Annotated in this window: 44 protein-coding genes, 1 rRNA gene and 1 pseudogene (1 of these 46 running past the window's edge); 19 read left to right on the top strand and 27 right to left on the bottom strand. The window is 68.8% G+C overall.

Annotated elements, in window-relative coordinates; translation table 11 throughout:
- Positions 1-126: the 5' end (the start) of a hypothetical protein gene (locus QHF84_RS39190; protein ID WP_281318671.1), read on the bottom strand. The gene continues 300 nt to the left of window position 1, outside the view; 126 of the gene's 426 nt are visible here — the first part of the coding sequence; the start codon lies at positions 124-126; its stop codon lies beyond the left edge, outside the window.
- Positions 127-664: 538 nt separating this feature from the next.
- Between QHF84_RS39190 and QHF84_RS39185 the strand changes: the two genes are divergently transcribed.
- Complete coding sequence (locus QHF84_RS39185; RefSeq protein WP_281318670.1) at positions 665-1,465, top strand: GNAT family N-acetyltransferase; 801 nt, start codon at positions 665-667, stop codon at positions 1,463-1,465.
- A 17-nt stretch (positions 1,466-1,482) separates the two neighbouring features.
- On the opposite strand, the gene QHF84_RS39180 is transcribed toward QHF84_RS39185, so the two are convergent.
- The 4 genes from QHF84_RS39180 to QHF84_RS39165 all read right to left on the bottom strand — a co-directional run bounded on the left by QHF84_RS39180 (position 1,483) and on the right by QHF84_RS39165 (position 4,657).
- Positions 1,483-1,983: an ATP-binding protein gene (locus QHF84_RS39180; protein ID WP_281318714.1), complete on the bottom strand. Its 501-nt coding sequence runs from the start codon at positions 1,981-1,983 to the stop codon at positions 1,483-1,485.
- 25 nt (positions 1,984-2,008) lie between these two features.
- Positions 2,009-2,911, bottom strand: coding sequence for a hypothetical protein (locus QHF84_RS39175; protein ID WP_281318669.1), 903 nt, complete (start codon positions 2,909-2,911; stop codon positions 2,009-2,011).
- Positions 2,912-2,915: 4 nt separating this feature from the next.
- A complete protein-coding gene (locus QHF84_RS39170) occupies positions 2,916-3,776 on the bottom strand; it encodes a hypothetical protein (protein ID WP_281318668.1) in 861 nt (286 codons plus the stop codon).
- Positions 3,777-4,003: 227 nt separating this feature from the next.
- Positions 4,004-4,657 carry a hypothetical protein gene (locus tag QHF84_RS39165; protein WP_281318667.1) on the bottom strand — a complete coding sequence of 218 codons (654 nt, stop codon included), beginning with the start codon at positions 4,655-4,657 and terminating at the stop codon, positions 4,004-4,006.
- A gap of 94 nt (positions 4,658-4,751) precedes the next feature.
- Between QHF84_RS39165 and QHF84_RS39160 the strand changes: the two genes are divergently transcribed.
- Both QHF84_RS39160 and QHF84_RS39155 read left to right on the top strand, forming a co-directional pair.
- Positions 4,752-5,348 carry an SMI1/KNR4 family protein gene (locus QHF84_RS39160; protein WP_281318666.1) on the top strand — a complete coding sequence of 199 codons (597 nt, stop codon included), beginning with the start codon at positions 4,752-4,754 and terminating at the stop codon, positions 5,346-5,348.
- A gap of 610 nt (positions 5,349-5,958) precedes the next feature.
- Entirely contained in the window at positions 5,959-6,999 is a 1,041-nt protein-coding gene (locus QHF84_RS39155) for an STAS domain-containing protein (RefSeq protein WP_281318665.1), read from the top strand.
- Between the two features lie 6 nt (positions 7,000-7,005).
- Here the strand turns inward: QHF84_RS39155 and QHF84_RS39150 are convergent, their stop codons facing one another.
- Positions 7,006-7,404, bottom strand: coding sequence for an MmcQ/YjbR family DNA-binding protein (locus tag QHF84_RS39150; protein ID WP_281318664.1), 399 nt, complete (start codon positions 7,402-7,404; stop codon positions 7,006-7,008).
- A 402-nt stretch (positions 7,405-7,806) separates the two neighbouring features.
- On the opposite strand from QHF84_RS39150, the gene QHF84_RS39145 reads away from it, so the two are divergent.
- Positions 7,807-8,247, top strand: coding sequence for a DUF2267 domain-containing protein (locus QHF84_RS39145; RefSeq protein WP_281318663.1), 441 nt, complete (start codon positions 7,807-7,809; stop codon positions 8,245-8,247).
- 14 nt (positions 8,248-8,261) lie between these two features.
- On the opposite strand, the gene QHF84_RS39140 is transcribed toward QHF84_RS39145, so the two are convergent.
- From QHF84_RS39140 to QHF84_RS39100, 9 genes are all read right to left on the bottom strand, one after another.
- The gene (locus QHF84_RS39140) at positions 8,262-9,689 is read right to left on the bottom strand and encodes a hypothetical protein (protein ID WP_281318662.1); all 1,428 of its coding nucleotides are present in this window, start codon (positions 9,687-9,689) and stop codon (positions 8,262-8,264) included.
- Between the two features lie 57 nt (positions 9,690-9,746).
- Positions 9,747-11,645, bottom strand: a complete 1,899-nt coding sequence (locus tag QHF84_RS39135) for a carboxypeptidase regulatory-like domain-containing protein (RefSeq protein WP_281318661.1) — start codon at positions 11,643-11,645, stop codon at positions 9,747-9,749.
- 30 nt (positions 11,646-11,675) lie between these two features.
- The gene (locus tag QHF84_RS39130; protein WP_281318660.1) at positions 11,676-12,623 is read right to left on the bottom strand and encodes a D-2-hydroxyacid dehydrogenase family protein; all 948 of its coding nucleotides are present in this window, start codon (positions 12,621-12,623) and stop codon (positions 11,676-11,678) included.
- A gap of 45 nt (positions 12,624-12,668) precedes the next feature.
- A complete protein-coding gene (locus QHF84_RS39125) occupies positions 12,669-14,909 on the bottom strand; it encodes a PAS domain S-box protein (protein ID WP_281318659.1) in 2,241 nt (746 codons plus the stop codon).
- A 114-nt stretch (positions 14,910-15,023) separates the two neighbouring features.
- Positions 15,024-15,758 (bottom strand): glutathione S-transferase, encoded by a 735-nt coding sequence (locus QHF84_RS39120; RefSeq protein ID WP_281318658.1) that lies wholly within the window; start codon positions 15,756-15,758, stop codon positions 15,024-15,026.
- A 21-nt stretch (positions 15,759-15,779) separates the two neighbouring features.
- Complete coding sequence (locus QHF84_RS39115) at positions 15,780-17,213, bottom strand: glutamate synthase subunit beta (RefSeq protein WP_281318657.1); 1,434 nt, start codon at positions 17,211-17,213, stop codon at positions 15,780-15,782.
- Positions 17,206-21,819, bottom strand: coding sequence for a glutamate synthase large subunit (gene gltB / locus QHF84_RS39110; RefSeq protein WP_281318656.1), 4,614 nt, complete (start codon positions 21,817-21,819; stop codon positions 17,206-17,208). Before gltB ends, QHF84_RS39115 begins: the two co-directional genes overlap by 8 nt.
- 156 nt (positions 21,820-21,975) lie before the next feature.
- Entirely contained in the window at positions 21,976-22,764 is a 789-nt protein-coding gene (locus tag QHF84_RS39105) for a hypothetical protein (RefSeq protein WP_281318655.1), read from the bottom strand.
- Between the two features lie 143 nt (positions 22,765-22,907).
- Complete coding sequence (locus QHF84_RS39100; protein ID WP_281318654.1) at positions 22,908-23,504, bottom strand: 2OG-Fe(II) oxygenase; 597 nt, start codon at positions 23,502-23,504, stop codon at positions 22,908-22,910.
- A 317-nt stretch (positions 23,505-23,821) separates the two neighbouring features.
- On the opposite strand from QHF84_RS39100, the gene QHF84_RS39095 reads away from it, so the two are divergent.
- The gene (locus QHF84_RS39095) at positions 23,822-24,784 is read left to right on the top strand and encodes an NmrA/HSCARG family protein (protein WP_281318653.1); all 963 of its coding nucleotides are present in this window, start codon (positions 23,822-23,824) and stop codon (positions 24,782-24,784) included.
- A 9-nt stretch (positions 24,785-24,793) separates the two neighbouring features.
- On the opposite strand, the gene QHF84_RS39090 is transcribed toward QHF84_RS39095, so the two are convergent.
- Positions 24,794-25,342 (bottom strand): TetR/AcrR family transcriptional regulator, encoded by a 549-nt coding sequence (locus QHF84_RS39090; RefSeq protein ID WP_281318652.1) that lies wholly within the window; start codon positions 25,340-25,342, stop codon positions 24,794-24,796.
- Positions 25,343-25,560: 218 nt separating this feature from the next.
- Here QHF84_RS39090 and QHF84_RS39085 point away from each other — a divergent pair, with 218 nt between their 5' ends.
- From QHF84_RS39085 to QHF84_RS39065, 5 genes are all read left to right on the top strand, one after another.
- The gene (locus QHF84_RS39085) at positions 25,561-26,856 is read left to right on the top strand and encodes a glycosyltransferase (RefSeq protein WP_281318651.1); all 1,296 of its coding nucleotides are present in this window, start codon (positions 25,561-25,563) and stop codon (positions 26,854-26,856) included.
- Positions 26,857-26,860: 4 nt separating this feature from the next.
- Positions 26,861-28,600, top strand: a complete 1,740-nt coding sequence (locus QHF84_RS39080; protein ID WP_281318650.1) for an MDR family MFS transporter — start codon at positions 26,861-26,863, stop codon at positions 28,598-28,600.
- Positions 28,601-28,654: 54 nt separating this feature from the next.
- Positions 28,655-29,956 carry a UDP-glucose/GDP-mannose dehydrogenase family protein gene (locus QHF84_RS39075; protein WP_281318649.1) on the top strand — a complete coding sequence of 434 codons (1,302 nt, stop codon included), beginning with the start codon at positions 28,655-28,657 and terminating at the stop codon, positions 29,954-29,956.
- Between the two features lie 87 nt (positions 29,957-30,043).
- A complete protein-coding gene (locus QHF84_RS39070) occupies positions 30,044-32,089 on the top strand; it encodes a DUF2169 domain-containing protein (RefSeq protein WP_281318648.1) in 2,046 nt (681 codons plus the stop codon).
- A 6-nt stretch (positions 32,090-32,095) separates the two neighbouring features.
- Entirely contained in the window at positions 32,096-32,833 is a 738-nt protein-coding gene (locus QHF84_RS39065; RefSeq protein WP_281318647.1) for a papain-like cysteine protease family protein, read from the top strand.
- Between the two features lie 7 nt (positions 32,834-32,840).
- Here QHF84_RS39065 and QHF84_RS39060 read toward each other — a convergent pair whose 3' ends face one another.
- From QHF84_RS39060 to QHF84_RS39020, 9 genes and pseudogenes are all read right to left on the bottom strand, one after another.
- Complete coding sequence (locus QHF84_RS39060) at positions 32,841-33,806, bottom strand: DNA/RNA non-specific endonuclease (protein WP_281318646.1); 966 nt, start codon at positions 33,804-33,806, stop codon at positions 32,841-32,843.
- Positions 33,807-33,955: 149 nt separating this feature from the next.
- On the bottom strand, positions 33,956-34,789 hold the full coding sequence (locus QHF84_RS39055; protein WP_281318645.1) for a DUF4123 domain-containing protein: 834 nt from the start codon (positions 34,787-34,789) through the stop codon (positions 33,956-33,958).
- A 62-nt stretch (positions 34,790-34,851) separates the two neighbouring features.
- Positions 34,852-35,121: pseudogene (locus tag QHF84_RS39050) on the bottom strand (PAAR domain-containing protein); the annotation flags it as partial.
- Between the two features lie 16 nt (positions 35,122-35,137).
- Positions 35,138-37,174 carry a type VI secretion system tip protein TssI/VgrG gene (gene tssI / locus QHF84_RS39045; protein ID WP_281318643.1) on the bottom strand — a complete coding sequence of 679 codons (2,037 nt, stop codon included), beginning with the start codon at positions 37,172-37,174 and terminating at the stop codon, positions 35,138-35,140.
- Between the two features lies 1 nt (position 37,175).
- Positions 37,176-37,895, bottom strand: a complete 720-nt coding sequence (locus QHF84_RS39040) for a hypothetical protein (RefSeq protein WP_281318642.1) — start codon at positions 37,893-37,895, stop codon at positions 37,176-37,178.
- Between the two features lie 9 nt (positions 37,896-37,904).
- Positions 37,905-38,675 (bottom strand): tetratricopeptide repeat protein, encoded by a 771-nt coding sequence (locus QHF84_RS39035; RefSeq protein WP_281318641.1) that lies wholly within the window; start codon positions 38,673-38,675, stop codon positions 37,905-37,907.
- Between the two features lie 13 nt (positions 38,676-38,688).
- Positions 38,689-40,008: a serine/threonine protein kinase gene (locus tag QHF84_RS39030; RefSeq protein ID WP_281318640.1), complete on the bottom strand. Its 1,320-nt coding sequence runs from the start codon at positions 40,006-40,008 to the stop codon at positions 38,689-38,691.
- 446 nt (positions 40,009-40,454) lie between these two features.
- Positions 40,455-42,341 (bottom strand): 4-alpha-glucanotransferase, encoded by a 1,887-nt coding sequence (locus QHF84_RS39025; RefSeq protein WP_281318639.1) that lies wholly within the window; start codon positions 42,339-42,341, stop codon positions 40,455-40,457.
- 78 nt (positions 42,342-42,419) lie between these two features.
- On the bottom strand, positions 42,420-43,181 hold the full coding sequence (locus QHF84_RS39020) for a hypothetical protein (RefSeq protein ID WP_281318638.1): 762 nt from the start codon (positions 43,179-43,181) through the stop codon (positions 42,420-42,422).
- A gap of 302 nt (positions 43,182-43,483) precedes the next feature.
- On the opposite strand from QHF84_RS39020, the gene QHF84_RS39015 reads away from it, so the two are divergent.
- From QHF84_RS39015 to QHF84_RS38985, 7 genes are all read left to right on the top strand, one after another.
- Entirely contained in the window at positions 43,484-43,723 is a 240-nt protein-coding gene (locus QHF84_RS39015; RefSeq protein WP_281318637.1) for a hypothetical protein, read from the top strand.
- 314 nt (positions 43,724-44,037) lie between these two features.
- Positions 44,038-45,282, top strand: a complete 1,245-nt coding sequence (locus tag QHF84_RS39010) for an HlyD family efflux transporter periplasmic adaptor subunit (protein ID WP_281318636.1) — start codon at positions 44,038-44,040, stop codon at positions 45,280-45,282.
- A gap of 26 nt (positions 45,283-45,308) precedes the next feature.
- Entirely contained in the window at positions 45,309-46,019 is a 711-nt protein-coding gene (locus QHF84_RS39005; RefSeq protein ID WP_281318635.1) for an ABC transporter ATP-binding protein, read from the top strand.
- A 15-nt stretch (positions 46,020-46,034) separates the two neighbouring features.
- Positions 46,035-48,467 carry an ABC transporter permease gene (locus QHF84_RS39000; protein WP_281318634.1) on the top strand — a complete coding sequence of 811 codons (2,433 nt, stop codon included), beginning with the start codon at positions 46,035-46,037 and terminating at the stop codon, positions 48,465-48,467.
- A gap of 19 nt (positions 48,468-48,486) precedes the next feature.
- Positions 48,487-49,842, top strand: a complete 1,356-nt coding sequence (locus QHF84_RS38995; RefSeq protein ID WP_348652916.1) for a sigma-54 dependent transcriptional regulator — start codon at positions 48,487-48,489, stop codon at positions 49,840-49,842.
- Positions 49,839-51,185, top strand: a complete 1,347-nt coding sequence (locus tag QHF84_RS38990; RefSeq protein WP_281318632.1) for an ATP-binding protein — start codon at positions 49,839-49,841, stop codon at positions 51,183-51,185. Before QHF84_RS38995 ends, QHF84_RS38990 begins: the two co-directional genes overlap by 4 nt.
- Positions 51,186-51,236: 51 nt before the next feature.
- Positions 51,237-52,220, top strand: a complete 984-nt coding sequence (locus QHF84_RS38985; RefSeq protein ID WP_281318631.1) for a hypothetical protein — start codon at positions 51,237-51,239, stop codon at positions 52,218-52,220.
- 338 nt (positions 52,221-52,558) lie between these two features.
- Here QHF84_RS38985 and QHF84_RS38980 read toward each other — a convergent pair whose 3' ends face one another.
- Together QHF84_RS38980 and QHF84_RS38975 are read right to left on the bottom strand one after the other, a co-directional pair.
- Positions 52,559-54,292 (bottom strand): serine/threonine-protein kinase, encoded by a 1,734-nt coding sequence (locus QHF84_RS38980; protein WP_281318630.1) that lies wholly within the window; start codon positions 54,290-54,292, stop codon positions 52,559-52,561.
- A 100-nt stretch (positions 54,293-54,392) separates the two neighbouring features.
- A complete protein-coding gene (locus QHF84_RS38975; protein ID WP_281318629.1) occupies positions 54,393-55,925 on the bottom strand; it encodes an RtcB family protein in 1,533 nt (510 codons plus the stop codon).
- A 420-nt stretch (positions 55,926-56,345) separates the two neighbouring features.
- On the opposite strand from QHF84_RS38975, the gene QHF84_RS38970 reads away from it, so the two are divergent.
- Complete coding sequence (locus QHF84_RS38970; protein ID WP_281318628.1) at positions 56,346-56,741, top strand: hypothetical protein; 396 nt, start codon at positions 56,346-56,348, stop codon at positions 56,739-56,741.
- 805 nt (positions 56,742-57,546) lie between these two features.
- Positions 57,547-57,671: ribosomal RNA gene (locus QHF84_RS38965) — 16S ribosomal RNA — on the top strand; the annotation flags it as partial.

Here is a 57,671-nt window from a genome sequence, read left to right as displayed (position 1 = left end):
GATCGTGTTCGACCGGATCGCCCAGCCGGTCGGGATCTTGAGCGGGAGAAGGCTCCATACCGCCTCGATGCCCGCGGCGCGCGGCGAGCCTGGAGAAAGCTGGAAGGTGGGCTTCGCGTTGCTCATGCAGGGCACGGTAACCCGGATCGACGCCGGAGTGGTCCTTTCCGTCGTTACTTCTTCTTGGCCTTGCCATGGCCACGATGCTTGTTCGGATCGTGCCCCTTGCCGGCTTGGTGGCAGCGGCCGTCGGACCAGCGGTGCCCCGGGGGACAATGGTCGTCGCTCGCGTGGCTGGCATAAGGACGCGTCGTGCTCGGACGGGACGCACTCGGACGCGAGGGCGTCGATCGGTACGTGGTCGTGCGGGACCGGTTTCTGTCCCAACGATCGTCACGGCCCGCGTACGCGCCGCCACGCGCAGTCGCGACGCAGCCGGTGGTCATTGCAGTGACCAGAAGACAACCGAGAAGGAGAATGGGTCGCATCCCTCTTCGATAGCATGCCGCCTCGGTTTTCCCAAAGCGGGCGACGCGTTCGTTTTGTGCTGCAATAAAACGTGATGTCGGGGACGGGGCTCGGCCATCAAGGCATCGAACCGGTCATGGATACAGGATCATTGACGCGCGGCGCGGCGACGGCATAACCTGCCGCCCGGTCACCCATGAGCCAGCACGAACGAAACGACGAGATTGTGGAGTCGGTTGATCAGATGATCCGGATGTGGAGCATCTTCGCCGGCAGGTTCCCCGACGCGAAGGTCGAGGCGTTGCCCGGGATCACGGTCACCCTCTCGGGCACGCCGATGGTCTTCGTCAACCTGATTCATCTCTCCTCCCCTGTGCGTGACCGGGACGACCTCACGGAGCGATGCCGCATGGCCATCGCGTACGGCAAGGCGAGCGGGGCGCCCTGGCTCTTCTCGGCGTGTGACCCGTGGCTCGGGGATCCCGAGGTCGCCGAAGAGGTGCTCTCGGGGCTGGGTCTCACAAGGCAGCTCGGCACGAAGGGAATGGTGACCGACACGCTTCTTCCTCCGCAGAGGTCCCTCCCTGCCGAGCTCGAGATCCGGCGCGTGAACGACGAGGAGACGCGATATGCGCTCTCCGATCTGAACATGCTCTCGTACGGGATGCCGATTCCGCTCGGCCGCGATGCCATCGGGCGAAGCAGTTACTGGCATGATTCCTTTTATGCGTATGTCGGGTTCGTGAACGGCGAGCCCGTCAGTTGCACGCTGACGTCGCCCGTCGATGGGCGTCTGTACGTCGCGTGGGTGGCGACGCACCCCGATCACCGTCGAAAGGGGTATGGCGACGCCGTGATGCGCCGCTCGCTGGAGGAGGCACGGGCCGCGACGGGCCTACGTCGCACGGTGCTGCACGCGACGGACATGGGATATCCGGTCTACGAAGCGATGGGGTATCACTCGGTCGTTGGCTTCTCCTGGTACGCGCTCGGGTGACGCGCGCGGGGCGCGTGTCACGTTCCCGCGCGATACGGCTCCACGACCCACGTCCCCTCCTCCACCCCGCGCACGAAAAACAGCTCGTCGAATCCCTCCTCCCGCGACGGCAGCTCCATCCTCGACCGCATCCCGAGCACGGCCACGTCCGGCACGCGCTCGTGGGGCGGGCGCTTCGCATTGCGATCGAGGCAGACGTCCTTCCGGCTCTCGAAAAAGTACCCGTGCACGAAAAAGCCCGCTTCGAGCGCGGCTTCGATGTACCTCGCTCGTTCGGCGCGCGAGACGTTGGTCTTGTCCACGACGAAGCTCGTCCCTCCTTGCAGACAAGCGTCGACGAGCAACCGCTCGCGGGCCGCCGTGCGGAGCATGTCCCCGTTGATGCGGATGTGCGTGTCGACGAACCGCGCCCGGAAATACGTCGACTTGCCGGCCCCGGGCAGCCCGATGAAGACGACACACGCAGGCACCCGGTCGCCCCACCGCTTGCGCCGCTCGGCTCGTTCGCTTTCGTTCATCACGCGGATTCTGGTCCAAGTCTCGTCACGGCGCGATGACGACCTGCGTCCGGGCCGTCGCGGCGTCGCCGGTCGGGTCCGTCAGGGTGAATTCGACGTCGAGCGGAAGGCCCCGGACGTCCGCGACCGGGATGCCTCGGTCCACCTGGAATCGAACGCCGTAGATCTCGCAATGGTCGCCCGCCTTGCGGAGCGTGATCTGCGAGGAGAAGGGCGGCAGCTTGAAATCGATGTCCGGGTAGAACCCGCTCACCTTGAGCGTCGAGCCCATCTGGCGGAGGCCGGTCACGCGGAGCGCGAGCCAGACGTGGTGGCCGCCTTGTGGACCCGGCTCGATCGGCACCACCTCGCCCTCCGTGAGCGACACGAACGCCATTTGCCCCTGCCCCACCACGATCGCCGGATCCCCCGACGCCGCCGTCTTGCACGCATCCTCCGCCGATTGAATCCACGCGGGATCGTAGGCCGCGAGCGACGACGGATCGACGAAGGGATCGACACACGCGCCCTTCACGCACGTCGCATTCGCTCCGCACGAGATCCCGGCGCAAGCCTCGTCCAGCGCGACCGGCCAAAGCAGGGATTGCCCGCCCATCACACGCGTCGCCGCCGCCCGCGTCACGACGGGTTCCTCCTCGCCGAGTCGTTTTGCCACGATGGACAGCTCGATCGAAGCGCCGTCCTTCGCCGTCGGGACCCGTAGCTCCGCCGGGAGGAGCAGATTGCCCGCGCCATACGCGAGAAGCTCGCTCTCTGCGACGGCGCCGTCGACCTTCAAGGTCCGCTCGACCTCGTAAAAGTCGAATCCGACGGCCATATTGGTCGTGAGGCCGACCACCACCTCCGTGCTCGATTCCTCATCGGCACATCCAGCGAGGGTGAGGACGAGCAGCACGGAACACGAAAGGGAGATCGGCCGCACGATCATGGGATCACCGCGACGAACGCGAATCGCGCTTGCGGCGCCGCGAGAGGAAGCCCGCCGTGGCCGCGGCGAACAAGGCGAACGGCCCGACGACGCTGGCCTTGTCGCCCGGGCTGTAGGAGCAGATGCCCGCGGCGATGTTGCCATTGATGCCGTCGGGGCCGATGCTCACGCTCGCCTCGGCCTTCACCTCGATGCCCTGCGCGGCGAGCGCCTGCAAGCAGGCCGGGAGCTGCGAGCCGGAGATGATGTACTCGCCGCCGCAGAAGAGCGCGCCGTCGCCCGTGCACGAGGCCTCGCAGTTCGCGCGGAACTCCTGCTCGCACTGCTCGAACTCGACGTCCTGGCAACTGTACTGGCAGTCCATGTTGGCGTCGGCCGTGCACGAGCCGCCGCAGCACTCGATGCAGTGCTGATAACAGCCGCCGTCCACCGTCACGCATTTGGCGTCACACTCGTTGTCGCAGTTCGCGTCCCAGGTCGCGGCGCACTGCGCCGGGTCGGATTTCGCTGCGCACTCGGTGTCGCGCCTCGTCGTGCATTCTTCGAAGCAGTTGTGCGAGCAGATGACGTTGACGCCGTTGTCGCAGTCGGACTTGCACTGCACGGTGCAGCTGTCCGTGCAGGTCGCCTCCGCCGAGAGCGTACATTGGTTGCCGCAGACCTGAACGAGCTTCGTTGCGCACGCCGTCTTGTAGATGCCGAACTCGCTACAGCCGGCCGTGCACTCGGCCGTGACGCGCACCTCGCAGTTCGAAAGCCCCTCGAAACGGATGTTGCCGCACTGATCGACACCCGCGCTCGCGGGGAGCGCCGTCGTGAGGCCGATGGCAAGGCCCAAGAGCCCGAGGATACCGCTTTTACGCATGGAAGGTCTCCTTTGCCGAGGAAGGCAAGTACATGAGCTTAAGCAAGGCCCCTGCCACGTGGAAGCTTTCTTTTCGCGCCCGGGTGTTTCGAGGTCACACCCCACCACGCGGAGCAAGCCGCTCGCTCGCTGTGTAAACGCCGGGTGATGGAACCACGTGAACGACGGGCGACAGCAAGCCCCGCATGGGCAATGGGCTTACCAGCCAAGCGCCATGGCATGGCGCGTCAATACACGTAATCGTCACACCGCACGTCCTCATCGAGGCCGTCGTAGGGGACGTCCACATATTCGACCGCATCGAGGGCACGCCCCTCGACCAGGTAGGCGCTCTCCGTCGGCATGAAGTCGGGGGCGGGGCTCGGCATCCGATTGCATGTGCCCGGCACACGCACGACACGCCGATCGACGACGTTGAGGCGCGGCCGGAGCACGAGGAGCTTTCCGTCGGCAGTGGTAGCGAGCGAATACAGCACGCCGTCCGTGCCCGCGCGGACGACGAGCACACGCTTGCCATCGTCCGTCGTCGCCTCGGCAGCGCCCGTGCGGAACCCATCGGCGAAAGCGTGGCAAGGCGCGATGAGCTTCCCGCCGGAGACACGCTGGATCTCGATCGTCTCCGGCGGCGCCGGCGTGAGATCACGATAAGCAGAGAGGCACCGTTCGAGGTCATGCGTGACGAGCGTCTCGACCTTGGCGGAGAGCGCCGTCGCGCCACGCGCGCGCAGCGTCGCCTCGAAGGCGCGCCCAAAGCTCTCCTGGTTCGTCTTCGAAATCTCGCCCGATATCTCCGCCCGCCGCGTCTCCGATGTATAGCCGGCGCAAGCCGGGAGGAAGACGGCGAAGGAGAGCAGCACCGCGGAGGCAGCATGGGCGCGCATGGCAGCGAGGAGGATCGCCCAACCCTCCGCGGAAACCAAGTTCCTCGCCGTCACGCGCTTGTCGCAGCCGCGGAGCTGGAGTACGGCGGCGCCGATGGCTTCCCGAAAAGATTCCAAGCGTTCCGAGCGGGCCGCCGCAGCGACGCGGCGAGTCGCGGCCTGGTTGCAAAAACACGCCCTGGAAGAGGCGCTTCGCCCACCCGTCCGTGACGTCTCCGTGCAGGCGCTCGCGAAAGCCCTCGGCAAGCCGCTCCCGCCCGAGCTCGTGGCAATGTGGAAGGTCCACGATGGCCTGCCAATTTTCGAATACGCAGGCCTCGGCGCGGCCGCATCGAGGAAGATGCGCGCCGGGCTCGAATCCCTGCGCAAGAAAGGGAAGTTCGACGACCACGAAGTCTTCGAGCAAAGCACCCCACGCGTAAGATCCGTGAAGTGGCACGAGGCCTGGATCCCCATCGCCCAGGATGGCTGCGGCAACCTCTACTGCATCGACCTCGCGCCAGCCCGCGCAGGCCGCGTCGGGCAGATCATCAAATGGGAAGTCGCAGGCGGCCCCTTCACGACCGGCAGCGTCGACCTCGCCACGCTCCTCGAGCGATACGCAGACGCACTCGAAAGCGGCCACTTCACCTATCTGGCCGATTCAGGCATCTACGACGGGCCGTATCTCGATCTCCTCGGCGATCCGTGAGGGGCAGGCGCCACGCCGGGGCGCCGCCCCGGACCCCGCGGGGCCTGTCCGCCCCTCGACCCGGACCAGCGCAAGCGCTGGACCATTTGGGGAAGAACTGCGCAATGCGCAGTTCTTCCCACAGGCCGGTGGCAAGACCAGAGACAGGGTTGCCGATCGAAGACGAAGTGATGGGTAGGGGCGCTCGGCGGTCTGCGCGGAGCTGAGGCCGGATCCCAGCCGTCACGTGTGTCAGGCGCCCTCGCCGACCTCCCTTCCCTGGTGTCACGTGTGGCAGCCGCATTCGCCGCTCTCCCCGTGCCACCCGCCACACGTGTCAGCCCGCCAAGCCGACCTCGTCCCGGCCCTGTCACGTGTGTCAGCACAAGGCCCCGACCCCCGCAGGCGCCTGCCACGCGTGACAGGACCGCCGCGAGGACACCTTCGTCACATGACATACGTGTATGCCATCCCTCCCGCTCAGCGCACAACGCCGACGCGCATGGTAAGTCCAGCGCCCGCACGGAATCGCGACCTGACACGTATGTCAGGTCGCCAAAAGGCGCGGAAACGTCCGCGGACACAGGGGTGCGCGTTGATTTCACGCGGGCGGTTGGGGCAAGGTGGGACGATGACGGACACCCAGGCGGCGGCTTACGCGGCCGCAGTCGCGAAGCTGCTCTATGCCCATGGTCCCTCGCCGCGCGAACGGCTGATCGCCGGATGCTTGGCATTCGGACTTTCGGAGGAGCAAGCAAACACGATCGTGGAGCGTGGGCTCGCACTCTCGCTCTACGTCGTCGATCCCGCGACCGGTCACTTGCGCGCCCCCCAGTCGTTGCGCCGCGAGCCCACCGCCTTCCTCGGCGACGGGATCATCGATCCTCGAAAGGATCCAGACGTCGCACGCCGCCTGGCCATCCTGCGCGTGCTCCTGTCGACGGCGCCCGTGGCCATGTGGGCCGTCGATCAAGCAGGCTACATCATCTATTACGAAGGCAAAGCCCTCGAAGGACTGGGTCTCCAGGACGGGCAGTTCGTCGGGCAGAGCTTCCAAGAGGTCTTCGGCCAGCACGCATGCGCGCCCTACGTCGCGCGCGCATTCGGCGGCGAGATCGTGGAAGTCTCCTGGGAGTACGGAGGCATCATCTGGCAAAACTGGTGCTTTCCACTAAAAAACGCAGCCGGCGAAGTCGAGCTCGTCTCGCTCGTGTCGATGGACGTCACCGAGGCCCGGCACGCCGAGCAGGAGCTACGCGAGAGGCTCACGACAATCGAACGTCAGCAACGCGTGATCAGCGAGCTATCGACGCCCATCATCGAAGTCTGGGACAAGGTGCTGGCATTGCCGCTGCTCGGCGTGGTCGATTCGACACGCGCAGCCATGGTGATGACGAACCTGCTCGCCGAGGTGGTGAACAAGGCTTCGCAATTCATTTTGCTGGACCTGACGGGCGTCGAAGCCGTGGACACAGCAACGGCCGGCTACATGCTGGACCTCCTCCGCGCCGTGCGGCTGCTCGGCGCAGAGGGCATCATCACAGGCATCCGGCCAAGCGTCGCCCAGACGATGGTGACACTCGGCGTGGACCTCGGAGGCATCGTGACCCACGCAACCCTGCGCCAAGGCCTCCAGCACTGCCTGCGCGGGCTCCGGCAAGGCGGGAAGTGACGCAGCTCAGCCAGCCTTCGCCTTTCCACCCGCCTTCGTCCCGCGCGCCTTGCCCTTCGTCCCCTCCGCCGGCGCATCAAACGCTTCGAGCACGGCCTTCGGCGCCTTGAGCCGCCAAGCGCGTTCGAGCCGCAGCCGGCACTCGGCCACCGTGAGCTTCGGAAGCCGCGCCAGCACGGCCGCATAGCCGCGGTAATGGTCGGTGACGAAATAAATATCGGGCCGATTCTCGATCAAAAACTCCCGCTCATCGACACTCTCGGTCAAGAAAACGACCACATCGCCCTCCTCGCGCAACCGACAAAAACCTTTGCCACGGACCTTCATCGCCGGGGTCCGCCACCAGACGTCTTCCACGACCTCGGGCAGCTCCCGCGCAAGCTCGCTGACTTGCTCCCACTTCATACGCCGCACGATACCACGGCTCGACGTGCAGGCGCTTCGCTGGGGCTTCGCCCCAGGCCCGACCAGGGGTTGTCCACCCCTGGACCCGGACCAGCGCAAGCGCTGGACCCGGGGTCGATGAACTGCGCATCGCGCAGTTCATCGAACAGGCCGAGTCAAGACCAGGGACGACCCTGCCAACCGGGACCGCTTCGACGGGCAACCCCGTCCCTGGTCTTGCCACCGGGCCCGTCGGAAGAACTGCGCATCGCGCAGTTCTTCCGCCTTCGGTCCAGGCCGTGCCTGGTCCGGGTCGAGGGGCGGACAGCCCCCGCGGGGTCCGGGGCAGCGCCCCGGCGCGGCGCCTCTGCCCTGGGCACCACGCTTGCCCCTTTGCAACAGCAACGAGAACGGAGGAGCCACATGGCGAACCAAAGACCTCAGGGGGGCGCGCGGATCGATCCTGTGTCGCGGCGCATCGTCGAGCATATCGAGCAGGTCGGTGGGTTGCCGCAGAAGGTACGCACGCCTGAGGCTGCTGCGGCGGTGCTTTGTGTGCTCTCGCGAAGGCTGAGCAAGGGCGAGGCGCAGGATCTCGCGAGCTGCTTGCCCGAGGCGCTCCAGACCCTCGTGCAGCCGTGCGCGACGCATCGCGGGCTCCAGAGTGATGTGTTCGATCGGGGGGAGTTTTTGCAGTTGCTCGCCGATCACATGCAGATCGACGTCGGCGAGGCTGAGCTCGTCGCGCGGGCCGTCCTGCAAGGCGTGCGCGCTGTGCTCCCTCAGGTGGAGATCGAGCACGTCCGCAGCCAGCTCCCGTCGGAGTTATGGGAGCTCTGGGGCCCGCGCCGCGCGGCTGCTTGAAGCGCGCTCGGCTTTTACCTGCGACGACGCAGGAAGATGCGCGTCCCCTGCGAATAGGGCGAGAGGGACTCGTAGGGGTGGACGAGCGGCCCCTCGACGCCGACGATCACGCGGTCGCCCTCTTTGCTCTGCGCCATTGCGAGGGCGAGCTCGTCTGCTTCGGCGCCGAAGGTCGAGACGGTGTTCGCGGATTCGTCCCATTCTACGTGCACGTCGAACCCGTCGAGCCCGCCGTTTGATCCGGCCATGGTTTTTCCGTGCACGAGCAGCGTGTCCTCGAACCAGCCGACGGCGCGGATGCCGGCGCTGCCTTCGGGGGCCACGGCGGAGACCACGGCGGACGCGTTGCCCGTGACCGAGGCGCCGAGCACGGGCTTTCCATCCGCATCGAGGCGGCCGACGAAGGCCGGCTCGTAGGTGCCAATGCCGTCGAAGACGAGCCTCCCCTCCCCGCCGAGGACGAGGCCGCCGTCGTCCGTCACCGCCAGGCTGCCGCCCATGCCGCCCAGGCCCGAGTCCGAGAAGACCTTGCTCCAGACGACCTCGCCGGACGGCGAGAATCTCTTCACGTGCAAGCCTGTCGGCTCCCCGGCGGTCTCGACGATGCTGGTTTGATTGTAGGCGAGGACGGTGTCGCCGTCCGGGGTCACGTCGAGGCCCGCTGGGAGATCGATGGCGTCGCCGCCGTAGCTCTTGGCCCAGACGAGCTCTCCCTTCGTGTCGTATTTGGCGATGAACACGTCGGGCTTGTAGTTCGTGAAGAATTCGTCCCAGGTCTGGGGCACGCTCGTCAACGTGACCCCGCCGAGATCGAGATCGCCGATGAACCTGCCGGCGATCACGAAGTTGCCTTCGGCGTCGAACGTGACGTCCTCCACGACGCGGTGGAACCCCCCGCTGTAATTGACGTCGGCCGGCAGGTTGCCCGGGAGGCGGCGGCTCGAGACGTGGTTACCGTCCGCGTCGAGCCGCAGCAGAAACGGGTGGTTCGCGCGCTCGTATTCGCCGCCGAGCGGGCCTCCCCCGAGGTCGACGTCGGCGGACAAGCTCCCGGCGAGGAGAATCGAGCCCTGGTCGTCGACGGCGAGGACATTTTTTCCTTCGAACGAAGCGCCTTCCGGGAGCTCGCGGCTCCAGACGTGTTTGCCGCTGGCGTCGAATTTCACGACGAAGGCAAAGGGCGCGTCGACGCTGCCGAGGGCGCCGCCGCCAAAATCGATCGCGACTTGCGTCGTGCCGGCGAGGATGGTGTTGCACGCGCCATCGACAGCGACGGAGAGGCCTCCGAGAGGGGTGCGCGCCTCGGCGGCGCCGAACACGAGGTCGAGCGACTCGGCGCACGCGGAGGTCGGCACGGGATCGGGCGGGGGAATCTCCTGGACCGTCTCCGAGCAGCCGAGGACGAACAGCGGGGCGACAAGGAAGAATCGAGGTCTCGTCATGGAGCCATCGTAGCGTACCTTTCACCTACAGAAATAGGAGTATCGTTCCGATGATTGCTAGCCGCGGACGCGCGTCCGGCGCACGGCGACGTCGGTGGCCTCGCCCGTGCCGCCGCGGCGCACCGAGAGCTTGACCAGGCTGCCCTCGGGGCCACGGATGCGCTGCACGGCGGCCTCGAAGCCGAGCTCGACGATCGGGGCGCCGTCGATGGCGACAATCGCGTCCCCGGGGCCGAGCCCCGCGTTTGCGGCGCCGCCGCCGGGAAGGACCTGGCCAATCACGAGCGCGTCGCCCTTCGGGCCGAGGACCGCACCGATGCCCGTGAGCTCCACGCGGGGCTCCTCGCCGTCCTTCAGCTTGGCGAGGGAGATCTCGACCGGTCCGATCTCGCCGCCCTCCGTCACCACGAGGCCGGAGAGGACGCGGCCGTGATGCCCGGGCGCCATCGCCGCGACCGAGCGCGCGCCCTCGGCGAGGCCAAGGAGCGAGAAGCGGCCGGAGGCGTCGGTGGTCGCGTCGGCGACGACGGGGACCGGGCCCGCGCCCGCGCCGAGGAGGCCTTCGATGGTGATACGCGCGCCCTCGATGGGCTGGTTCGTGCCGTCCTCGACGACGACGCCGTGGAGGCGGCCGCCGGCGCGGAGGACGAGATTCGCCGTGGCCTCGCCGCCCGCCGGGACGGTGACGTCGACGGTCGCCGAGGGGGCATGGCCGAGGCCCGCCGCGGTGACGGCGTACGTGCCGGGGAGGAGGTCGCCGATTTCGTAGGCGCCGGTGGCGTCGAAGAACGAGGTGGCGGCGGAGTACTCGCGCTCGAGGGGGCCGCGGTGGCGCGCGGCGACGACGGAGAACGAGGCGACGGGCGCGCCGGTGGTCCCGCCGCGGACGGTGCCGCGGATGCGGCCGGTCGCGGCGAGGCGGAGGGTGACGCCCTCGGCGCCGGCCGCGACGCCCTCGGCGCGGGCGATCCGCGCGCCTTCGCGGGCCGTGAGCTCGTACGTGCCCGGGTCGAGGCCTTCCAGCGTGAAGGCGCCGCGCTCGTCGGTGGTGGCGCTCGCGCCGGGGTGGAGGTCGTCGTCTCGGACGATGTCGCGGTGGAAGCGGGCGCTGACGCTCGCGAACGGGACGGGCGCGCCGGCCGCGTCGACGACCACGCCGGCGATGGACGCGAGCACGAGGGCCTCGCCTTTCGGCCGCAGCCGCAGGGTCACCCGGCCGCTCGCCTGCGCGCCCATGTCGAGGCGCGCCCGGGCGGGCGCGTGATCCGGGTGCGTCGCTTCGAGCAGGGCGTCGTCGGGCGCGCTGAACGTGAAGGCGCCCTTGTCGTCGGCGACGAACCGCCCGCCCGCGCTGGCCTCGCCGCCGGGGGCTTCGAGGATGCGCACCTCGGCCTTGGGCGCGGGCTCGCCGGCGGGCGTGAGGACCAGGCCCTCGAAGCGCCGCTCGGGTTCGAGGGTGATGGTCAGGCCGCGGACGACCTCGCCGGCGCGGGCGATCAGCGTGATGGGGCTCTCGCCCCACGCCGGGGCGAACGGGTGGAAGCCCTTGGCGGCCACCATCGCCAGCGCGTAGACGCCGGGCGCCGGGGGCTCGAAGAGGAAGGTGCCGTCCGGGCCCGAGGTGACGGCGCGGGCCACGCCCTCCTGGTCGAAGGTGAGCGTGGCGGAAGTGATGGGCGCGCCGGTGCGGGCGGCGATGACGCGGCCGGAGAAGGCGCCGGCGCGGCGGGTCTCGTCGACGGCGACCTCGCCGCCCGGGAGGCGCAGCGGGCCGGGGCGCTCGGCGAGGGCGCGGGAGGTGCGGGCGCGGGGCGCGGGCGCGGCGTTCGCGCTCGGGGCCGGGGGCGAGGCCGACCCCTCGGAGCCCTTGCCGCCGAGGCGCGAGAGCAGGAGCGCGACGAGCGCGATGACGACGATGATCAGGATCGGGCGCACGAGCCGGTTCGGCTGCGACATGCGCCTATCCTACGCGCCTCGACGCGAATGTCAGGAGAGGAGCCGGAGGGGCGCGCCTTGGTGCCACGCGAGGATGTCCTCCAGTGCGTCCCGGTAAAACACGGCAAAATTTTCCCGCGTCACGTAGCCGAGGTGCGGCGTCAGGACGACGTTCGCCAAGCCGAGCAGCGGGTGGTTCGCCGGCAGCGGCTCCTCCGGGAACACGTCGAGCCCGGCCCCGGCGATCCGCTCGGCTCGCAGCGCGGCGAGCAGCGCGTCCATGTCCACGAGGCCCGCGCGCGACGTGTTGACGAAAAAAGCCGTGGTTTTCATGGCGGAGAGCTCGTCCGCGCCGACGATCCCGCGTGTCCGCTCGCCGAGCACGAGGTGCAAGCTGACGACGTCCGACGTCGCGAAGAGCTCGCCCTTTTCCACCCGTTTGGCCCCCGCCGCCGCGGCCCGCGTCTCGTCGAGGTTCTGGCTCCAGGCCACGATCTCCATCCCGAACGCCTGCCCCACCCGCGCGACCTGGGTTCCGAGCTTCCCGAGCCCGACCAGGCCGAGGCGTTTGCCCGCGAGCCCCTCGGTCAGCCCCGTCTGCCAGGTCCCCGCGCGGAGCGCCCTGTCTTCCGCCGGAATGCGCTTCACGAGCGCCAGGATGAGGCCCCAGGTGAGCTCCGCCGTCGGCGTGCCGACCGAGCCCGTGCCCGAGACCGGGATCTTACGCGCACGGCAAGCTTCGAGGTCGATCGCCGCATTTCGCCCGCCCGTCGTCACGAGCAGCCGCAGGTTCGGCAGGTTCTCGATGACGGACGCCGGAAACGGCGTGCGCTCCCGCATGAGGACGATCACGTCGAACGGCCGGAGCGCGGCGATGAGCGCGTCCCGATCGGTGATGGGCCGGTCGAACACCACGAGCTCGCTGCCGGGCGGCAGGCGGCGAAAGTCCGCGAGGCTCTCCGCCACCCGCAGGTAGTCGTCGAGAAGGGCGATCTTCATGCGCGGCATGGTCAGGGTTTTGCCCGGGTGATGTCCAGCAGGACGTCACCCCGCCTCCGCGCCCTCGGTCCCGAGGACGGGCAGGGAAAACGAAAACGTGGTGGTCTCCCCGGGGATACTCTCGGCCTCGACCCGCCCCCCGTGCGCCTCCACGAGCCCTCGCACGATGTAAAGCCCGAGCCCGAGCCCCTTGATCGTTCCGCCCCGCGCGCGCCCCCGCTGGAATCGCTCGAACAGGGCGCGCATGTCCTCGGCCGTGATCCCCGGCCCTCGATTGCGCACCGACACCACGATCTCGGCGCCGCGCCTCTCCGCGACAATCTCGATCGGCGTGCCGGGCGTGCCGTATTTGAGCGCATTCGAGAGCAGGTTCTCCACGACCTGCTCGATCCGCTGCGCATCCGCGGGGACCGCGGGCAGCTCGTCGCGGATGCAAAGCGCGACGCGATCGCGGGCCTCGGTCGCCTCGATGACGTGTTCGAGCAGCGCCGCGATGTCGGTCGGCGCGCGCACGAGCTCCAGCCGGTGGGCCTCGATCCGCGACAGATCGAGCAGATCACCGATCATCCGCTCGAGCCGCTCCGTGCTCGCCACGATTCGCTCCGCGCGGCGCCGCGCCGTGGGGTCCGGCGAGCGCGCCAGCATCCCCGCGAGCGTCATGATGGTCGTGACCGGCTGGCGCAGGTCATGGGCCACCACGCTGGTCCATTCCTGCCGCAATCGTTCGAGCTCCTTCAGCGGCGTGATGTCCTCGTACGTCACGACGGCCCCGAGGATGTGCCCCTCCTCGCTGTGAATGGGCGACGCATTCGTCAGGATCGGCACGTCGGGTTTGCCCGGGATACGAATGATCATCTCCCGCCCGCTCACCACCTCGCCGCGCATGCCCCGCTCGATCGACAGATCCCCGTTCGGCACGGACGTGCCGTCCGGCAAGCAGAGCCTCCGCCGCAGCAGGCCGAGCACGTCCGCCAGCGGCCCGTCCACCCCGAGCAGCTCCTCGGCCCTCCGGTTCAGGATGAACCGCGGACCCCGGGGGTTCTCGCAGAGCACGATCCCGATCGGCGAGCGGTCGATCACGGTCCGGAGCCAGCGCCGCTCGGTCGACAAGGCGCGGACGAGCTCCTCGCGCTCCGCTTCGAGCCTGTGCTGCTCGGTCACGTCGTCGTTGATCCCGAACGCCCCGAGGATCCGCCCCTCCGGATCCCGCACGGGCGCCGCCGAGTTCAGCACGATCTTGTGGGGCCCGTCGAAGGCCTCGATCTCGACGAGCTCGTTCACCGCGGTCTCGCCCGTCCGCACCGCGCGGGCGAGCGCCCATTCGTCGGGCTTCACCTCCTCGCCCGTATCGACCCACCACGCCTTGAACGCGCCGGACCTCTCCGGCCCGGCGGCCATCGATTCGCCCCAGATGCGCTTCGCCGCGGGGTTTGCCAGGACGTACTTGCCGTGCTCGTCGGCGACCCATACCCCGACCGGCAACGTCTCGAGCACCTGCCGGAAGAGGAGCTCGCTCTTCTGGAGCGCCGTCTCCGCCTTTCGTTGCGCGGTCACGTCCTGCACCGTCCCGGTCATGCCGATGATGTGCCCCGCCTCGTCGCGGATCACGTCGCCCTCCGCGTGCACGATCCGCTCGACCCCGTCGGCGGGGAAGATGCGGTGATCGATCGAATACGTACACGTCCCGCCGAGGGCTCGTTGCACCGCTTCGTGCACGCGCGCGCGGTCGTCCGGGTGCACGAACGCGAGGAAATCCGCGTAGGATTTCTTTTCATCCGCGGGGGGTAGGCCGAAGAGACGGAAACACTCGTCCGACCAGGTCGTCTCGTCCGTCGCGGCCACCCACTCCCAGCTCCCGATCCGGGCGATCCGCTGGGCGCGGGCGAGGCGCTGCTCGCTCAGGCGCAGCGCCTCCTCGGATTGCTTTCGCGCGCTGACGTCGCGCAGGATCGACAGGTGCCTGCCCGGCATGAAATGGGCCTGCGCCGCGAACTCGCCGACGAACGTGGTCCCGTCGGCGCGCCGGAACGGCCCCTCGGCCTTCCAGCGCCCGGCTTCGAGGAACGCCGGCCACGCCTCCCGGAGCTTCGCCGCGACCTCGGGGGGCCCGAGATCGAACACGGTCCATCGCAAGAGTTCGTCACGAGGGGCGCGCAAAAGCTCGCAGGCGCGCGGGTTCACGTCGACCAGGTGCCCCTCGTCGTCCGCGACGAGGATCCCGTCGAACGCGTGCTCGAAGACGCTTCGGTAGAGCCGCTCGGACTCCGTGCTCGCCCCTCCCGTCATGCCCCCGCTGCTCACCCCAAGGATTCCTGCTCGGCTCCTCGTCGCCTCAGCGTCTTCTAGCCCACCACCGATCGGCCGGCAAAACAAGCGCCGTCTCGGGCGCTCGGGCGCGCTTCACCGCTTCGCGTCGAGTTCCGGGTAATGCCGGAAAATATCCTCTTCGGAGAAGGGCAGCCGCCGCGGGGACGCGAGATAGGCCGCGATCCGGGGGCGCGCGGCCACGGCGTCCGCGAGCGCCAAAAGCTTCGGCGTGCTTCGTTCGGCGCGCGCCATGGCGTTCGGGAAGGCGTATCGCAGGCCCTCGATCACCTGGAACACCGAGAGGTCGACGTACGACAGGGCGGATCCGATGAAATGTGCGCCCCCGTTCCGGGCGAGCGCCTGCTCGAAATACCCGAGGAACCTGGGCAGTCGCTCCTTCCGGAAGAGCGTCGCGCGCTTCTTCGCCGCGGTCTTTTGGTCCTCGTAATAAAGGCTGCCCGCGATCGGGTGGTGCGTGTCGTGGATCTCGGCGACGAAATCGGTGACCGAGAGCTCGAGCTGATGCGCGGAGAGCCGGCTCTCCTCGTCGTCGGGGACGAGCCCGAGCCGCGGGCCGAGGTAGAGCAGGATGTTCGCCGTGTGCCCGAGCAGAAAATCCCCCACCTTGAGGAACGGCGGCGCGAACGGCACGAGCCCGCGGCCCCCGCCTTCGAGGAGCTTCATCATCACGCGGACGCCGCCGCCCTTCTTCGCGGGCAAGCGGGCCACGTCGACGTACGGGACGCCCGCCTCCTCGAACGCGAGCCGGACGAACTCCCCGCGCCCCTGGATCGACGGCCAGTAATACAGCTCGTAACGCGCCTTCATCCGGCGCAAGGTATCACGGCGTCAGGGCCCGTTCGAATGCTGCCGCAAATGGGCATCCACCGCCCGCGCCGCATCGCGCCCCTCGCGGATCGCCCACACGACCAGCGATTGACCACGACGCATGTCCCCGGCCGCAAAGACCTTCGGATTCGAGGTGCGGTACCTGTTCATGTCGGCCTTCACGTTTCCGCGCGGGTCGAGCGCCACCCCGAGCTCCTCCAGCATCCCTTTGCGCACCGGGTGCAGGTATCCGAGCGCGAGCAGCACCAGATCCGCCGGGACGTCGAATGCGGAGCCCGGAATCTCCTCGGCCCGCAGGACGCCGGTCGCATCCTTTCTCCAGTCGAGCCGCACGGCGTGCAGCACCTCGACCTTCCCGTTCTTGCCGGAAAAACCTTTCGTCGCGATGGCGAAGTCGCGGGTGCAGCCCTCCGCGTGCGAGCTCGACGTGCGCAGCTTCATCGGCCAGTACGGCCACGTGAGGGGTTTGTCCTCCTTGGCCGGGGGCTCCGGCATGAGCTCGAAGTTCGTGACGGATCGCGCGCCTTGCCGCACCGACGTGCCGATGCAATCCGACCCGGTGTCGCCGCCGCCCAGCACGACCACGTGCTTGTCCGTCGCGAGGATCTGCCCCGGCACGTCGTCCCCGGCGATCCGCTTGTTCTGCTGCGTCAGGTAATCCATCGCGTAATGGATCCCGTCGAGGTCGCGCCCCGGCACCTCGAGCGGCCGCGGCGCCTCCGAGCCGCCCGCGAGCACGACCGCGTCGAACCCAGAGAGGAGCTCCTTCGCCGGCATTGTCACGCCCACGTGCACGCCCGTCCGGAACACCACGCCCTCGGCCCGCATCTGATCGAGCCTGCGATCGACGTGCCGCTTCTCCAGCTTGAAATCGGGGATTCCATAACGGAGCAGCCCCCCGATTCGATCGTTCTTCTCGAACACCGTGACCTCGTGCCCGGCCCGCGCGAGCTCCTGCGCGCACGCGAGCCCCGCCGGCCCCGAGCCCACCACCGCGACGCGTTTGCCCGTCTTGTGGCTCGGGGGCTGCGGCACGATCCAGCCCTCGTCCCAGCCCCGGTCGACGATCGATTGCTCGATCGTCTTGATGGTCACCGGCTGATCGTTGATGTTCAACGTACAGGCCGCCTCACACGGCGCGGGACAGACACGACCGGTGAATTCGGGGAAGTTGTTCGTCGAATGGAGCACCTCGAGCGCGTGGCGCCAGTTTCCGCGGTAGACGAGGTCGTTCCAGTCCGGGATGAGGTTGTTCACGGGGCAGCCGTTGTGGCAAAACGGAATCCCGCAATCCATGCACCGCGCGCCCTGCTGGCTCACCTCGACGGGCGCCATCGGCAGGACGAGCTCCTCGTACCGCTGGATACGCAGCGGCACCGGCACGACCTCGGGCTCCTTGCGCTGGATCTCGAGGAAGCCTTTCACCTTACCCATGGGCCACGACCTCCGTCACCACCGCGGCAGCGGCCTTCGCGGCCTCCTCGGCCGCGCGGTCGGCGAGCGCGCGGCGGTATTCGTGCGGCATCACTTTCACGAAATGCGCCCGGTACGCGTGAAAATCGTCCAGGATCGCCCGCGCCCGCGCGCTGCCCGTGTAGAAGAAATGCTTTTCCAGCAGGCTCTGGACGATCTCCGCGTCCGCGCGCCCGAGGTGCCGGACCGCCCCCTCAGGCATGTGCTCCGCGTCTTGCACGGGCTCGAGGTTCACCATCGAGAGGTTACACCTCAATCGGAAATCCCCGGTCATGTCGAGCACGTAGGCCACGCCGCCGCTCATGCCGGCCGCGAAGTTGCGCCCGGTCTTTCCGAGCACGACCACGGTGCCTCCGGTCATGTATTCACACCCGTGATCGCCGATCCCCTCGACGACCGCCGTCGCGCCGGAGTTCCGCACCGCAAACCTCTCGCCCGCGACGCCGCGGAAATACACCTCGCCGCAGATCGCGCCGTACAGCACGGTGTTTCCGACGATGATGTTCTCCTCCGGAACGATCGGGCAATCGCGCGGCGGATACGCGATGATCCGGCCGCCGGACAAACCTTTTCCGACGTAATCGTTCGCCTGCCCTTCGAGCTCCAGCGTGATCCCCTTCGCGAGGAACGCGCCGAAGCTGCCGCCGGCCGTCCCGCGGGCGCGGATCCGTATCGTGTCGTCCGCGAGCCCCGCGTGCCCGTACCGCCGCGCGACCTCGCCGGAGAGCATTGCCCCGGTCGCGCGGTGGATGTTGCGGATCGGCACGTCGAACGCGACCGGCACCTGGTTGACGAGCGCCGGAAGCGCCTCGTCGATGAGCCGATGATCCAGCACGTGCTCCAGGCTGTGATCCTGCCGCTCCGTCCAGCGGATCGAGACATCGGACGTGGCCTCGGGCCGGTAAAACACCCGCGAAAAATCGAGCCCCTTCGCCTTCCAGTGCGCGATCCCGCGCCGCATATCGAGTTTGTCGGAGCGCCCGACCATTTCCGCGAAGGTGCGGAAGCCCATCCGGGCCATGTACGCGCGCACCTCCTCGGCCACGAAGAAGAAGTAATTGACCACGTGCTCGGGCTGCCCCGCGAACCGCTTCACGAGCTCCGGATCCTGCGTGGCGATGCCGACGGGGCACGTGTTGAGGTGGCATTTGCGCATCATGATGCAGCCCTCCACCACGAGCGGCGCCGTGGCGAAGCCCATCTCGTCCGCGCCGAGCAGGGCCGCGATCACGACGTCCCTGCCCGTCTTCATCTGCCCGTCGGCCTGCACCGCGATGCGACCGCGCAGCCGGTTCAGGACGAGCGTCTGCTGCGTCTCGGCGAGGCCGAGCTCCCACGGCCCGCCCGCGTGCTTGATCGACGAGAGCGGCGAGGCGCCCGTGCCGCCGTCGTGCCCCGAGATCGTCACGTGATCCGCGTGCGCCTTGGCCACGCCCGCGGCCACCGTGCCCACGCCGATCTCGGACACGAGCTTCACGCTGATGCGCGCCTTCGGATTCACGTTCTTGAGGTCGTGAATGAGCTGGGCGAGGTCCTCGATCGAGTAGATGTCGTGATGCGGCGGCGGCGAGATCAGGCCCACGCCGGGCACGGAGTGCCGGATCTGCGCGATGTACTTCGACACCTTGTGCCCCGGGAGCTGCCCGCCTTCGCCGGGTTTGGCGCCCTGGGCCATCTTGATCTGGATGTCGTCGGCGTTGACGAGGTACTCCGTCGTCACGCCGAAGCGACCCGCGGCCACCTGCTTGATCGCCGAGCGCATCGAGTCGCCGTTCGGCAAGGGCACGTACCGCGCCGGATCCTCGCCGCCCTCGCCGGTGTTCGACTTGCCGCCGATCCGGTTCATCGCGATCGCCAGCGTCGTGTGCGCGGCCTGCGAGATCGAGCCGAGCGACATCGCGCCCGTGGAGAAACGCTTCACGATCTCGGATGCCGGCTCCACCTCGGAGAGCGGGATCGGGTGCTCCGATTCTTTGATCTCGAACAATCCGCGGAGCGTCATCAGCCGCTCGCTCTGATCGTTGACGAGCCGCGCGTATTCCTCGTACGTCGCGGGGTTGTTCTGTCGCGTCGCGTGCTGGAGCTTCGCGATCGCGTCGGGCGTCCACATGTGGGCCTCGCCGCGCGTGCGGTAGGCGTAGTCGCCGCCGGCGTCGAGCGTGTTCCGGTAGATCAGCGCGTCGCTGTAGGCGCGCCGATGCAAGCGCACGGTCTCCTCGGCGATCTCCTGCAAGCCCACGCCCTCGATGACCGTCGCCGTGCCCGTGAAATATCGGTCCACGAAGGCCGAGGAGAGCCCGACCGCCTCGAAGATCTGCGCGCCGCAATAGGACTGGTAGGTCGAGATGCCCATCTTGGACATGACCTTGAGCAGGCCCTTCGCGATCGCCTTGATGTACCGCGCGCACGCCTCCTGATGCGTCATCCCGCGCGGCAAGAGATCCCCGAGCGTGGCGAGCGTGGCGAACGCGAGGTTCGGGTGGATCGCCTCGGCGCCGTAGCCCGCGAGCAGCGCGAAATGGTGCACCTCGCGCGCCGATCCCGTCTCGACCACGAGCCCCGTCCGCGTCCGCAGGCCCGCGCGCACGAGGTGCTGGTGCACGTCGCTCACCGCGAGCAGCGCCGGGATCGCGATGTGGCCCTCGTCGACGTCCCGATCCGACAGGATCAGGATGTTCACCCCGCCGCCGCGCACCACGTCCTCGGCGTCCGCGCAGAGCTTGGCGAGGGCCGCCTCCATCCCGTCCGCGCCCCACGCAGCCGGGTAACAGATCGACAAGACCACCGACCGAAAATGCCCTTTCGTGAGCTCCTCGGCGCGGTGCAGCTTCTCCATGTCCTCGAACGTGAGAATGGGCAGGTGCACTTCGAGCCGCATGTTCGGCCCGCTCTCGTCGAGGGCGAGTATGTTCGGCCGCGGCCCGATGAACGAGACGAGCGACATCACGGTCTCCTCGCGGATCGGATCGATCGGCGGGTTCGTCACCTGCGCGAAGAGCTGCCGGAAGTAGCCGTAGAGCGGCTTCGCCCGATCGGAGAGCACGGCGAGCGGCGTGTCGTCGCCCATCGAACCGATCGCCTCCTCGCCCGACGTCGCCATCGGCGCCATCACGAGGCGGAGATCCTCCTGCGTGTAGCCGAACGCCTGCTGCCGATCGAGCAGCTTGTCGCTGTCGGGCACCGGCACGTAGTCCGGCATCGGGATGTTCTCGAGCCGGAGCTGCGTGCGATCGAGCCACTTCTGGTAGGGCCTGTGCTTCGCGAGCTTCGTCTTGAGCTCTTGATCGTCGATGATGCGCCCCTCGGCGAGATCGATGAGCAGCATCTTTCCCGGCTGCAGGCGCCATTTCTTGACGATCTTGCGCTCCGGAATGTCGAGCACGCCCGCCTCGGAGGCGAGGATCACGTAGTCGTCGTCCGTGAGCAGATACCGCGCGGGCCGGAGGCCGTTCCGATCGAGCGTCGCGCCGATCTGCCGACCGTCCGTGAACGCGATCGCCGCGGGCCCGTCCCAGGGCTCCATGAGCGCCGCGTGGTACTCGTAGAACGCGCGCCTTCGCTCGTCCATCAGCGGGTTCGTGGCCCACGCCTCCGGGATCATCAGCATCATCGCGTGCGCCAGCGAATAGCCGCCGAAGTAGAGCAGCTCGAGCGCGTTGTCGAACGAGGCCGAGTCCGACTGCCCGTCGTAGATGAGCGGCCAGATCTTCTGCAGGCCGTCGCCGAGCAGCTTCGAGGCGATGTTCTGCTGGCGGGCGCGGATCCAGTTCACGTTGCCGCGCAGCGTGTTGATCTCGCCGTTGTGCGCGATGAGCCGGAACGGATGCGCGAGATCCCACGAGGGGAACGTGTTCGTCGAGAAGCGCTGGTGCACCATGGCGAGCGCGGACTCGACCGCCTTGTCCTTCAGGTCCACGTAGAACTCGCCGACCTGATGCGCGAGGAGCATGCCCTTGTACACGATCGTCCGCGCTGAAAACGAAGGCACGTAGAACTGCCCGGCGCGCGAGATCCGGAGCGCGCGGATGGCGTGGCCCGCGCGCTTGCGGATGATGTAGAGCTTGCGCTCGAAGGCCTCGACGTCCGGGGTGGAGAGGCCGCGCGCCACGAAGACTTGCCGGATGACGGGCTCGCTCGCTTTGACGCCCTCGCCGAGGCCGGTGTTGTCCACGGGCACGTCGCGCCAGCCGAGGACCTCCTGACCTTCGGCGACGATGGCGCGCACGACCTCGTGCTCGCAGGCCGCGCGCGCAGCCGGGTCTTGCGGCAGGAACATCATGCCCACGCCGTACTCGCCGGGCTCGGGCAGCGTGATGCCGGAGAGCGCGCACTCGCGCACGAAGAACGCGTGCGGGATCTGCAGCAGGATGCCCGCGCCGTCGCCTTGCAGAGGGTCTGCGCCGGTGGCGCCGCGGTGGGTCAGGTTCTTCAGGATCTCGAGGCCTTGCGCGACGATCGCGTGGCTCTTCTTGTCCTTGATGTGAGCGATGAACCCGAGCCCGCACGCGTCGTGCTCGTTGCGCGGGTCGTAGAGGCCCTGGCGGGGCGGCGGCGCCTGATGCTTCACAGCCTACGATCGTACGGCGATCGGCGGTCGAAGCACAGTCCATCTTGCTGCGATGCAGCAATTTCTTCCTTGCCTGGTGCGTCGCGGTACGGGTTCGACCCGGTGCGGCAATCCGTCCGCACCCGACGGTTCATTCCTGGGAGCCCGAGGAATCCATCAATTTCCGAGCAGGATCCCGAGGCCGGCGGTCGCGCCGAGCCGGACGGTGAAGTTCTGGTCGTTGGTCATGACCATCGCGGCGGCGCCGGGCACGCTGGAGCGAGTGGCGGCCACGACGAGGGTGGGCGCGGCGCGGAGGTAGACGTAGCGGTGGATCCGCGCGACGAGGCCGAGCTCGGCGATGCCGCGGATGCTGCGATTGGACGATCGGAAAGCGGCATTGGGCGTCTCCCCCACGAATCCGGTGTCGCCGCCGCCGTAGGCGAGCGTGAGGCGCGGCCAGAGCGCGAACGATGCGCCGAGAGGGACGACGTATCCGACGCGCGGCGCGATCGCGAAGCCGAATCCGCTCCCCTCCGAGCGCTGCGTCCCCCGGTCGAACGTGACCACCTCCTGCGCCCCGCGCGCGTAGGAGGCGGCGACGGTGCCGCCGATCGAGAAATGGCTCCCGACGAAGACGTCGAGCGAAGGCGCGAACCACACGACGTCGGTCGTGCTTTCGTAGCCGCCCGGCTGCCCCGGGGTGCGGCTCGTGGTCGAGCGCGAATACCCGGCGATGCCGCCGTACCCGAGCCCGATGCTCCCCATGCCGCCGCCGAGAGGCAACACCAGCGGGTACCCGAGGGGGCTGCCGCCGGCGCTGAGCGACACGATGTCGTCGAGCGCGACCTGGCCGCGCGATCCGAAAGGTTTCGTGGACTCCTCGGCGCGCGTCGTGGAGGGGGCGAGCAGCGCGGCGAGCGCGGGGAGGAAAGACAGGACGAACAGGACGCGGTGTCCAGGCATGGCAGCTCCTTCGTGTTTCGGTGTTCGCTTCCGAGCGCGGGCCCTGTTGGGCTCGCGGGAAGAACACGGGCGGCGGAGCGTCCCTGCCGGTCGTGAAATTGCTCGTCAATTTGTCGGGATTTGCGGCCCTTCGTGCCTTTTGATCAAGGGACCGGTCGATAGAGCACGTCGGAGCGGAGGACGAATTTCGTGCCGTCGGTGACGGGGTTTCCCGCGTGGAGGAGCATGTGCTGGAAGAGCAGCGCGTCGCCGGTCTTCGGGACGATCGTGCGCTCCTGCTCGGGGAATTCCGTCTCTCCGCCGGAAAACCCCTCGTTCAGGTACACCATGAGCGTCAACAGGCTGCGCGTCCCGCCCTCCCCCGCGTACGATTGATCCTGGTGCAGGCCGAAATGCTGGCCGACCTCGTAGCGGTAAATCCGGAGCGGCAGAAAGATCCCCGAGAGGTGCACGGCCACGCGCCCGCGCCCGCCGAGCTCGGTGGTCATGCGCTCGGGCACGTGGGGTCTGACTCGACGAAAAAGCTCGTCCGCGAGCGCGGGATCCCGCAGGACCGCCGTGGTGCTCGAACGAATGCGGGTATCGACGACGCGCCCCTCCTCGGCGTTCACGGTCGCCGGCAGCCACGCCCCGTCGCGCGCCCCCTCGAGGATCTCCGCGCAATCTTCGGGTGAAAACAGCGCGGGCACCGTCCAGAGCAGCGGTACGGTGAAATCGAAATGGCCGACGTAGAGCCCCATCCCATGGAGGCTACCACTTCGTGGAGCCGGCGGCAGATTTTTTGGCTCGGGCATTCGAGGTGTCCATGGGCCTCGCGGGAGGAGCGCTGGGGTACGCCGATCGACCCGGGTCCTGGTCACCCGCTCTCCCACGTCGATTACGCGCTCGAAATACCCGTCGAGGACACGACGTAGGGAGAAGGCACGACGGACGCAATGTGTCTCGGGACGTTCTACCACAGGAGCTGAAGTCTTCCTGAGCAACGTGGGGCTCCGCTCCGACTTCCTATACGCGACGAACCATGCGAGAGTTCGCGCCGAGGACAAAGGAGGGAATCATGAGCACCACGAAACGCGTCATTGCCGTCGTCGGCGCCACGGGCGCGCAGGGCGGAGGTCTGGTCCGCGCCATCGCCGCCCATCCGAGCGGCGCATTCCGCGCCCGTGCAATCACGCGCAAGGTCGATTCGCCCGCCGCCCAGGAGCTCCGCGCCCTCGGCGCCGAGGTCGTCGCCGCCGATCTCGACGACGAGATGAGCTTACGCCGCGCCTTTCAGGGCGCGTACGGCGCCTACTGCGTCACCTTCTTCTGGAACCATTTTTCCCCGGAAAAAGAGACCGAACAAGCCCGCGCGATGGCCCGGTCCGCGCGGGCCGCGGGCCTCGAGCACGTGATCTGGTCGACGATCGAGGATACGCGCAAGTGGGTGCCGCTCTCGGACCCACGCATGCCGACGCTGCACGGAAAATACAAGGTCCCGCACATGGACGCGAAAGGCGAGGCCGACGCGGCGTTCACCGACATCGGCGTCCCGACCACGTTTTTCCACACCTCGTTTTACTGGGAAAACTTCCTTCAGCTCGGCATGGGACCCCAGCGGGACGTCCAGGGCCGCCTCACGCTCACCCTGCCCATGGGCATGGCCAAGCTGCCGGGCATCGCGACGGAGGACATCGGGCGCTCGGCGTACGGCGTCTTCGAGCGCGGCCCCGCGATGATCGGCCAGCGCCTCGGCGTCGCGAGTGATCATCTCACCGGCAGCGAGCTCGCCGCCGCATTCTCGGCGATCGCCGGTGAGGACGTGCGGTACCACGCCATCGAGCCGGACGTGTACCGCAGCCTCGATTTCCCCGGCGCCGACGACCTCGGGAACATGTTCCAGTTCAAGCGCGATTTCGAGGCCGATTATTGCGGCCTCCGGGACATCGCGCGGACACGCGCGCTGAACCCGAACCTCCGCTCGTTCGCCGCGTGGCTCGCGGACAACCAGAGCCGCTTCGTCTTTTCGCCGCGGGCCTGAGCCGCGCGTCTACGTCCGTTTGTCCTGGGCGAGGCCGCCCGTGAGGAGCAGCTCGACGAGCTGCGTGAGAAACCCCTCGTCGATCGGCCGTCGCTCCATGCCGAGCCGGTGGTGGATGGTCGCCGCCATGCAACGGAAAATGAGGGTCGCGTCGATGCCGGGGGCGAGCTCGCCTCGCGCCTCGGCCGCTTCGATCACGGGGCGCGGCAGGGCCTCCATCGATTCGTGGATCGACTGGGCGATGGCCACGAGCTCGGCGTCGCGATCCTCGGCGAAGAGCAGGCGCCGGAGGCCCTGGAGCTCGGGCGAGCTCGCCTGCGCGGCCATGTGGCGCGCGATGACGAGCAAGTCCCCGCGCAGCGAGCCCGTGTTCGGCGTGATCGCGCGATCGACCGTGATGGATCGAAACGCGGCCCGCACGAGCTCCTGCTTCGTCGGCCAGCGCCGATACACCGTGGTCTTGTTCACCCCGGCGCGCGCGGCCACGTCCTCGATCCGCAGCGCCTCGTAACCGACCTCGGCCAGCACTTCCAGCGTGGCCGCGAGGACCCCTCGCACGACTGGCTCCCCTCGAACGAGCGCACGCCGCTCGGTAGGGCTCGGCTTCTCCTTCATGACCTGCCGTCCACGATGCGCCGATCGCATCATACAGGCTAGTTGAAGCCAACTTCGCGGCTTTGTCGACCCTTATCGCAACGAGGAGTTGCGGTAGAGACGTGAGCTGCTACATCATCGCAACTACCAGTTGCGGTTGAGCCGCGGGGAGGAATGGGGCGATGTTCGACGATGCACCGAGGACCGGGACATTTCTGCTGACGAGCTCGACCGCGTCGGGCCATTTGCTGCGTGTCCTCGACATCGCCGAGCAGCTCAGCTCGCGCGGCCACCGGGTGCTCTTCAATACGAAGGCGGACCGAGCGGCCGAGGTCGAGGCGGCCGGCGCCGAGCTCGTCCCGTACGAGCAGGTCGTCGATCTCCAGGACTTTTCGGCGCACGCGCAGCACCTCGGTTTGCCCACGTGGCTGCCGCGAATCCTCGGATTTCCTTTCATGCGAGGTTTTTTCCAGGCGAGGAACGTCCTGCTCGCGCAGGAGCTCGAGCCCGTGTTGCGCCGCGAGCGTGTCGATTGCGTCGTGTACGATTTCTTCGATTACGGCGCGGCCTTCGCCGCGGAGCGCGTGGGCATCCCCTTCGCGAGCGCCGGCAACATGGGCACGGTCCTCACGCGGAACGAGCTGCCGTTGGTGTTCGAATCGACGCCCACATGGCGCCGCCTCGGCAAGTTCCCCACCGTGCCGCATGCCTTCCTGAACACGCTCGTCTCCCTGCGCGCCGACCGCGAAAAACTCGGCCTTCCCCCGTATGCCCGCGGCACGGCCGACCTCATCGCCGCCATGGCCTCCCCGCACCTCCACATCATCATGTCGTACCGCGGCCTCGCCGGGGACATCCCGCTCCGCGATCACCAAGCCTTCGTCGGCACGACGACGTTCAACATCGCCGCGAAGCCGCGCGGAGAAGCGCTCCGTGTCGAGCCCGGGACCGTCGTCGTCAGCACCACGACCACGGGCCGCGACGAGGGCTTGTTCCGGCGCGTGCTCGAAGCCGTCGCGCCGCTCGGCGTCCCCGTCCTCGGCACGGCGGCGAGCGCGGGCGACGTCCCCGAGGGCCTCGGCGCGCATGTCCGCATCGAGAAGTACATCCCGCACGACGAGGTTTTTCCGGAGGCGCGGGCGCTCGTCACGCACGGCGGCTGGGGCACGGTGGGGCGCGCCTTGCTGCATGGTTTGCCCATGCTGGTCATTCCGCTCTTCGGCGATCAGATCCTCAATGCGGCGCTCGTCGAGCGCGCGGGGCTCGGTCGCCGTCTGCCGCTCGACAAGGCAACGCCCGAGACGATCCGCGCCGAGCTCGCGGCGCTGCTCGCGGACGAACCCTTGCGCGCCCGCGCCCGCCGGGCCTCCGCCGAGATCCAGAAGCTCAAGCAGGACAAAGTCGCGGCGCGCGCGCTCGAAGAGCTCGCATTCAAGGACACCCGTCGCGGCGTGACCGCCGCCCACCACGCTGCGTGATACCATGACCGCCCCAGCGACCACCACGACCCACATGCCGACCGGCGAGCGCATCGATTACGCGACCCTGCTCGCGCCCCGCACGAAGGCCCTCGTGCTCGCGGGCGTGATGATGGCGCTTTTCCTCGCGGCGCTCGATCAGACCATTGTCGCCACGGCCTTGCCGCGTATCGTCAGCGAGCTCCAGGGCATGGAATATTATGCCTGGACCTCGACGTCTTACCTGCTCGCCAGCACCACCATGGTGCCCATTTACGGCAAGCTCTCGGACAGCCTGGGGCGCAAGACGGTCCTTCTCACGGGCATCGGCATCTTTCTCGTGGGCTCGGTCCTTTGTGGCCTCTCGCCCTCCATGCTCGCGCTCGTCGTCTCCCGCGGCGTCCAGGGCCTCGGCGCCGCGGCGATCACCTCCACGGCGTTCGCGGTCCCGGCCGACATCTTCGCCCCCGCGGAGAGGCCGCGATATCAGGGCATCTTCGGCGCCGTCTTTGCCCTCGCGAGCATCATCGGCCCCGTCCTCGGCGGCGCGCTCACGGACGGCGTCGGCTGGCGCTGGGTCTTTTTCATCAACCTGCCGCTCGGCGCGGTGGCCGTCGCCTTCATCCTCGCCAAGATGCCGCGCCTCCATAGCGGCCTCGAAAGCAAGGTCGATTGGCTCGGCGCGCTTTTCCTGATCGTCGCGACCGTGCCGTTTCTTTTGGCGCTCCGCGGGGATCGACCGCTCGCGGGCTGGCTCGCGCCCGAGGTGCTCGGGATGCTCGGCCTCTCGCTCGTGGGCCTCGTCCTGTTCATCCTCGTCGAGCGGAAGAACCCCCACGCGATCATCCCGTTCGCGCTCTTCCGCAATCGCGTCTTCGTCCTCGTGACGCTCACCTCGATGTGCATCGGCGCTGCGTTCTTCGCGGCCCTCTTGTTCATCTCCGTGCTCGCGGTCAATTCGCTCGGCGCGACGGCGCGGGCCGCGGGCATGGCCATGCTGCCGCTCACGGCCGCCGTGGTCTCGACCTCCGTCCTCACCGCGCGCTTCGTGCACCGCACGGGCCGCTACAAGATCGTGATCGTCGGCGGCCTCGTGCTCACGTGCGTCGGGCTCTTTCTCCTGCGCACGCTCAGCGCGGACAGCACGCTCACGAGCATCGGCCTCTGCGTCTTCGTCTTCGGCTGCGGCATGGGCCCGGTGATGCCGATGCTCACGCTCTCGAGCCAGAATGCCGTGCCCGCCCAGCACATCGGCGCCGCCACCGCGGGTCGACAGTTTTTCCAGCAGCTCGGGCAGGTCGTGGGCAGCGCGATCTTCGGCATCGTCCTCGCGACCACGCTCGCGTACGGGCTCACGGAGCGGCTCGGGCCCGTGCGCGCCGAGGTCCCGGCCGCGGTGCGGCCGCAATTCGATGCCGTCTTCGACGCGAATCGCCTGCGCAAGGGCGGCGCCTTCGAGGAGGGCACGGGCGAGGTCCACCGGTCGGCCGCGGATCGCTTCGCGGACGAGGTGCATACCAGATACGACGCTCTCCGCCGCGAGCCTTCCGCCGACGAAGGCGCCCTCGCGCGCGAGGAAACGCGTGCCCTCGAGCTCGGCCACGCGGGGGATCGTGCCGTGCGCGTCTCGTTCGCGCGGGCCGTCACGCGTGTCTTCGACGGGGCGTTCCCGCTCGGGCTCATCGCGCTCGTCCTCGCGCTCTTCACCCGCGAGATCCCGCTCCGCAAGGGCAGCCCGAAGGCCCCGGCGGTCGCGAGCGACTGACGAACAAACGTTTCACCCAAAACATCGTTCATCTTCAGCGCCGAGGTGCGTTCAATGCGACTTGCTGTCATTGGAACCGGGTATGTCGGCCTCGTGGCCGGCGCGGGCTTCTCCGATTTCGGAAACGACGTCACCTGCGTCGACATCGACGCTGAAAAGATCACGCGCCTCTCGCGCGGCGAGGTCCCCATTTACGAGCCCGGGCTCGACGTCCTCATCGCGCAAAACGCAAAGGCCGGCCGCCTGACCTTCTCCACGGACCTCGCCGCCGCGATCCGCTCCGCCGAGGTCGTCATCATCGCCGTGGGCACGCCGCCCGCGGCCGACGGATCCGCGGATCTCTCCGCCGTCTTCGCGGTCGCCGAGACCATCGGCAAGAACATGAACGGCTTCAAGGTCGTCGTCACGAAGAGCACCGTGCCCGTGGGCACGGCCGACAAGATCGAAGCCATCCTCCGCCGCTTCACGGACGAGCCCTTCGGCGTCGCGTCGAACCCCGAGTTCCTGAAGGAGGGCGCGGCGATCCAGGACTTCATGAAGCCCGACCGCGTGGTCATCGGCTCGAACGACGCGCGCGCGCTCGCCGTGCTGCGCAACCTCTACGCCCCGTTCGTCCGGACGAGTGATCGCATCCACGCGATGGATGCGCGCTCCGCGGAGCTCACGAAGTACGCGTCGAACGCCATGCTCGCCACGCGCATCTCGTTCATGAACGACCTCGCCGTGCTGAGTGAAAAGATCGGCGCGGACATCGAGCTCGTGCGCAAGGCGGTGGGCGCCGATCCTCGCATCGGCCCCAAGTTCCTCTTTCCGGGCCCGGGCTTCGGCGGCTCGTGTTTTCCGAAGGACATCTCCGCGCTGATCCACATCGGCGCGTCGCTCGGGCACGAGCTCGAGGTCGTGCGCGCGGTGGAGCGCGTGAACGCGCGGCAGAAGAAGCTCCTCTTCGAGAAGATCCGCCGCCATTTCGACGGCGCGCTCGAAGGCCGGACCGTGGCGGTCTGGGGGCTCGCGTTCAAGCCGCAGACCGACGACATCCGCGAGGCGCCCGCGCTCGTGCTGATCGAAGAGCTGCTCGCCGCGGGCGCGACGGTGCGGGCGCACGATCCGGCGGCGATGGAGAACGTGCGCGCCGTGCTCGGCGACCGCATCACGTATTGCGAGTCGATGTACGACGCGGCCCTCGGCGCCGACGCGCTTGCGCTCGTGACCGAATGGCACGAGTTCCGCCGGCCCGACTTTTCGCGTATCAAGCGCGTGATGCGAAATGCGGCGCTCTTCGACGGCCGGAACGTCTGGGACGCGGACGAGCTGCGCGCCCTCGGTTTCTGGTACACCGGCATCGGACGCGGATGACCTTGCCCGGGACACAATCACATTTTCCGCGCGTATTGGCCGCGTGGCCGGGGGCGGCGCGCATGCATTCGTGATACGCTCGTTCATATGCTTGTCGATGGGGTGGCCGCGATCTCGCCCCTCCCGGGTGCCGAGGCGGCCGTCGTGGCATTTCGTACGGGCGGCGTCTTGCACGCCTCCGTCATCACCAAAGCGACGTTCGCCTTCGCGCCCGACGCGCCGATGCCGCGCGTCGAGCCTCAGCCGATCCTGCGGGAGGAAGTCCACCACGGCGACAATCCCGCGCGGAGCGTACGTTTCACGAGTGATCTCGTTCCTTACCTGGCGCGCGCCGACGTGCTCTTCACGGGGCACGGCCATGCAAACACCACGCGCCTCGAGATCCGCGCGGGCGAACGGGTGCTGCTCGACAAAACGCTCCTCCTGAAGGACACGCGTGGCTCGCAGCCAATCCCCATCGTCTACGAGCGCGCATTCGGCGGACCGGATGTCCCGGACAACCCCCTCGGTATCGACGAGGGCGAACCGACGATCCTCATCCCAGGCGACCCGCGGCGCCCTGCGGGCTTCGGGCCCATCGCGCGCGCCTGGCCTGCGCGCAAGCGTCTCCTCGGGTCGAACCCGCGTACCGCGCTCGAAGGCCGGATCGCCGAGATCGCTCCGGGCTTCGACGGCGCCTATTTCCAGGCCGCGCCTCTCGATCAGCAGACCGATTTTCTCCGGGGCGACGAGCACATCGTGCTCGAAGGCCTGCACCCTTCCCTGCCCCGGCTCGTGACGCGTCTGCCCGGCGTCCGCGGGGTGGCGCGAATTCATGGCCTCGCCGTCTTCGGCATCCCGGAGGGCCAGCCCATGGACCTCTACATCGATACACTGCGCATCGACGGCGACGAGCAAGCGTGCACGGTGGTTTGTCGGAGGTGGCTCATGCTCCCTCACGAAAATGCCCTCGAAGCGCTGCGCGTGGTGGCCGGCGTGGAAGTGGCGGGCCAGCCGATTGCGTGGTTCGATCCGCCGCACCGCACCGCAGGCCGGCCGACCGCGGGCCCGCCCTCCTCGGGCAAACGCGCGCTCTCGCCCGCCTCGACGCTCGCCCTCCCGCCCGAACGGAGCGACGCGCGGCCGGCGCTCCCGTTTCGAACGGGATCCATGCCTGCGTGGCGATCCGAATTCACGGCGGCGCCGCCTCCGCCCCTTCCGCCGCCGCCGGTCCCCTTCCCGACCGGCACGCCGCTCACGCCTCCGAGCGCGCTCTCCGCGTCGAATGCGGCCGCCGATCCCCTCCACGTTTCCCCTGCAATGCAGCCGGCCTCGGCCCCTCCGAAAGAATGGGCCGTGCCTGCGCGGGCGATCGATCTCTTGTGGTTCGATCCGCGCAGCTTGTCGCGCATCCGAAAACAGCCCGCGTGGCGCGAGATCCTGGACGCGCTCGCGGACGAGCCCCTCGATCCCGACATCGACGATCCGGACCTCGGATTCGAGCCCGCCGAGGTGGAGGAGCGGCGCGAGATGTTCGAGGTGCTCGCGCACGGCGAGGCGCTCGGCGAGGACGCGATCCGCGAGGCGGTGCGGGCCGCCGTTCGCAAGGATGGTCGGTTCGTCGCGCCGCTCGTTCTGGTCGAGGGGGAACTCTCGCTTTCGTTCGATGCCATCGAAGCCTTGCGGGCGCTCGTGGCCGTGGTGGGTCCGACGGCGGCCGGGGACGAGCGATCGAAGGAGGCACTCGCGGCGGCGCGTGAATACCTGAGCGCCCCGGATTCCGTTCGTGATCCCGTCGCGGCGCGGGAGCTCGGGGCGGCGATCGAGGCGGCGTATGCGCAGGCGAAAAAACGCGTCGTCTCGCCGGCGGAGGTCGCGGCGCGCGTGGAGCGCATCCTCCTCGAGAGCCGCTGTTATCAGCGGCGGGCCGTGTTCGGAGCGAAGCACTTGCGCGGCGCATGGCAGCTCCCGCGCGGCGAACGCGAGCTGCCCGTGTACCTCCCGGAGGCCCTCGCGGAGACGATGCCGATGTTCGCGACGTTCACGGCGCGCATGGTGGCGGAAGCTCACTTCTCGGCGGATGCGCGCGAGGCGTCGCCGATGGCCTTGCGGACCGCGGCGATCGCGCGGATCGGGACCACGGACGGATGGTGACGGCACATGTCGATTCTTTACGGAATCCCCGAAGTCGCGGCGCAAAAGGGGCCCACGTGCTGGTATTACGCGGCCAAGATGATGCTCCGCTTCCACGGGCTCATCGGCGCGGCCGAGCGCCTCGAACATGAGTGGCGCGCGCTCCACCTCGTGCGGCAGGTCATCAGCCAGCTCGCGGCCGAGCGAAAGCGCTACGACAACCCCGCCGTCGTCCTGCGATTGACCCAGATGATGCAACGCGAGCCGGACGGACACCGGCGCGCGCTGCTGCGCGAGGCGCGGAACAAGCTCCAGAGCAGCCCCTCGACGCATCGCTTCGACATCCTCGACGCGTTCTTCCGCGACGTCGTCCGGCCCCTGCCGCTCGGCAACCACGCCTACGGCCCGTCGTTCGTCGCCGAGATGCTCGACGCCCACGGGCCTTTGTACGCCTCGATTCACCGGCTCGGGGATACCTTGGAAAACGATTACGTGCAGGACCCTCTGACGAACGACCGCTACGTCTACAAGATCGAGACGAAATGCCGCGTGGGCGGCCTGCACGCCATTGTCGTCACGGGCGTCGACGAGGCCATGAACAACGTCTACTACCGCGATCCGAACGCTCCCCATCGCGACACGATGGTCGCGTGGACGACGCTCGAAAAGGTGCTCAATTCGCCGGGAGGATCTCTCGGGGACAGCCTGTTCGGCGCGATCGAATGCCAGGGCTGCACGCACCGCGCGAGCCGGCGCGTGGCCTGAATCGGTCTCACCCCGGCGGTCCGCGGCGCGGTCGCTCGGAGCGTCGCCGGTTGAGCGCGGCCTCCGCCTGGACGTCGGGCGTCACGCTGTTTCGTTTTTCGTTGTTGTGCTGCGCGCTCATCACCATCGCGTTGCTGTACGCGTTGGAGCCGTTGTGCGCCTGGGGAAACATGTGATCGACCTGCGGCGCGGCGTGCGTGCTGCCGTCGAGGAGCGTGCCGGGCGGGCGGCCCGGCGGCGCGGGCCAGCCATGCGCGGGGTCCGTGGGTGATTCCGAGACCACGAATCCGCTTCGGTTGAGGATACGGTTGTGCATGAGGATCAGATCCCGCTGCGCAGCCGTGAACTCCTTGTTGTTTCCGAGCGTCACGTTCGCCGCAGCCGTCCCCGCCAGGTGCCCATTCACGTGCAAATAATCCAGGATGGCGTGGCGGCCGGGCTCATTCGGGAGGTTGAGCGGCATGCCCGATGGATCAGCGAGCATGTGCGCGCTGAAGCCCGAGTTCACGAAGGCGTCATGATGCTGCGCAATCAACGCTTCGAGCCACCGGTCCTCGGCGCGTTGCGCCGTCGGGGGCGTCGGTACGAACCAGCCGTTGTGGCGCTGCACGAAGACGCCCTCGAGGAGCTCCTGCTCGACCCTCACGTGAAGGCGCACGGGCACGCGTGGATCTCTCTGGTCGTCGTAGCCGAGGGTGATCGTCACCCGCACGGGGTCGCCGCGCGCCTGCACGGCCTGGTCGATGGCGTCCTCGAAGTTGCCCCATTCCGTCCGGTTGAACCCGGCGTAGGCCGGGACCAGGTTTTCACTGTTCTTGCTCCCGCCCCACCGGTGCGCGACGAGGTGGAATCGATCCATGTGAAAGACCATCGGATCGGCCGCGCCGCCAGGCCCCACGAGCGCGAGCGGCGGTTCGAGCTCCTCGCGTGAGCGCTTCTGTCCCCGCGCCGTGCTCCCGAGCTCGAAGGTCACGCCCAAAGGACGCGTGCGTGGTTCTCCTTGGTACACGAACGATTCCCGCTGGTACACGGGAGCGCCGCGGATCCGTGTGGGGCCACGCGCGCACCGCTGGATGCTCAACTCCCGGACCTCCCATTGCGCTATCTGATCCCCCGTGAACCTCATGTCGCCGATGGGCGCGAGGCGCGAATGACCTCGCCTTGCTCCCCCTCCATCAAGAATGCCTCGATCATCGAGCCAAACATCTCCGCTCGCTGTCGCGTATGGCTCATCGCCAAAAATCGCCGGAGCACGCGCGGATCCTGAAACCGGAAGTAGAGCCGCTTCGTCTCGCCCTCCGCCTCGACCATCGTGAGCCGCCGTAAATGCCGCCGTACGTCCGCGAGGGGACGCGCGCTCGTCAGGTACACGCCCCAGCTCCGGCCCCATCCCTCGGCAACGAGGTTTTCCCTCAGCGCGCTTTCCCCCGACAGCCGCACGAGATACGGGGCCACGTCGGCGAGCGCGTCGCCTTGCGTGCCTTCGTAAAGCGAACGGGAGTCGTCGACGGATTCTCGCAAGAGCTCACGGATTCGCAGATCACGTGCCGCGTCGAGGAGTGCGAACAGCGGCGTCTTTTCGGATCGCAATACGGAAAGCGCCTGCTCCTTTCGCGCGGCCACCTCGGGCGAATCCGCCGGCCGCGGGCGCGAGGTCGCTCCTTCGAAAAAGACCATGAACACCGTATCCCCGGCGCGAATCCACGATGCGTTCCGCGCCTCCCCCTCGGCCACCGCCCGACCATCGAGCCACGTCCCCGTGTCGCTCCCGAGATCCCGCACGAGGCAACACGCCCCGTCCCACGACACCTCGAAATGGCGGCCCGACATTCGCCGATCGTGCGAGACCACGAAATCGGAGACCTCCGTCCGCCCCACGCGCAGCGATCCGCCGGGCGTGATCGCCGCCCGCTGCGAGGCGAGCCGGCCCCATTGCACCTCGACGATCACTCGCATGGCTCGCAAAGCGGCGTCCCGTCCTTCGCCGCGCGTTCGAGCGTCCGTGCCTGCGCCGACGTGCCGATCAGCACGTTCGGACACCCCATCGTGATCGTCCCGCCGCGCGCCGTCGGATCCCCGAGCCGCGCCGCCGGCCGATATCCGATCAGCACCGTCGGGTCTCCCGCGACAATCACGTCCGGCGGCCCCGCGCACGTCGCCACGTCGCCGAGGCGCGCCGCGGGCATGTTCCCGATGAGCACCCGCGGATCACAAGGCGCCACGACGGGCCCACCCGCCGGCATCAAAGGACATACATGCAAATCGGTCACGCGTGCAGCAGGCGGCATCGTCCCCCTCCTCGATTCACGGCGCGCCCGCGCCGGGCACGTCCACCACCGCCTCGATGGCATCTTCGGGCGCGTCCGGGCGTGCCCCGCTCCCCGCGCCGGGCATGCCCCCGCTGTTGATTCGCACCATGTTTCCCACGATGGAAACCCCACCCGCATCGATTCGAATGAACCCCCCGGGCCCCTTCAGCGTCAGGTCGAGCGCGCCCTCGATCACGACCGACGAGCCCGCCGCGAGGTGAATCTCCTGCCCGGCCTCGACGGCGTGGCTTTGCGCTGCCTTCTCGTGCCGGCTCCCGCCCACCGTGATCGATACCTTGCCGTCCACCTGCCGGCGCTCGTCGCCTTGCACGTGCAAATCACTCCGCCCGGCGACGAGCTCCTTTTTCTCCGCCTTGATCACGATGTCCTGGCGCCTGCCGACGAGCACGCGGTGATTGCCCTGGATGTTCTCGTGCTCGTCCCCGAGCACTCGCGCGTAGAGGTCGCGTTGCGCCTGCACGTACACGAGCTCTTTTCCTCGCGCGTCCTCGAACATGATCTCGTTCGAGCCATTGCCGCCGGGCGACGACGCGCTCTTCAGCGTGCTCCGCGTCTTGTGCTCGGGCAGCTTGTACGGCACGAGGTTCTTCCCATTGAAGACCCGCCCGACCACGACCGGCTGATCCGGATCACCGCCGAGGAACCCCACGAGCACCTCCTGCCCCACGCGGGGAATCGTGATCGATCCCATCCCCGTCCCTGCCCAGCCCTGGCTCACGCGGATCCAGCACGAGCTGTCGTCGTCGTTTTTGCCCTCCCGATCCCAGGGAAACTGGACCCGGATCCGGCCGAATTCGTCGGTATGAATCTCCTGGCCCCGCGGCCCGACCACCACCGCGCTCTCCATTCCGAGCGCGCGCGGCTTGGGGGTCGTCATCGGCGGCCGGTAAGGATCGGCCGCGAACACCGCGCGGCCGCTCATCTCCCATTCCGTCACGACGCTGCCCGAGAGGTTGAACTCCGTCACCAGGAGCCGCTGCTGCGCGAACGCCTGGTGCGGGTGGTCCTGGATCATGAAAATGATCCCCGGCGCGAGGATCATCGAGTTGGTCGCGTACGTGACGACCCGCTTCTCGTGCCGCTCCGCATGGAGGCTCTGCGTGGCGCGGGTGATGCCAAATCCCTCGTCGCGCCGCGCCGTCCCCTTGTCGTCGGCGACGGGCGTGGCGCCGGCGCCTTTCGTCGTCTCGACGAGCAGCGCGCCCGGGTGGTAATGGTATTGCTCGTACCGGTGCTCCGGATCCTTCGCGGGCGGGGCCTCGCCCTGGCTCGGAAAGTCCGGACGGCGGAAATCGTGGTCGCGCACGACGTACGCGCCGGGCCGCACGCGATGGCTCATCTGCACGGCCGTGACGTATTCTTTCGGCGCGGTGCGGTTCGGCGCGTCGTCGAAGGTCAAGGGCGAGCGCGGGTGCGGCTTGCCCGCCGCGAGCGCGTCCGAGAACTGGAGCATGGTGCCGGCGCCGTCCTCGTCGGGGAACGTGAACGCAATGCCGGCCTCCTCCAAGAGGCGCGACAGGAACGAAAGCTCGCTCTCGCCATACTGGACCCGATATTCGAGCCGAGGATACGCCCCCCGATCGATGGCCCACTTGTGCTGGATTTTCCATTCCCCGAGGAGCTTGTCGACGATGTCCGGGATGGACACGTGCTGGAAGACCCGATACCCGAGCCGCTGCCCGAGCAGCCACAGCTTGGGCATGATCGTCAGCGTGTAGGTGGACTCGCCGGTCTCCGAATCCTCGACGCGCACCTGCTCGATGTGCGTGCAGATGCCCTCCCACCGGCGGCGCGCCTGGCCGATGGCAAAATGGTCGCCGCGTTCCATCACGAAGGCGGCGGGTTTGCCCACGATGGCCTCGAGGTCGATGCTGGCGTCGTGGGAGCGCGCCATGATGGAGATCTCGAACGGCTCGGAGATCGCCTCGCGCACCGAGAAGGTGCGGACGGAGAGATCCTCCCGCGGGGTTTTGGGCTTGAAAGATTCGAAGATCAAGCGGAAGCCACGCATGTCATTCCTCCGAAGCGGCGCGGGACGCGGGACAGGTGAGCGAGGGCTCCGCGCAGCCGAGGGCAAACGCGTCGACGAGCGCGCCCGAGCGCCCGAGAATGGCCCGCGCGACCTGGTTCGGCGGGCAAGATATCGGCTCGAAGGCCTCTCCCTTCTCCTCCACGCCGCCGAATGATTCCGTGCGCGTGCTCTCCCCGAGCGAAAGCGACGGCGCTTCGGGCGTGCCGCCCGCGCGGAGCGGCGCGCAATGGAGCCGGAGGCTCGATACGACGGGCTGGGCGGCGTCCCCGAATGGCCCGGTCGTGCCCTCGAACCCGACGACCACCGTGTCCGGCGGGCACATGTGCGGGTCCGTGGTCCCCGTGAAGCCATGCATGACCGTGAGGGGGGTGCCCGACGCGAGGGTAATCGTATAGGGGTGGGTCTCCGAGACGTGCACCGCCCCGCAAATGGCGATGATGCCCGACACGAAGGGCCCGTTCATGCCGCTCCGCAGGCCCAAGAGGACCTCGCCCTCCGGGCATTCGTCCAGAAACGGGCTTCCCCCGGGTCCACCGTGATCGTCCGTCGCGGCCAGGCTCGTGAAGCTCGGCGCGCACGCCTCGAATCGAAGCGCGTCGACCCCCGTGATCGAATTGCACCCGAGCGCCCCCTGGAGCCCGATCGCCCCGAGCAGGGCGCCGAGGCCCCGGCGCGCCGGCGCGCTTGAAAACAACTGCATGACCGCCCCTCAATAATGAAATTGGATGTCCGCCCGGCCGATCCCCACGGAGACGCGGAGATCCTTCACGGCGCCCGTCGAAGCGCCCGTCGTGCCCCCCGGACGGAGCACGAGCAAGACCACGCCCGCCGCCGCCGCCACGCCTCCCACCACGAATGCGGCCGTCGACACGTGGCCGAGCGTCCGGGCCTCGTCGGCCTCGGCGCGATACGCCGAAAGGCAATGGTCGTCCGGGCAGCGGCTGCGGACATCGGACACCTTCGCCATCGAGAGCGCTCCGGTCACGGCGCCGACCCCGAGCCCGACGGCGCCCACGCCGAGCGTGATCACGCCGGGCACGATGGATCCTTTCGACGGCGCGGGCGCGGGGCGCTCGGTGGCCTTCTTTTCGGCGGCGAGCTTGGCCTCCATTTCGGCGAGCTCGCGCTCGGCGTCGTGATGGGCCTCCACGAACGGGGGCGGCGCGTCCTTGGGCAAGGGCTCGGCGAGGACCTCTTCATAAAGCGCCTTCGCCTCGACGACCTTGCCGAGCCTGCGCTGGCAACGCGCCATGTGCACGAGCAACGTCGGCGCGGGGAAAAGCGCCTGGGCCTCGCGAAAGTGCCCGTACGCCTCCTCGAAGCGCCCTTCGCGATAAGCGTCGAGCCCCTGGTGCGCGTGTTCGAGGGCCATGGCGCGCTTGTCCGGAACGCTCGCCGGTCGCGGCTGCGCGTCCGCGACCGCGGGCGTGAGCGTGACGAAGACGGCGGGAACGAAAGGAAAGAGCCAACGAAGGCGCATGAAAACTCCCGATTCAGAAGCCGAAGGTCGGGTCGCGCGTGGGCGTGGACGAAGGCGGCGAAGGGCGCTTCGAAGTGCCGCGAGGCGCGGAGGACTGCGGCGTCTTCCGCGGCGCGTCCGGAGACGGCGCGGCCGAAGGCGTCGATTCCGGAGGTGTGGGCGCGACCATGGGGGCCGGCGTCGAGGACGTGCTGGCCGTGGGCGCTGCGATTGTGGGTGGCTGCGCGGGCAATGGTTCCGTCGGGGCCGCGACCGTCGTTTCGAGGGGCTCCTTCGGCGAAAACAGGCGATAGGCGACGAGCGAGCCGAGGACGAGCACGACCGGGACGGCAAAACCGAGCACGAGCTTGGCAGCCCGCGGGCGGCTCAGGCCTATCGTGGTGGCGACGCCCGGCGCGGTCGGCGAGGCGGCCGGCGGCGGGGTCTGGGCCAGGGAAACATCGGACGTCGAGGGCGGCCTTGCCATTGCAATGGACGGCCCGGTCGTGAGGCTCGGCAGGCCCGAGCGGAGCGAAGCGAGGGCGTCGGCGAAGGCCTCGGCGCTCTGGAATCGATCGTCCGGATTCCTCGCGAGCGCCCGCGCGAAAAAAGGATCAACGACGGCGGGCAGGTCGGGGGCCATCCTCGTGGGCGGAGGGGCCGGCTCGGTGCAAAGCTCGATGAGCAGATCCCCGAGCGCCTGCGATCCGAACGGGAGCCGGCCCGTCAAGCATTCGTAAAGGACGACGGCGAGCGACCAGAGATCGCTGCGATGATCCACGCGCCTTCCGCGGGCCTGCTCGGGGCTCATGTAGCTCGGCGAGCCGAGCAAAACGCCCGTCCGGGTCGTCTGTCCGGCCACGTCGTGCGTGACCCTCGCGACACCGAAATCGAGAATCTTTATGACCGTATCCTCGCCCTGACGCGCGAGGAAGACGTTGCTCGGCTTGACGTCCCGGTGAATGATCCCGAGCTCGTGCGCGCGCCGGAGGCCCTTGCAGACGGGCAGGATCACGGCAATGGCGGCGGCGAGCGAGAGGCGCCCTTCACGCGCGAGGCAGGTTTGCAGATCCTCGCCCTGGAGCAGCTCCATCACGAGGAACGGCACGTCGTCCGCGACGCCGTAATCGTGTACGGCCACGACGTTCGGATGCTGGATCTGCGCGCAGGCCCGCGCTTCCCGTTGAAATCGATCCCGCGCGAACGAGGTGTCGGCGTGCTCGGGCGCCATGACCTTGAGGGCGACGCGCGCGTCGAGCTCGAGGTGCCGCGCGACCCACACGGCCCCCATCCCGCCCTTCGCCAGCGGGCGCTCGAGGACGTATCTCGAGGCGATGATGTCCCCGCTGTTCAAGGCAATGCCCCCTCCCGCCCGTCAATCGGCGACAGCGTACGATCGAGAACGGACCGGGCAAGCCCATTCAACCGTGCGTTCCTGCTGCGAAATGCGTCCGGAGCTTTGAAATGCGTCCCTGCACGCGTGTCACCCGGTCGACCCGACCTCCCGCACGCCCTGCCACACGTGTCATCCCCCTCGGACGACCTCGCACGCCACCTGCCACACGTGTCACCTCGCCGAGCCCACCGGCTCCAGGCGGCTGCCACGTGTGTCACCTGCCCGTCCCGAGCGCCTCGGCCGCCTGCACCACGTGTCAGCCGCCGATCCCGGTCGCCCGCGTCACCTGACACGTGTGTACGTCGCCCGCGCCGACCGGGTTTCGCGGCTGCCACGCGTGACAGGTCGTCCACGCGAGCAGATCTCCGGCCTGTCACGTGTGGCAGGCCGAGACCGCGCTCGGATCACGCGTGCGGCAAGGCGGAGAGCCGCGCCGCGAGCGCTTCGTGGTCGCCCGCCGCCCCGGACGCCCGCGCCCGGAGCGCGAGCGCGAGCGCCAGCCGGAGGTCGAGCGCTTCGCCCCGGCCTCGCGCCTCGAAGTAATCCGTCTCCCACCCCTCGGGCACGCGCAGCGACCAGTTGTCGTCGCTGATGGTGCCCGGGACGTTGTACCGCTCTCGCAACCCGAACAGGTCCGCGAAGAAGATCATCACGCTCCGCGCATCACTGGCCAGGGCGTCTGCGAGCTTCGCCGCGACGAGCATGCCCGCATCCTGCGCGACGGCCGCTTCCAGCGCCGGCGCCCCGAGCCTCCGCGCGAGGTACGCGGCCTGCGCCGCGCGCGTGCCGTCGGCCCGAAAGGCCTCTGCGAGCTCCCACATCGACGGCGTGTCGTGCGTGCCCATCATGATCCAGTCGGCGGGCGCGGCGTTTTCGCTGCGGTAGACGTCACGCGGGTCGTCGAGGTTCGCCTTCTGCGTGACGCGAAATCGCCCGAGCGCGTGCCGCGCGAGCACCGCCTCGAGTTGCGCCGGCAACGTGCTCAGGACCTCGCAAAAGAGCGTTTGGGTGACGGGTCCCCTCGCCTCTGCGGCTTTCACCAGGATGTCGAAGAGTTTTCCGTATTCGGCCACCTGGGCAGCTTCGAGCGCCCGAACCCAGGTTTCGGCATGGCGCGGCAGGCTCCGATCGATCTGCGATGGACGCGGAATGGCAAACGCGGCGAGGCGCGGGTGATCGGAGAGGTCCGGCGAGGAGCGGAGGCGCGCGCCGTGCTGGACGGCCACGAGCGGATCTTGCGCGCCGGCGTCGTAGACCCACGGGTCGACGAGGCCGTGCGGATGATCGATTCGCACGCCGTCATAGGCCTCGAACATCGTGGTCATGCGCGCGCGGAGGAAAACGCCCGCCGCGCCGGACCAGAGGGCGGGGTCGAGGACGGGATACCCCCACGGTTGGCCTTCGGGGTTCGTGCGGCTCGGCGGCGCGCCCATGCGGTAGCCCGAGAGGAAAATCGCGAGGTTCGACCATTCGTCTTGCAGGGCGAGGCCCACGGCGAGGTCGCCGTAAAGGGCGAGGTCGAGGGACGCGAGGTGTGCGCGCAAGGCCGCGTGCTGCTCGCGCGCGAGGAGCTGGCGGAAGGCGTGGGCCTCGATGATGTCCGTGTAGCGTGACCGGAGCGCGGCGAGGCGTGTGGCCGCCGCGGTCGCGTCGCCGGGGAATGGCGCGAAGAGGCGCGCGTCCAGGGCGGGCCAGTCCTTGAAATGGCCGCTGCCGTGTTCCCTCGCGAGGCGCTCGTAGAGCGCGTCCCGCTCGATCCAGTCGATGTTCCGCGCGCGCCACGCGTCGAGCCGGGCCGCGAACGCGGCGAGCGTGGGAGGTAGCGTGCCGTGCCGGCGTTTTTCCTGGAATGCCGCGAAGGCCTCGTCGAGCGCGCGGCGCACGGCGGCAGAGGCGTAGCGATGATGCGCGCGGCCGGCCGGGCCGCGGGGGCGATCTTCGACGAGGGAAGCAAACGTTTCGGGGCGGAGGAGGCCGCCCCAGGCGGGATCCAGGGCGAGCGGCGCGAGGGCGATGGAGACGGTGGCGCGCGAAAAGCAGGCGCCGTCGTACGGCGAGGCGTTATCGGCGGAGAGATCACCCTGCGGGCCGAGCAGGATCGCGGTGAAACCGAGGTCGCGGGCGAATCGGAAAAATCGCGCAGCGGCGCGGCCGTGAGGGGATCCGCGGCCGATGTCCTCGTCGGGATCCGCAGGGAAGCTCGGGTCGTGGATGGCGAGCACGAGGCGATCGACGCCGAGAAGGCGCAAGGCCTCGGCGGCAAGCTGACGTTCCTCGGCGCGCGTGGTCATGGCAGGGCGCAGCGTACCGCACGGCGGGCCGGCGTCACGTGGGCGCAATACATGGGGCCGGCCGCTCGACCGGGGCGCTCAATCCACGTGGCCTTGCCGGCGCACCCAGTACATCTGCTTGTGACCGCGAGCCTCGAACGTGGCGCATTCGCGCATGGCCCGCGAATACGAGAGGAACGTGGACATCTCGTAGCGCTGCCCATGATCGTCCTGGCGCCAGAGCGACCAGCGCGGGAGCGCGGCGACGTCGATGCGAGGCTCGATCCATTGGACCTCCGGCGTGTCGAGCGCCAGGGCCTCCGCGAGGTCCTGGGCTGCCTCGGTGGGGTCGTCCCCGCGAACCCCGCGGATCTCCACGGGGCTCGGGCGATCGAGCAGCGCCAAAGCCCAGAAGAGGCGCCCCGTGCCGGCCGAGACGAAATGCGTCTCCACGCACCAGCCGAGCCCGTACAGGAAGAAACGGACCGCGGCGCCACGTGTCTCCGCCGTGAGCGTGTCGAGCGATAGCGTAACCTCGGCGAGCGCATCAGGTGATATCAAACGGCGCTGCCCCCGCGTGGTCAGCCATTCGAGGTAACCCGTCACGTCCTCGCGGCGCACCAGGAAATCGTCGCCGCAGCGCTTCTCGATGGCCGCGAGGGACGAGAACACGATGCGCGCGAGCGGGTGATGCGCGATCAGCCGGCCGCGTACGCCCTCGCGACGCCACCCCGTGCCCATCCAGCGGGCGATCTCCGCGCGGTCCTTCCGCCCTTCGAGGAATGCACCGAGGAGGTCGACGAGCTCGCGAACGCGCTCGGCCTGGATGGTTTGCTCTTCGGGGGACAGAGGTCGGCGCATCGGTGGGTGTGTAGGCGCGGAGAGGCGGGAGGACAAGATTCCACATCGTGAGCGCGGGCGTCCCGGGGCCCCCCTCCGCGGGCCATGCATCGGACATTCAATGTCCCATGAAGCCCCTCATTTACCTCCAACCTCGGACCACTCGTGATAATTTGTGCGCCGGTCGACGGACCGATGAAGGTGCCGCTCTTTTCGAGCGGCGGTGGAACATCGGACGGGACATCGAGGGGGCTCGAAGAAATCGGCGCGAGAGCGCGCCCGCGGGGCCTTTGTCGATCCGTTGCTTGCACGAGGAGGTGTTCGTGACGCTCGAGATGAATCAGATCGACGGCGTTCGTATTCGTTTCCCGATGGCGACGGCGGTCGTCGCTGCAATCGTGCTGGTTGGGTTCGTTTTGCTCGCTCTCGCCTCGTGGATCGTGGAGACGAACGGGGCTTCTGCGCCGGAAGGCGCGCGGACGTCGCGCGTGATGGCGCCTTCGGATGCGCCGGATTCGGCGCGGTTGCTGGAGGACCGGGGGCGCCCGGGGCGCCGGTTCTAAGCTGACAGACCTCACCCCCCCAACCCCCCCTCTCCGCGCCGCGGAGAGGGGGGGTGAAGGGCCCGGCCGGGCATGCAGGGGGGTGAAGGGCCGGGCCGGGCATGCAGGGGGGTGAAGGGCCCGGCCGGGTGAAGGGCCGGGCATGCAGGGGGCGGCGGGGGCCGGAGCGGGGGGTATCGGAGCGCGGGGCGGGGTGTCCGATTTTGGGACGCCGATCCCAGAACCGGTCACCCCCTCCCCGCTCGCACCTCGTTTCCCCGGGTTTTTCCGCGTTCCCCGTTTGGTACAGCCTTCGCTAGGGCCCCCCGCGTCGGATGGACATCCCGCGCAAGCCCACCCCTAAGCGTCGTGCGCCGCTCTTCGCCGCGGCCGCAGGCGTCCTCGCGATCGCGCTCGTCACGCTGGCCCTCGGGCGCCTGCGCGCCGCGGCCCCCGAGGTCGAGCGGTCCGGCTTGTGGATCGCCACCGTGCAGCGCGGCGAGATGGTGCGGCAGGTGAAAGGGCCGGGATCGCTCGTGCCCGAGGAGGTCCGGTGGATCACGGCCGAGACCGCGGGGCGCGTGGAGCGCATCCACGTCAAACCCGGCGCCACCGTCGCCAAGGACACGCTGATCCTGGAGCTGACGAACCCCGACGTGGTGCTCGAAGAGCTCGCATCCGAGCGCGACGTGGCAAGCGCGCAGCTCGAGTTGTTCCAGGCGAAGAGCCGCCTCGAGACGCAGGCGCTCGCCGAGCGCGCCACCGTCGCCGATCTCGCCTCGCAGCTCGCCGACGTGCGGCGCCGCGCCGAGGCGTATCGCGCCGGCGCCGGTGAGGTGTACTCGACGCTCGACGCGCGGCAGCTCGCCGATCGCGAGGCCGATCTCGCGGCGCGGCTCGATCTCGCGCAGCGCAGGGTCGCGGTGGTCGACGGGAGCAAACGCGACGAGATCGGCGCGCAGCGGACGCAGATCGACAAGCGCCGCGACATCGCCGCGTTTCGCAAGCGCCAGGTCGAGGCGATGCGGGTGCGCGCCGGCGGCGATGGGCTCTTGCAGGATCTGCCGCTGGAGCTCGGGCAATGGGTCGTGCCCGGCACCGTGCTCGCCCGCGTCATCCGGCCCGAGCGGCTCAAGGCCGTGCTTCGGATCCCCGAGCTCCAGGCGAAGGATCTGCAGATCGGTCAGGCCGCGACGATCGATACGCACAACGGCCTGGCGAAGGGCCACGTGGCGCGTATCGCGCCCGCCGCGAACCAGGGGACGGTCACCGTGGAGGTGACGATCGACGGCGAGCTGCCGCAAGGATCACGGCCCGATCTCTCGATCGAGGGGACGATCGAGATCGAACGATTGAAGGACGTGCTCTCGGTGGAGCGGCCCGCGGGGGCGCAGCCCGAGGGCGGGGTGAGCCTGTTCAAGGTGATCGACGGCGGCGAGGTCGCGCTGCGCGAGCGGGTGGAGCTCGGCCGCGCCTCCGTCGGGACGATCGAGGTCCGCGGCGGCCTGCGCGAAGGGGATCGGGTGATCCTCTCGGACATGTCGCGATGGGACGGGATCGATCGGATCAAGCTGCGTTGAAAGAGCGAGACGACGAAGGAGGGACGATGGCCAGCAAGGCGGAACGACTGATCGCGCTCGAAGGGATCACCAAGGTGTTCACCACCGACGAGGTGGAGACACACGCGCTCGAAGGTGTGCACCTCACGATCGACAAGGGCGAGTGGATCAGCGTGATCGGGCCGTCGGGCTCGGGGAAGTCGACGCTGCTCGCGATCCTGGGGCTGCTCGATACGCCGTCGGGCGGCTCGTACACGCTGCGCGGGAGACCCGCCGCGGGGCTCTCGGCCGCGGAGATGTCGCGCCTCCGCAACCAGGAGATCGGGTTCATCTTCCAGACGTTCAACCTGATCGGCGATCTCTCGGTGTACGAGAACGTCGAGCTGCCGCTGGTCTACCGGAAGGTGCCGCCGGCGGAGCGGCGCGAGAAGGTGATGAAGGCGCTCGATCGCGTGGGCGTCGCGCACCGCGCCCGGCACCTGCCCGGTCAGCTCTCGGGCGGGCAGCAGCAGCGCGTCGCCGTGGCGCGCGCCGTGGTCGGCGACCCGGCGATCCTGCTCGCGGACGAGCCCACCGGGAACCTCGATTCGAAGAACGGGCAGGCCGTGATGCAGCTCCTGCACGAGCTGCACGAGGGCGGCGCGACGATCGCGATGGTGACGCACGACGTGGCGTTCGCGCGGCACGCGACGCGCACGATCAGCCTGTTCGACGGGCGGATCGTCGAGGAGTCCCACGCGCCCGGGGCGGCAGCCTGAGGCGCAGAGGGAGCCATGCACGACTTTCTGCAAGACGTCCGCTTCGCCCTGCGCATGCTGCGCAAGGCCCCAGCCTTCACGATCGCCGCGCTCGTGGTGCTCGCGCTCGGCATCGGCGCGACGAGCGCGATCTTCAGCGTGGTGAACGCGGTTGTCCTCCGGCCGCTGCCGTACCCGGACTCGGACCGCATCGTCGTCATCCACCAGGACTTTCGAACGGCGGGGCTCGATGAGATGGCGTTCGGGATCCCGGAGTACCACGACTTCCGCGACCAGAACCGCTCGCTCGAAGCCGTCGCGGCCTACCAGCTCCGCGACAAGAACCTCGCCAGCGTCGATCCGCCCGAGCGCCTGCTCGTCGCGACCGTGTCGCCCGCGTTTTTCCCCGTGCTGAAGATCGAAGCGGCGCCGGGCCGCGTGTTCACGCCCGACGAGGCGAAGGCCGGAAACGATCGCGTCGTCTTGCTCTCGCACGCGCTCTGGCAGCGGCGCTTCGGCGGCGATACGTCGATCGTCGGGCGCTCGGTGGCTCTGAGCGGCGAGCCGTACACGGTGGTCGGCGTGCTGCCGCGCGGGTTCGTGTTGCCGCAGAAGGTCGATGTGTGGGTCCCGCTCGCGCCGACTGAGCTCGAGTCCTCGGAGGAGCGACGCAACTGGCGCAACTACGATCTCCTCGCGCGGCTGAAGACCGGCGTCTCGGTGGAGCAGGCGCAAGAGGATCTGACCGCGCTGCGGCGTCGCATGAACGAGGAGCACGAGGGCGCGGCGCCGGGGACGTCGCAGCTCCTCGTGAAGGTGCGGACGCTCAAGGATTTCACGGTCGGCGAGACGCAGACGACGCTCGTGTTCTTGCTCGGCGCGGTGGCGTTCGTGCTGCTCATCGCGTGCGCGAACGTGGCGAACCTCCTGCTCGCGCGAGCCGCGGTGCGGCAACGCGAGATCGCGGTGCGCGCGGCGCTCGGCGCGGGCAGCGGGCGGATCGCCGTGCAGTTCCTCGTGGAGAGCGCGGTGCTCGCCGTGCTCGGCGGCGCGCTCGGGCTCTTGCTCGCGCTCTGGGGCGTGGACGCGCTCGTCGCGATCGATCCCGATCGGCTGCCACGCGCCGAGGAGATCCACCTCGACGGCGTCGTCGTCGCCTTCACGCTCGGCGTGTCGCTCGTGACGGGGCTCGTCTTCGGGGTGATCCCGGCGATCCACGCGAGCCGCGTCGATCCGGCCGATGTGCTCAAGGAAGGCAGCCGCGGCACGGCGGGCGGGCGCATGGGCCGCTTCCGCAACGCGCTCGTCGTCGCGCAGATCGCGCTCGCGCTGATGCTGCTCGCCGGCGCAGGCCTGATGACCCGGAGCCTCACGGCGATGGCCCGCATGCCGCTCGGCTTCGAGCCCGAGGGCGTGCTCACGGCAAAACTCGCCATCACGAACCCTCGCTACAAGGAGGACAAGGCGAAAGCCGCGTTCGCGCGTGACCTGCTCGCCCGCGTGCGGAACCTGCCGGGCGTGGCGGGCGCCGGCATCACGACGAACCTGCCGATCTCGGTGCGCTACAGCCAGAGCTTCCGCATCGAGGGCAAGACGCCCGCGGAGCACGAGCGCTGGCCGTACGCGGTGCATCGCGAGATCACGCCGGGCTACCTGGAGGCGATGCGCGTGCCGCTGATCGAGGGGCGCATGCTGAGCGACCAGGACCACGAGGACGCGCCGCGCGCCGTCGTGGTGAACCAGGCGCTCGTGAAGACGTACTTCCCCGAGGGCAGCGCGGTCGGGCGCCGGATCCGGCCGCCTTGCGGCGACGACGAGAAGACGTGCCCGTTCCGCACGATCGTCGGCGTGGTCGGCGACGTGCGCGAGGTGTCGAGCGAGGAGACGATCGCGCCGACGTTTTACGCCTCGTACGCGCAGGGCCCCTGGCACAACCTGAACATCGTGATCCGAACGTCGCAGGATCCGCTTTCGCTCGTGGCGGCGCTGCGGAGCGAAATCCGCGCGCTCGATCGGGAGCAGCCGATCTACGACGTGCTCCCCATGCAAGCGCGCGTCGAGCAGCGCCTCGGGCCGCGGCGGTTCGCGCTGGAGGTGCTGTCCGTCTTCGCGATCACGGCGCTGATCCTGGCCGCAGTTGGACTGTACGGCGTGACCTCCTACATGGTGACGCAACGCACGCGCGAGTTCGGGATCCGGCTGGCGCTCGGGGCCGAGGCGCGCGACATCCTCGGCATGGTGCTGAAGCGGAGCCTCGTGCTCGCCGGGATCGGGATCGGCGTGGGGCTCGCGGCCTCGCTCGCGCTGTCGCGGGTGATGGCGAGCGTGATCTACGGCGTGAGCGAGCGGGATCCGCTGACGCTGGCGATCGCCTGCCCGGTGCTCGCGGCGGCGGCGATGCTCGCGAGCTTCTTCCCCGCGCGGCGCGCCACGCGTGTTCCGCCTGCGATCGCTTTGCGCTCGGAGTAACCTCGCCGTGACGACGACGATGAAGATCCTCCTGGCCGACGATCAGCCCGACGTGCTCGAAGCGCTGCGCCTGCTCGTGAAGGCCGAGGGGTTTTCCCCCGCGCTGGCGCGCTCGCCGGCCGCCGTGCTCGCGGCCGTGGAGGGCGGCGACTTCGACGTCGTGTTGCTCGATCTGAACTACACACGCGACACCACCTCCGGCCGCGAGGGCCTCGAGCTTTTGCCCAAGTTGCGCGAGCTCGACGCGACGCTGCCGGTGGTGGTGATGACGGCGTGGGGCAGCGTCGAGAGCGCCGTCGAGGCGATGCGCAAGGGCGCGCGCGACTACGTGCAGAAGCCGTGGGACAACGCGCGGCTGCTCGCGACGCTGCGCTCGCAGGTGGAGCTCGGGCGAGCGCTGCGGCGGATGCGGCGGCTCGAACGGGAGAACGCGGCGCTGCGGGGCGAGGTGCCCCCGCTCGTCGCGGGCTCGCGCGTGATGGCGCCGGTGATCCGGCTCATCGAGCGGATCGGGCCGTCGGACGCGAACGTGCTCATCACGGGAGAGCACGGGACGGGCAAGGAGGTCGTCGCGCGCTACCTGCACGCGATCTCGCGTCGGGCCGGCGGGCCGTTCGTGCCGGTGAACGCGGGGGGCCTGGCCGAGGGCGTGTTCGAGAGCGAGCTCTTCGGCCACGTGAAGGGCGCGTTCACCGATGCGCGCGAAGATCGCCTCGGCTGCTTCGAGCTGGCCGACGCGGGCACGTTGTTCCTCGACGAGATCGCGAACATGCCGCTCACGCAGCAGGCGAAGCTTCTGCGGGTGCTCCAGACCGGAGAGCTCTGCCCCGTGGGCTCGTCGAAGGTGCGCAAGGTGAACGCGCGTGTCCTCTCCGCGACGAACGTCGACGTCGCGGCCGAGGTGCGAGCAGGGCGCTTCCGCGAGGATCTGCTCTACCGGCTGAACACCGTGGAGATCCACCTGCCGCCGCTGCGCGAGCGGCGCGAGGACATCCCGGCGCTCGCGGGGCACTTCCTCGTGTCACACGCGAAGCGCTACCGGATCGAGAACGCGTCGTTCGATCCGAGCGCGATCGAGGCCCTGCTCGCGCACCCGTTCCCGGGCAACGTGCGCGAGCTCGAACACGCGGTGGAGCGCGCGCTCCTGCTCGCGCCGAGCGGGCTCATCCGGGCCGAGGACATCATGTTGCGGCGGCCCTCGCAGGCCCCGAGCCGGCTCGAGGAGATGACGCTGGAGGAGGCGGAGGGGCACCTCATCACGCGAGCGCTCGCCCGCACCGGCGGCAACGTGAGCGACGCGGCGCGAGCCCTGGGCCTGAGCCGCAGCGCGCTCTACCGGCGGATGCAGCACTTCGGGCTCAAGGGCTCCGGATGAACGCCGAGCGGTCGCGGCTGCCGTTCGACCGCGGGATTTTTCTCCTCACGCTGCTCGCGGGACTGCCCGCGGTGGTCCTCGCGCTCGCCTTGCTCTGGCGGAGCGACGCGGGCGCGGCCGCGAAGTGGACGCTGACGACGATCGTCGTGCTCACGTGGGCCGGCGTCGCGTCCGAGGTGCAGGCGCGTGTGGTGCGGCCGCTCCAGACGCTGGCGAACGTGCTCGAAGCGCTGCGCGCAGGTGATACGTCGATGCGCGCAAGCGGCGCGCGTCGAGGGGATCCGCTGGGCGAGGTGATGCTGGAGGCGAACGCGCTCGGCGACGCGGTGCGGGAAAAGACGCTCGGGGCCCTCGAAGCGAGCGCGCTGCTCCGCACCGTGATGGAGCAGATCGACGTGGCGATCTTCGCCTTCGACGAGGGCGAGACGCTGCGGCTCGTCAACCCCGCGGGCGAGCGTCTGCTCGGCCTGCCAGCCCCGCGCTTGCTCGGTCGGCGCGCGGCGTCGCTCGGCGTTTCACCGTGGCTCACGGCGCCCGCGCCTTGCCGCCTCGACGACGTGCTGCCGGGCAGCGGCGGCCCGTTCGAGCTGCGGCGCACGACGTTCCGGCAGGGCGGCCTGCCGCATCACCTGGTCGTGCTCGCGGATCTACGGCGCGCGCTGCGCGAGGAGGAGCGGCAGGCCTTCCAGCGGCTCATCCGCGTCATCAGCCACGAGATCAACAACTCGCTCGCGCCAATCCAGTCGATCGCGGAGGGGCAACGCAAGCTGCTCGCGCTCGACCCGAGGCCCGACGACTGGGAGGACGACGTGCGTGACGGCCTCGCCGTGATCGCGCGGCGCTCGGAGGCGCTCGGTCGGTTCATGTCGGCGTACGCGCGTCTCGCGCGCTTGCCGCCGCCGTCGATCGGGCCAGTCGCAGTGGCCGCCTGGGTGACGCGCGTGGCAGCGCTGGAAAAGCGGCTGCCCGTGCACGTGGACGAGGGGCCGGAGATCGTCGCGCCGGGCGACGGCGATCAGCTCGATCAGCTCCTCATCAACCTGGTGCGGAACGCGGTCGACGCGGCGCTGGAGACGGGCGGAGGGGTGCGCGTGTCGTGGCGGGCAGCGGGGGCAGGCGTGGAGGTGGTCGTGGAAGACGAGGGTCCGGGGCTGCCGCAGTCGGACAACCTGTTCGTGCCGTTCTTCACGACGAAACCACACGGATCGGGCATCGGACTGCTCTTGAGCCGACAGATCGCCGAAGCACACGGGGGGCTTCTCCGGCTGGAAAACCGGCCCGATACGAGAGGATGCGCGGCGGTTTTGGTGCTGCCGCTCGGCGAACCACGAGCGGCGCGCTAGAGAGCGCGCATGCTCTTCCCGAAGAACCGTTCTCCTTGGCTTCTCCTGTCCATGCTTGTGCTCTCGTGCGGCGGAAACGACCCCAAGCCGCCTGCCCCTCCGCCTCCGCCGCCGGAGCTCGACCCACGGATCGCCGACTGTCTGCGCATCAACGCCTGCGACGCAGAAGGAGGTCAGCCGATCGGCATGCAAGCTTGTCTCGGCCACGTGCTCGACGAGACCTGGACCTGGGCAGCCACCGGCACGCTGCAGCTCGAAATCGAGAGCCTCGATTGCAAGCTCGCCGCAAAGGACTGCGCCGCCGTCCGCGCCTGCACGCCGCCCAAGGAAACCTTCACCACCGCATGCGCCGCACACCCCGCCGACGACCTCTGCGAAGGTGAGACCTGGGTGCTCTGCGACCCCGACGGCAAGCCGACCGCCGCGATGGACTGCGCAGCCGCAGGCCTCTCCTGTCACAAGGGCGTCTGGGCCGGCTGCGGCAAGGAGACCTGCACGTTCGGCACGACGAAGACGACCTGCGCCGACGACGATCCCGACGTGCTCGTCGAATGCACCCCAGCCGGCGTTCTCAAGCGGATCGACTGCCGCACGCAGTACAACATGGTGCACATCAACGGGCAGGACGGGGAGAAACGAGTCACGATCGCCGGGGAGACCTGCGGCTTCGACAAGCAACGCAACGACATCGGCTGCATCGGCAAGGGCGAGGACTGCAGCTTCTTCTCGCAAGCCTGCAACGGCGACGTCCTGGAGACGTGCGCAGGCGGGAAAATCGGCCAGCGCGACTGCGCCGCACTCTCGCCCGAGGGCCAAAGCTGCGGCTTCGTGCAGAGCGGGCAATTCGCCGGGGGCGCAGCCTGCGGATTCGTCGAGCCGACCTGCGACCTCGGAGCCGCCGAGTCATGCGAAGGAAGCACGGTCTCATTCTGCAACCTGGAGACCCCCGCGAAGGTCGATTGCCAAGCGCAAGGCTTCGCCGGGTGCGAGACGGCCACACTCGGCGGCAGGACCGTCGCGTATTGCGTGCCCTGAGCGCTGGGCCGCGGGGCTTTGCCCCGCACCCCAGCAGGGGGCTGTCCGCCCCCTGCACCCCGGACCAGGCACGGCCTGGACCGAAGGCGTAGAAACCGCGCGATGCGCGGTTTCTACGACGGGCCCGGGGCAAGACCAAGACCACCTTGCCAACCGAGACAGCAGCGCCGCAGACACGTTGGCCCCGCTGTCTTGGCTGGCCAGCCCGTCGCTGGTCTTGCCACCGGCCGTTCGATGAACTGCGCTTGCGCAGTTCATCGACCCCGAGTCCAGCGCTTGCGCTGGTCCGGGTCCAGGGGCGGACAGCCCCTGGTCGGGTCCGGGGTGAAACCCCGGCGCTACGGCACCACGAGCGCCTCGGCTGCCGCGGACGCGCTCGTGGCTGGCGCGGCGGCCTCCGCCTCCGCCTCCGGCTCCGGCTCGATTGCGACCTCTGCGGGCGTGGGCATGCCGCCGGCTGCGGGGCGTGTGTCCGGGCTTCGCATGGCGCCTTCGGCGACGTTGTTTTCGCCTCCTGTGGTGAAGGCCATGACGAGGGCGACGATGATGAAGACGGCGGTCGTTGCGCTTGCGAGGAATGCTACCGATTTTGCGCGGCGGGGCGCGGGGGGCGGGGCTGGTGCGTAGTCCCAGGGGGCCATGCTGTTGCCGATGGGCTCGCTCGGGCTTGGCACCGGGAAGGTTGGGAGGGACGTGCGCACCGATGGGGGTGGGGGTGCGGGGAAGCTTGGGAGACGCGGCGGGGCGAGTGCGGTCGCTTCGTCGATGGTTCCTTCGGGATCGAGGAGGGCTGGCGTCCGCTTTGTGTCGGGCTCGAGGGCGGGCGTTGTGGGCTGCAGGGCTTGGGGCGGCCCTCCGAATCCCATTTCGCGGGCTCTGCGGAGATCCGTGCTCCCCATCGGGACGGTTCCGCCGCCCATGCAGGAGAGCTCGGGATCTCTGGGCATTTCGCAGGGGGGCTCCGCGGGCGCGGCTGCGGGTGCTTTCGGCTCGACGGCTTCGGCGCGCTTCAGGAATGGGTCCGACTTGGTCCGGCGCCCTTTCGCCCGTGCCGCGCGGCGGCCTGAATCTTTGCCGATGCAGCCGAGCAGAATGGCATCGATGTTCTTCGGAATTGGGCGTGAGCTGTTCGAAACCCTCGAGGACGAGCGCGGATCGTCGGAGAGCGAGGCACGCTCGTCTTCGGCCCAGCCTTCGCGGCGCTCGCTGTAGGGCGAGAGTGCGGCCTTGAGGTCGACGGCGCGGGGGAAACGCGAATCGACGTCCTTGCAGAGGCACCGCATGATGACGGCTTCGAGCCCGGACGGGATTCCGGCGTGGATCGACGACGGGAGTGGCGCCATCTCGCTGCCGAGCACGGCCATGCAGATTTCGGGCGTCGTGGCACGCTGGAACGGGGCGCGGCCCGTGAGCAGTTTGTACAGGATTGCGCCGAGCGCCCAGATGTCGGCTCGCGCGTCGACCTCACGTGCTGCCCGCATCTGCTCGGGCGCCATGTACAGCGGCGAGCCCATGATGTCGCCGTTGCTCGTCATCTCCGACTCGCCGTCCTCGGGCACGTACTTCGAGACGCCGAAATCGAGCACCTTGATGCATGGCGAGCCGTCCTCGCGGTGCGTGAGGAACAGGTTCGCCGGCTTGAGATCGCGGTGGACGATCCCGCGCCCGTGGGCCTCGGCGAGCGCGTCGCAGGCTTGCATCACGTACAGGACGGCCTCGTGCACCGGCAGCGTCCCTCGTTTCTTGAGCAGCGCCGAGAGATCGTCGCCCTGGAGCAGCTCCATCACCATGAACGGGGCGCCCGAGGGCAGCCGGCCGATGTCGTAGACCTGGGCGACGTGCTCGCTTCGGAGCTTCACGACGAGGCGAGCTTCGCGGAAGAAGCGCTCGATGATCTGCGGATGCGTGAGCTCCGATCGGACGAGCTTGATGGCCCGCTCGTCTCGGAGCTCGAGGTGTGTGGCGGCGACCACGACGCCCATGCCGCCCATGCCGAGGAGACGCTCGACGCGATACTTCCCCGCGAGGATCTCGCCCGCCGCGACCGGGCTCCGCACTGCTTCGTTTTCCATATCGCGCCCTAGCGTGCATGCTACGAAGGCCATCGCACACGGGCCAAGAAACTGAGGAGTCCGGGCAGGATTTCCCCTGCGGGCGTGATCCTGCGGGGGCTCATCCCTTCACCGTCGCAATCGGCGCGAGCCGCACGACCCGCCGCGCCACGCCGGCATCCTCGACGGATCGCACGACCGGCGTGATCGCTTTGTACGCATACGGCGCCTCCTCCTTCATCCGGCGGTGATACTTCTCGAGGATGTCGCGCCGCCCGCGCAAGGACGGAGCGTCCGGATCGATCGGCGTCACCACGTCGAGCTTCTCCGTCGATTCCCGGTACACCGCGTCGCTCACGTGGCTCGCTTGCCCGCGCGTCAGGCTCCGGCCTGCGCCGTGACAGGCGCTCGCGAGCAGCGCGTCGTTCCCGAGCCCCGCGAGCACCCAGCTCGCGTCGCCCATCGAGCCTGGGATGATCACCGGATGCCCGGTGTACTGGAATGGGCTCTCGAACGGATCCGGCCCGGGCGCGGGCGTCGCGCCTTTGCGATGGAGGAAGCGCCCTGCCCTGCCCTCCGGCTCCCAGATGAGGTTGTGCGGCGCATCGTAGACGAGGCGCGTCTCCACCGTTCGCCCGAGGACCTCGCTCATCGCGCGCGCCGCCATCAGCACGAGGAAGAGCCGGTTTCCGAAGGCGAAGTTCGCCGCGTTGCGCATCGCGGACAGGTACGCGGCCGCCTCCGCGGCGAGCGGCCCCCACGTCGGCATCACGTAAAAGCCGTGCGCCGGGTGGGGCAGGCCCTTCGGGTAGAGCTCGTGGGCGCGGGCCATGAAATGGCCGCCCACCACGTGCCCGAGCCCGACGGAGCCCGAGTGCGCCATGATCGTGACGGCCCCGCGGGCGAGGCCGAATGCGTGCGCGGCGTGGCCGTCCACGATCTCGTCCACGCGTTGCAATTCCACGAAATGGTTCCCGCCGCCGACGGATCCGATCTGGATGTCCCGGCCGTCTTTGGCTCCCGAGGCGCGGATGAAGCTCGCGAATGCGAACGTGTCGTCGGTGGGCAGCGCGCCGTTGAAATGGACACGCTCGAGATCGCGGAGCTCCCGCGCGGGATCGTAATGACGCCAGATCCCCGTGCCTTGGTTATCGGCCGCGGTCTCGGCGAGCCCCCAGAGTCCATCCCGGAGCAGCGCCTCGCGCTGGCGGGGGGACATGGGGATGTTTCGTTGGCCCTGAAAGAAGATCGCCCGCAGGCGCTTCTTCAAGGCCGCCATGTGCGGCGCGAGCTCGTCGTGGGTCACGTCCGTGACCACGAGGCGCATGCCGCAGCAGACGTCGTTGCCCACGGCGCGCGGGACGACGAACCCGCGCGCGTCGGCCACCGTACCTACGGGGATGCCGGATCCTTTGTGGAAATCCGGCGTGAGCACCACGGCTGCGAGGCTGCCGGGGCCCTCGCCCCAGAATGGCGCGATGCGGCCTTTGCGCTCCTCTTCCCAGATGGAAAGGAGCGTGTCTTGAATCGAAACGAATTCGAGGAGCTCTGCGATGCCCTCTGCCTCGACGGAGACATCGGGCCGCGCGATGAGCGTGATCGGAACACCAAAACGACTTTCGATGCGGGCGAGCGCGCGGTCTTCTCGGCGCACGACCGCATCCAACCTGAGATTGCCCATGGCTGCTTTCCCAGGCGCCGGCACGTTCTGTCGTGCGAGCGCCCTGCGAACGAACGAACCCTGTCGCGCAGGTCGTACGTCGCGGCGAGCCGAGCCCGGGAGCGCATCCAATCCAGAGGACGCACGTCTCCTCACGCTCGCACGCCGACGATCCATCGCCGACCCGCGATCCTTTCCCCGGTTCGACGCTCAGGGCTGCGGGTCGCCTGACGGCGCCCTACGCCCCGAACCCCGTTCGTCAAAACTCCGGAGCGCGCCCGAGGAAAGCGCACTTCGCAGCAGCCGCGCCCACGATATGCGAGCGCTTCTCATTTGTCAAGGTAGTGCTCGCACGCATTCCGCTGCCGGCATATCGAATGCACGCCGCTCCCGGGCAAAGGATGCGCAGGCCGGGTGCAACCCGTGTGCACGGTGGAGGACGAGATGGTGCGCGACGATGAAACGAACAACCCTCTCACGCAGGGGAAAGGCCGTACGGACGAGGTCGATCAATCGAAAGGAATCTACCCGTTCGGCAGGCCTCACCCGCCCGACGCGGAGATGCGCTCACCCGGCGAGCTCGGCGGTGGCTCCTATGAGGAGTCGGGCCGCGGGGGCGTGGCCCTCTCGCCGGAGCAATCGACCTCGGGCGCCGGCGCTGTTGGTGCGTCGATCGCACAGCAGATCGTGGAGCAAGGGCTGGGTGCGACGGGCGAGGACTCGGCAGAGGAGCGCGCTCCCGAACCCAAGGGCGCGCTGCCTCGACATGAGGAGAGCAAGCCACGTGGTTCCGGATCGTCGGGTGGTTGACACTCCGACGGTGGCAGTTAGGTTGCCCCCTCGTCGAGTGAAAGAGAGAGGGCGCCGCGTGGTGTCGTCCTCGTTGAGGTTCCCGGGCCTACAGATACAAAAATATTGTCGGCCCTGGACGAACGACTGTTGACAAGGCGAACGATGCGGCCTAAACAGCCGCCCCTCGCCGAGAGACAAGGGCGCCGCAAGGCGTCGTCCTCGGAGAGGTCCGCGAATCCGAGAATGTGAAAATATTCTCGGCCCTCGGAAGAAGGTTGTTGACAAGGCGAACGACGCGGCTTAAAGAGCCGCCCCTCGCCGAGAGACACAGGGCGCCGCAAGGCGTCGTCCTCGGAGAGGTCGCCGGGTCCAGAGAATGTGAAAATGTTCTCGACCCCTCGATGAAAAAAGTGGTTGACAAGGCGAACGACGCGGGTTAAAGAGCCGCCCCTCGCTGAGAGACACAGGGCGCCGCAAGGTGCCGTCCTCGGTGGGCCCCTGAGCCTGTTTGGTTTCGTAGAGAGACCATTCTACGCTCGAGGACGTCTCGTAGAGAGTCCGCATCTGCGGATCCGCGGGATGATGGTTGAGATCGCCGACGATGGCGTGCCTTCGGGCACGACGATCGTGTAAACGAGGTGAGCTTTACGAAGCTCCTCGTGCTCGGTCCTTGAAAACTGGATTGTACGCAACACGCAAAAACGTGTGGTGACGTGGCCCTCGCCTCGAACTGCGCAAGCACGGTCGAGGCAATCACGTCATGCCAATGAGGCATGAGCCGTCACCCGGTCTTTAGCCGGACCGAGGTGACCTCCAGAAAATTTAACTGGAGAGTTTGATCCTGGCTCAGAACGAACGTTAGCGGCGCGCCTAACACATGCAAGTCGTGCGAGAAAGGGCTTCGGCCCCGGTAAAGCGGCGCACGGGTGAGTAACACGTAGGTAACCT

It is taken from the genome of Polyangium sp. y55x31 (genome assembly GCF_029946505.1).
Taxonomy (GTDB): Bacteria; Myxococcota_A; Polyangia; order Polyangiales; family Polyangiaceae; genus Polyangium.
The sequence above is the reverse complement of the archived record's forward strand: the minus strand, read 5'-3'. Positions and strand labels throughout refer to the sequence as shown.

Bases quoted from the DNA above. Each gene is read 5' to 3' on its own strand.
- QHF84_RS39185 (WP_281318670.1), top strand. From the start codon at position 665: ATGAGCCAGCACGAACGAAACGACGAGATTGTGGAGTCGGTTGATCAG.
- QHF84_RS39180 (WP_281318714.1), bottom strand. From the start codon at position 1,983: ATGAACGAAAGCGAACGAGCCGAGCGGCGCAAGCGGTGGGGCGACCGG.
- QHF84_RS39175 (WP_281318669.1), bottom strand. From the start codon at position 2,911: ATGATCGTGCGGCCGATCTCCCTTTCGTGTTCCGTGCTGCTCGTCCTC.
- QHF84_RS39170 (WP_281318668.1), bottom strand. From the start codon at position 3,776: ATGCGTAAAAGCGGTATCCTCGGGCTCTTGGGCCTTGCCATCGGCCTC.
- QHF84_RS39165 (WP_281318667.1), bottom strand. From the start codon at position 4,657: ATGCGCGCCCATGCTGCCTCCGCGGTGCTGCTCTCCTTCGCCGTCTTC.
- QHF84_RS39160 (WP_281318666.1), top strand. From the start codon at position 4,752: ATGGCTTCCCGAAAAGATTCCAAGCGTTCCGAGCGGGCCGCCGCAGCG.
- QHF84_RS39155 (WP_281318665.1), top strand. From the start codon at position 5,959: ATGACGGACACCCAGGCGGCGGCTTACGCGGCCGCAGTCGCGAAGCTG.
- QHF84_RS39150 (WP_281318664.1), bottom strand. From the start codon at position 7,404: ATGAAGTGGGAGCAAGTCAGCGAGCTTGCGCGGGAGCTGCCCGAGGTC.
- QHF84_RS39145 (WP_281318663.1), top strand. From the start codon at position 7,807: ATGGCGAACCAAAGACCTCAGGGGGGCGCGCGGATCGATCCTGTGTCG.
- QHF84_RS39140 (WP_281318662.1), bottom strand. From the start codon at position 9,689: ATGACGAGACCTCGATTCTTCCTTGTCGCCCCGCTGTTCGTCCTCGGC.
- QHF84_RS39135 (WP_281318661.1), bottom strand. From the start codon at position 11,645: ATGTCGCAGCCGAACCGGCTCGTGCGCCCGATCCTGATCATCGTCGTC.
- QHF84_RS39130 (WP_281318660.1), bottom strand. From the start codon at position 12,623: ATGAAGATCGCCCTTCTCGACGACTACCTGCGGGTGGCGGAGAGCCTC.
- QHF84_RS39125 (WP_281318659.1), bottom strand. From the start codon at position 14,909: ATGACGGGAGGGGCGAGCACGGAGTCCGAGCGGCTCTACCGAAGCGTC.
- QHF84_RS39120 (WP_281318658.1), bottom strand. From the start codon at position 15,758: ATGAAGGCGCGTTACGAGCTGTATTACTGGCCGTCGATCCAGGGGCGC.
- QHF84_RS39115 (WP_281318657.1), bottom strand. From the start codon at position 17,213: ATGGGTAAGGTGAAAGGCTTCCTCGAGATCCAGCGCAAGGAGCCCGAG.
- QHF84_RS39105 (WP_281318655.1), bottom strand. From the start codon at position 22,764: ATGCCTGGACACCGCGTCCTGTTCGTCCTGTCTTTCCTCCCCGCGCTC.
- QHF84_RS39100 (WP_281318654.1), bottom strand. From the start codon at position 23,504: ATGGGGCTCTACGTCGGCCATTTCGATTTCACCGTACCGCTGCTCTGG.
- QHF84_RS39095 (WP_281318653.1), top strand. From the start codon at position 23,822: ATGAGCACCACGAAACGCGTCATTGCCGTCGTCGGCGCCACGGGCGCG.
- QHF84_RS39085 (WP_281318651.1), top strand. From the start codon at position 25,561: ATGTTCGACGATGCACCGAGGACCGGGACATTTCTGCTGACGAGCTCG.
- QHF84_RS39080 (WP_281318650.1), top strand. From the start codon at position 26,861: ATGACCGCCCCAGCGACCACCACGACCCACATGCCGACCGGCGAGCGC.
- QHF84_RS39075 (WP_281318649.1), top strand. From the start codon at position 28,655: ATGCGACTTGCTGTCATTGGAACCGGGTATGTCGGCCTCGTGGCCGGC.
- QHF84_RS39070 (WP_281318648.1), top strand. From the start codon at position 30,044: ATGCTTGTCGATGGGGTGGCCGCGATCTCGCCCCTCCCGGGTGCCGAG.
- QHF84_RS39065 (WP_281318647.1), top strand. From the start codon at position 32,096: ATGTCGATTCTTTACGGAATCCCCGAAGTCGCGGCGCAAAAGGGGCCC.
- QHF84_RS39055 (WP_281318645.1), bottom strand. From the start codon at position 34,789: ATGCGAGTGATCGTCGAGGTGCAATGGGGCCGGCTCGCCTCGCAGCGG.
- tssI (WP_281318643.1), bottom strand. From the start codon at position 37,174: ATGCGTGGCTTCCGCTTGATCTTCGAATCTTTCAAGCCCAAAACCCCG.
- QHF84_RS39040 (WP_281318642.1), bottom strand. From the start codon at position 37,895: ATGCAGTTGTTTTCAAGCGCGCCGGCGCGCCGGGGCCTCGGCGCCCTG.
- QHF84_RS39035 (WP_281318641.1), bottom strand. From the start codon at position 38,675: ATGCGCCTTCGTTGGCTCTTTCCTTTCGTTCCCGCCGTCTTCGTCACG.
- QHF84_RS39025 (WP_281318639.1), bottom strand. From the start codon at position 42,341: ATGACCACGCGCGCCGAGGAACGTCAGCTTGCCGCCGAGGCCTTGCGC.
- QHF84_RS39020 (WP_281318638.1), bottom strand. From the start codon at position 43,181: ATGCGCCGACCTCTGTCCCCCGAAGAGCAAACCATCCAGGCCGAGCGC.
- QHF84_RS39010 (WP_281318636.1), top strand. From the start codon at position 44,038: ATGGACATCCCGCGCAAGCCCACCCCTAAGCGTCGTGCGCCGCTCTTC.
- QHF84_RS39005 (WP_281318635.1), top strand. From the start codon at position 45,309: ATGGCCAGCAAGGCGGAACGACTGATCGCGCTCGAAGGGATCACCAAG.
- QHF84_RS39000 (WP_281318634.1), top strand. From the start codon at position 46,035: ATGCACGACTTTCTGCAAGACGTCCGCTTCGCCCTGCGCATGCTGCGC.
- QHF84_RS38995 (WP_348652916.1), top strand. From the start codon at position 48,487: ATGAAGATCCTCCTGGCCGACGATCAGCCCGACGTGCTCGAAGCGCTG.
- QHF84_RS38990 (WP_281318632.1), top strand. From the start codon at position 49,839: ATGAACGCCGAGCGGTCGCGGCTGCCGTTCGACCGCGGGATTTTTCTC.
- QHF84_RS38985 (WP_281318631.1), top strand. From the start codon at position 51,237: ATGCTTGTGCTCTCGTGCGGCGGAAACGACCCCAAGCCGCCTGCCCCT.
- QHF84_RS38980 (WP_281318630.1), bottom strand. From the start codon at position 54,292: ATGGAAAACGAAGCAGTGCGGAGCCCGGTCGCGGCGGGCGAGATCCTC.